This is a genomic window from Caulobacter sp. GW821-FHT09H08, assembly GCF_059415885.1.
The window spans coordinates 53,261-109,569 of record NZ_JBWKOC010000002.1; the positions used below are offsets into that span (position 1 = coordinate 53,261).

Here is a 56,309-nt window from a genome sequence, read left to right on the forward strand (position 1 = left end):
GCGTACATGTCCCGGAACTTCCAGGTCGTGTCGACGTGCAGCAGCGGGAAGGGCGGCTTGCTGGGATAGAACGCCTTGGCGGCCAGGTGCAGCATCACCGCGCTGTCCTTGCCGATCGAATACAGCATGACCGGCCGTTCGCACTCGGCCGCCACCTCGCGCAGGATGTGGATGCTCTCGGCCTCCAGGCGCTGGAGGTGCGTCAGGCGCGCCGGCGATATTTCGGTCATCAGCGAGTCCGGCGGGTACGCGGCGGGTGCGAATTGGGTAAGGGCCAAGGCGAGGGTCCGCAAAGGAAAAATGTCCGGGCCCGTCCCGTCGAAACAGGCCGCGCCGGTGCAGGCTGGGACCTAGGCCCGGCCGTCTTCCGGGACAACCGCCGGAATTCTGGGGGCGCTGTCAGTTGACGTGGCGCCACGGTCCGCAAGCTTTGGCGTTCATGACCAAAAGTTCACTCGCCCGTCGCGCGTGAGTCTCGCATAACGGCGCTATCGGTTTCGAAGGTGGGCCATGGGCGTCCTGACCGAAATGCTGGCTGTGGCGGTCCTCTGGCTGTCCTCGTTCGCGCTGTGTCAATTCGGCGTGACGGTGGATCACCACGTCTGCCCGCACGCCAAGTCCCAGGCCCCGGCCAAGATCGTCGCTCGCTCGCCGCGCGCCGCCAAGGCGATGCCCGTCGCCGTCATCGCGCCCGCCAAGTCCGCCAAGGCGACCCCGCGCGAGGCCTAGGCCTGCGTCTTCCAGCCGCGCTTTGACGCCGCAACCCCTGTCGGCGCAACCAAAGTCCCTTTGCGCCAAGGCTTTTCGCCGTTAGGTTCATGTGACACGCGAAGGAGGGGTCCGGCGCGCGAAGGTTGTCTCTGCGCCCCCTCTCCGACGCCCTGGGACCTTGGCTGTGTATGAAGCCTAAGAAGCGACAACCGCTCGATTTTTCCGCGACGCCGACGGACACCCCTCCCGAGGAAGCCAAGACCACGCCCGAGCTCACGCCAGAGTTGCCGGAGGCGACGTCGTTCGTCGAGCCGGAAGCCGAGATTCCCACCGCCGAGCCGCTGACGCTGGACGAGCTGGCCAATGAGGTGTCGAGCGAGGACCTTTCCCTGCCGCCCCCCATGACGGTGCGCTCGCGCCGTCGCCGTGGGGGCGAGCCTGAACCGGCGATCAGTTTCGCCGAACCGGACCTGAAGCCGGCGACCTCGCTGGCCATGGGCGTTCAGTCGTCCGCGCCGGTCGTCGAGTCCGAGCGCGCCGCGCCGGCCAAGACCGAGGCGCGTGAAGCCCCCTTGAACCTGCGCGGTCCCGTGTCGGACGCGCCGGTTTCGCTGAAGACCGAGGACGCGCCTCGCCGTATGTCGGGCGTGCTGTTCTGGACCCTGGCCGTCGCCATAGCCGCGCTCTGGGCCCTGGCGCCGCTCGCCTTCGCGCTGGGCTATGCGCGCGGCGTGCCGGCTTTCAAGGTCGAGGGCTTTGCGCTGATGGTGTTCGCGGGCCTGGCCATCGGGCCGGCGCTGATGACCCTGCTGGGCGCCTATCTGCTGCGCCAGGCGACGGCCGTCGCCGACGAGCTGCGCCGCAACCGCACCATGACCGACCGCCTGGTCACACCCGCCGCCCTGGCCGCCGCCGGCGCGTCGAGCGCGGTCGACGCCATGCGCGAAGGCGTGGAGGGCGCCGCCGCCGCTGCCGAGCGGGCCCGCGAGCATATCATCTCGCTGCGCCAGGCCCTGGCCGACGAGACCGCGCGCCTGGCCGAGGCCGCCGCCGAATCTGCGAGGATGGCCAATCAGCTGGCTCAAGGCCTGGGCCACGAGCGCACGGCGATGGAGACTCTGTCGCAGTCGCTGGACGCCCGCTCGACCGCGGTGGTCGACGCCATCGGCAGTCAGGCCCGCATGGTGGCCGAGGCCTCCGACCTGGCCGAGACCCAGCTCCGCGAAGCCGAAGCGGCTCTCGCGGCCCGCGCCGCCGACCTGGCCGCCGCCGCCGCCGAGGCCTCGGACGCCGCTCGCGTCGGGGCAGAGGACCTGTCGCGCCAGATTGCCCGCCTGGAAACCGCCGGCGTCGGGGTCGGCGACCAGGTCGCTTCCGTCGAGAAGACCCTGGCCGCCCAGCGCGCCGCCCTGGTCGAGATCAGCCAGGCCCTGCGGTCCGAGCAGGAGGACTTCGCCTCCGAGGCCGAGACCCGCACCGCTCAGCTCACCGAGTTCGTGGCCTATACCCGCGTCGGCGCCACCGAGCTGTCGGACACCGCCTCCATGGGGGCGGAGATCCTGCGCGGCCTGATCAGCGCCGCCGCCGACCAGTTCCGCGAGATGGGCGACAACGCCACGGTCCAGCGCGAGGCGTTCGCCGACAACGCCAAGAAGACGCTGGAGACCATCGGCGACGCCGCCGAGCAGCAACGCACGCTGCTGGAGGAAGAACTGAAGGCCGCCATGGAAGCCATGGCCGAGGCGGCGCTGAAGGCCGCCGAGAGCGTCGAGGCCCGCGTCGAGGCCGCCCGCAGCCGCGTGGACCAGCTGAACGAGATCGCCTTCGCCGCCGGCCAGAAGGCCGATGCGGTCTTCGAATCCCGCATGGAAGAGGCGCGCGACATCATCGAGCACTCGGCCCAGATGGTTGAACAGGCCGGCGCCCGCACCACCCAGAAGCTGTCGGACTCGCTGCAGGCCGCGCGCGGCACGCTGGACGAGATGGAGACCATGCTGGCCGAGATCAGCCGGCGCACCGCCGACCTGCCGGCCGAAGCGCTGCAGAAGGCCGGCGAGGTCCGCATCTCGATCGAGCAGGGCGTCGAGCACCTGATGAACGCCGTCCGTCGCACCGCCGAGGAGACGGCCGCGATCGACCAGGCCTTCCAGGAGCGCGTCCGTCGCAACTACGAGATGCTCAGCGAGGCGGCCGGCGCCGTCACCGCCTCGAGCGCTTCGACCGTGGCCGCCCGCGCGGCCAGCCCGGTCGCGCCCCCTGTGGTCCGCAACCGCTCGTCTGCTCCGCCGCCTCCGCCGGTGGCCCCGCCGCCGCAGGCCCTGCCGATGGCGGAGTTCGACGACGAGGACGAACCGCCGACCGATCGCCGCCGTCTACGCCTGACGCCCACGGCCACGGACGAGGAGTTCCGCTCGGTGTTCGAGCAGGCCTCGTCGCGCAAGCAGCAACCGCAGGCTCCCGCGTCCGAGTCGGACGGCGACGGCGGCTGGAGCTGGCGCAACCTTCTGGCCGGCATCGAGAACAGCTCGCCTGGCGACACCGCGCTCGGCGAGAAGCTGGCGTCCGAGATCGTGGCCATGGGCATCGATCCTCACGCCCTGCTGCCGCGCGGCCGCATCGACGAGATCGCCGCCGCCTTGCAGACGGGTGACGACGTCGGCGCGCGCGAAGTGGTCAAGCGCCTGGCGCCCGCCGCCATCCGCCGCCTGGTCCGCCGCCTGTTCTCCGACGCCACGTTGAAGGGTAACACCGAGCGCTTCCTGAAGCGCTACGCTGGCATGATCGATGAAGCTGCCGGCCAGGACCGCGAGGGCTTCCTGCTGGCGGCGCTGCTGTCGTCGGACGCGGGGCGGGCCTATCTGCTGCTCGACGCGGCCAGCGGCGACCTGCGCTGAGCGCCTAGGTGAAGCGGGCTTTCGACTTCCTGGCGGCCGCGGCCGGCCTCTTCGTGCTGGCCGTTCCGCTGGGCGTGCTGTGGCTGCTGGTGCGCCTGACCTCGCCGGGGCCGGGCCTCTACTGGTCGCAGCGGGTGGGCAAGGGCTCGGCGCTGTTTCCGATGCCCAAGTTCCGCACCATGCGGATCGACACGCCCGAGGTCGCCACGCATCTGCTGGAAGACCCGGATCAGTGGCTGACGCCCGCCGGACCCTTGATGCGCAAGCTCAGCCTCGACGAACTGCCACAGCTGTGGAGCGTGCTGGTCGGCCATATGAGCCTGGTCGGTCCGCGTCCGGCGCTGTTCAATCAGGACGACCTGATCGCCGCGCGCCGGGAAGCCGGCGTCGATGCGCTGCGCCCCGGCCTGACCGGCTGGGCGCAGATCAACGGCCGCGACGAGCTGGCCGTCGCGGACAAGGTGGCGCTGGACGCGGAATATCTGCGCCGACGCTCGTTCCTGTTCGACCTGGGGATCATGGTCAGCACCGTGCCTCGGGTGCTGACGGCGCGTGGAGTCACGCGGTAGGCGCCGTGGGCTCATCCTCGCCCTTCGACAGGCTGAGGGTGAGGACTATTTTCGACGCCCTATCAGTAGAAACCTCACCCTGCGCTTGTCGAAGGGCGAGGTTTCGGTTCGCTAGCCGAGTTCGACGTAGGCCTTCTCGATCGCTTCCACGAAGGTCGCGTTGCCGGTCAGAGTCGCCGGGAACACGCTGTCCAGCGCCAGGAAGGCCGCGACGTCGGTCTTGGCGTCGCCCGTGACGCCCACGCCGATCTCGGTCAGCTTGTCGTGCAGCGGATCGGTGATGGCCTCGCCGGTCTTGGCGCGCAGGGCGATGAAGCGCATCCAGGCCGCCAGCGGGATCGCCAAGCGCTCGATCGAACGACCGGCTGCCAGCGTTTCGGTGAGCGTGCTCAGCACCCGGAAGGGCAGTTTCTGCGAACCGTCCCAGGCGATCTGCGCCAGGAAGTGACGGATTTCCGGGTTGCGGAAGCGGGCCAGGATCGCTTCGGCGTACTCAGCCAGGTCCAGGCCGCGCGGCGCGGTGAGGGTCGGGATGATGTCCTTGGCCATCAGGTCGCGGGCCAGGGCTTCCAGCACCGGATCGCTGACCGCCTCGAACACCGTCTCATGGCCGCGCAGGATGCCGGCATAGGCCAGGGTGGAGTGCACCCCGTTCAGCAGGCGCAGCTTGGCGCGCTCGAAGCCGCGTACGTCGTCGGTCAGGATGACGCCGACGCTGGCCAGGTCCGGGGCATCGGCGGGCAGCACGTCCTCGACCACCCACTGGGTGAAGGCCTCGCGCTGGATCGGCCAGGCGTCCTCCAGGCCGGTGGCGGTCTGGACACGGGCGCGCAGGGCGTCGTCGGTGGCCGGCGTGATGCTGTCGACCATGGTGCGCGGGAAGCTGCCGTTGGCCTCGATCCACGCGGCGAGCTCGGCGTCGACCTTGCTGGCGAAGGCGACGACCGCCGCCTTCAGGCGCCAGCCGTTGTCGGCGAGGTTGTCGCAAGCCACGACGGCATAGGGCGCGTGGCCGGCCATGAAGCGGCGGCGCAGGCCCTCGACGATGTAGCCGACGGCGCTCTTGGGCTCGCGCGGGTTGGCCAGGTCGTGGACGATGTCGGGGTGGCTCTCGTCCAGGCCGCCCTCGGCTGACAGGGTGTAGCCCTTCTCGGTGACGGTCAGGGTGACGATGCGGGTGGTCGGGGCGGCGAGGCGGGCGAAGACCGACGGCGGGTCCTCGGGCGCGACCAGGACTTCCTGGATCGAACCGACGACGCGGAAGGTGGTTTCGGCGTCCAGCTGGGCCAGGGTGTAGAGGCCGTCCTGCGGCTCCAGGGCGTCGCGGACGCCCGGGCTCTTCAGGGAGACGGCGCAGATGCCCCAGCGGGGGTCATTGGCCAGCAACTGGTCGAAATAGAAGGCTTGGTGGGCGCGGTGGAAGGCGCCGGGGCCGAAGTGAACGACGCCGACCTGGACCTTGTCGCGGTCATAGGTCGGCAGGGCGGTGCCGGGCACGGCCCCCGGAAAGCTGGTCGCGCTCAGACGCAGGGCGGGGGAGGTCGCGGAGGAAGCCGTCAAGGGAGCACGCCTGGTTTCGTTCGGATCCAAGCGGGGAAACTCCACCGGAGATTCCCCGCGCGGAACCCTACATGACCTGCGCGGACACCGGTGGCAACTGGATTGGCCTGACCTCTTCGTTTCGTCCCCAGACGCCCGTCGCGACGGTGCGGGCGACATAGGCTTCGAAGCTTCCCGGCGCGCGGCCGAGGGCTCGCTCCACCCCATGCGCGACGGGCGTGTTGCGGCCATCCAGCACGGTGGTGAAGAGGTAGACGATCAACTGCACCAGATCGGGCGGCAGCACTTCCAGCAGGCCTTGGCGGTAGGCCTCAAGCGGCACGGTGATCAGGGTGATCTCGCGGCCGGTGACGCTGCCGATCACGTCGACAGCGTCGCCGAAGGTGAGGGCGCGCGGGCCGGTGACTTCGTAGAGCTTGCGGCTGTGGCGCGGATCGACCAGGGCCTGGGCCGCGATGTCGGCGATGTCCTCGACATCGACGAAGGGCTCGGGCGCGAGACCTTCGGGCAGGACCAGCGTGCCGTTCAGGACGGCGTCGAGGAAAAAGCTTTCGCTGAAGTTTTGGTGGAACCAGCTGGCGCGGACGATGGTCCAGTCCAGGCGGGTGGCTTGCAAAGCCTCTTCGGCCTCGATGGCCTCGGGCTCGCCGCGACCTGACAACAGCACGACCTTTCGCACGCCGTGATTGGCGGCCTCGGCGAAGAAGCGCTTCACGACGGGCAGGGCGCCGGGCGCGGCGAGGTCGGGCTGGTAGGTCACGTAAACCGCCTCCACGCCCGTCAGGACGGCCGGCCAGCCGGCGGGGTCTTCCCAGTCGAAAGCAGGGCTGGCCTGCCGCGAACCGGCGCGGACGGTGTGACCCATGTCCCAAAGGCGTTGGCTGACGCGCGCGCCGGTCTTGCCGGTGGCGCCGAGGACGAGGATTGGAGCGGTGGTTGCCATGGTCGTCTTTCCCAATTAATGTGAGGAAGTCTCGTATTTATGAAAGTGATAAATGCTCACATTTGTGCCGTCAACCCTCTTGGGAATGCGATGACCGACGCCGATCCCACCGCCGCGCGCCGTACGCCCAGCCAGGCGCGCAGCCGCGAACGGCTGGAGCGCATCCAGACGGTCGCCTGCGAGCTGATCGCGAAGACGGGCAGTGATCAGGTGAAGATGAGCGAGGTCGCGGCCCTGGCCAGCATCTCGATCGGGTCGCTGTACCAGTACTTCCCGGACAAGAGCGCGTTGGTTCGTAGCCTGTTCGAGCGCTATGCAACTCAGTGCCGGGGCTACATCGCCGAGACCCTGGCCGGGGTGACGGACCTACCGAGCCTGCTGGCGGCGTTCGACGGACTGGTCGACGTCTATCTGGAGGTCGTGATGGCCGAGCCGGTGATGCGCGACATCTGGTCGGGCACCCAGGCCGACAAGCAGCTGGCGGCGCTGCAGCTGGTCGAGAGCCGGGTGCAGGGCGCCTTGCTGGCCGACGCCATGCGCAAGGTCCACGCCGGCGTTGCGCCCGAGATCATCGAGCGCCGCGCCTTCCTCGTCTGGGAGCTGGGCGAGGCGGCCGTGCGCCTGGCCATCGCCGTCGGCCCCGAGGAGGGCAAGGCTCTGGTCGATATCTACAAGCGCATGAGCCTGCGGGAGATCGCCGAGCCGAAGTGACCTAGAGCGTCACCGCCCGACTTCCAGCGCAAGTGACGCCCTAGAGCGTCACGCCCGACTTCCAGATCGCGATCTCGCGCTCGCCGTTCAGCTCGGACTTGGTGGCCTTGCCCGAGGCGGTGTCGACGACGAGGTCCATCAGGCGGTCGGCGGCGTCGTCCATCGAGACGCCCTCCAGCACCTGGCCGGCGTCGAAGTCGATCCAGCCCGGCTTGCGCTGGGCCAGGCCCGAGTTGGAGGCGATCTTCAGGGTCGGGGCGGGGAAGCCCAGCGGCGTGCCACGGCCGGTGGTGAACAGGATCACCGTGGCGCCAGCGGCAGTCAGGGCCGTGGACGACACCGCGTCATTGCCCGGCGCTTCCAGGAAGGTCAGGCCGTGCGGGCCGACCCGCTGGCCGTAGCGCAGCACCTCGACCAACTGGGCCCGGCCGCCCTTCTGCACCGCGCCCAGGGATTTCTCCTCCAGGGTCGTGATGCCGCCGGCGATGTTGCCGGGCGAGGGGTTCTCGTAGATCGGCTGGTTGTTGTCGATGAAGTAGCGCTTGAAGTCGTCGATCACCGCGACGGCCTGGTCGAAGATCTCGCGGTTGGCGGCCCGTTGCAGCAGCACGTTCTCGGCGCCGAAGACCTCCGGGATCTCGGTCAGGACGGGCGTGCCGCCGGCGTCGGCGACCTTGTCGGCGATGCGGCCGACCAGCGGGTTGGCCGTGACGCCCGAGAAGCCGTCCGAACCGCCGCACTTGAGGCCCACGACCAGTTCCGAGACTGGGATCGGCTCGCGCTTGTCCTGCTCGGCGATGGCGACCAGGGTTTCGACGGCGGCCAGACCGTCTTCCAGTTCGTCCTCGACCATCTGGGTGGTGAAGCTGCGCAGGCGCTCGCCGTCGATGTCGGGCGCGCTCTCCAGCAGGGCCTTCAGCTGGTTGTTCTCACAGCCCAGGCCCAGGATCAGGACGCCGCCGGCGTTGGGGTGGGCGGCCAGGCCGGCGATCAGGCTGCGGGTGTGGACGAGGTCGTCGCCCAGCTGCGAGCAGCCGAACGGGTGGGGGAAGGCGTAGATGCCGTCGACGCGGCCGGCGAAGCGGGCATTGGCCTTCTCGGCGATGCGGCGGGCGGTGTTGGCCACGCAGCCGACGGTGCACAGCACCCAGATCTCGTTGCGCGTGCCGGCCCGGCCATTCTTGCGGCGATAGCCGTCGAAGGTGCGCGCCGCTGGTTCGACATGGGGTTCCGGCGCGGTCGGGGCGAAGCTGTAGCCCTCGACGCCTTCCAGGCGGGTCTCGACATTGTGGACGTGGACGTGGTCACCGACGGCGATGTCGGCCGTGGCCCGCCCAATCGGCCAGCCGTACTTCAGCACGTCCTCGCCGGCTTTGGCCGCCTGGATCGCGATTTTGTGGCCCTTGGGGACGTCGGCGCGAGCCGTGATCGCCTGGCCGTGCAGGTCCAGGACCTCGCCGGCGACGAGGTCGCGAAGGGCCGTCGCGACGTGGTCGCGAGGGTCGACGGGGTGGATCGATTCGCGGGGGGCTTGGGTCGTTTCAGTCATGGAGTATGGTCGCCGCCGCGTTTCGTGTCGCCAATCTGGGTGCTCGATGGCATGGTAACCGGTGTCAGCGTCCTCGCAAGCGGACGTTTCGTCCTAGGTTGGCGACGCTGACGCGGCTAGAGTATGACAAAAGAAAACGCCTAAAGCTGCTGGAAACGCCGTGAACTCTTCAAAGCCGCCTTCCTCGACCCCGGAAGCCTCGAGTCAGGAAGAGGGGGAGGCCGGCATCGAGGGCGGCCGCCGCAGGGCCACCATCAACGACATCGCCCGTCTGGCCGGCGTCTCGAAGAAGACGGTGTCCCGCGTCATCAACCAGTCGCCGTTCGTGCGCGACGAGACCCGCGAGCGGATCGAGGCGGTGATCGCCGAGTGGGGCTATGCCCCCGACCCGCAGGCCCGGGGCCTGGCGTTCCGCCGCTCGTTCCTGATCGGCATGATCTACGACAACCCGAACCCGCAGTATGTCGTGAACATGCAACTGGGCCTGCTGGACGGTATGCGCGGCTCGGGCTTCGAGCTGGTCGTCCACCCCTGTAACCGCGCCAGCCCAACCTTCCTGGCCGACGTCCGCTCGTTCGTGGAGCGCCAGAAGCTGTATGGCGTGGTCCTGCCGCCTTCGGTCTCTGAGGACGAGCGGGTCGCCAAGCTGCTGAACGAGATCGGCTGCTCGTACATTCGCATCGCCTCGGTCGAGCTGGATAAGCCCGAGCACATGATCGTCGGCCACGACCGCATGGGCGGCTCGCAGGCCGCGCGCCACATTATCGAGCTGGGCCACAAGAACATCGCCTTCATCTCGGGCCCCGACACCTTCCGCTCGTCGCACGAGCGGCGAGGGGGCTTCGAGGATGGCTTGGCCGAGGCCGGCTTGAAGCTGGCTCCGGGCGACATCGTCCAGGGCGCCTATACTTTCGAATCCGGCGTGGCTTGCGGCGACGCCCTGCTGGCGCGCACGCCGCGCCCGACCGCGATCTTCTGCGGCAACGACGAAATGGCCGCCGGCGTTCTGCAGTCGGCGCGCAAGGCTGGCCTGTCGGTGCCGAAAGACCTGAGCGTCGTCGGCTTCGACGACTTCCAGATCGCCCAGGCCGTCTGGCCGCCGCTGACCACCATCCACACGCCGACCCGCGAGATCGGCAAGATGGCGGCCGAAAAGCTGATCGGCGTCGAACGGCGCGAACCGCGCGACGCGACCAAGACCGAACCGAACCTGGTGGTGCGAGAGTCCTCGGGTCCGGTCCCCGCCTGACAACTTGCGGCCGCCTTCGGCTTGCATCGTATCATGACACCGGTTACCAAGCGGGCCGCAACGGCTGCCCGCGAAGCCGCCGGCCAAGACTAAGGGAGCAGACGCACCGCCATGGCTAGGCCTCTGAATTTCCACGACGATCGCCTGTTCCCGGCGGATGCGACGACGCGGTCCTATGCGCGCGGCCTGTACGCGCTGGTCAAGGACCTGCCGATCATCAGCCCGCATGGGCACACCGATCCCAGCTGGTTCGCGACCAACGAGCCGTTCCAGGACGCCACGGACCTGCTGCTGGCGCCGGACCACTATCTGTACCGGATGCTCTACAGCCAGGGCATCAGCCTGGACGCCCTGAAGGTGCGTTCGAAGGCCGGCGTCCCGGCGACCGACCCACGCGCGGCCTGGAAGCTGTTCGCGTCGAACTTCCATCTCTTCCGCGGCACGCCGTCGTGGATCTGGCTGAACCACGTGTTCTCCAAGGTGTTCGGTTTTACCGAGTTCCTCGAGACCTCGAACGCCGACGACTATTTCGACCGGATCAACGAGGCGCTGGCGACCGACGCCTTCCGCCCGCGTGCGCTGTTCGATCGCTTCAACATCGAGACCTTGGCCACCACCGAAGGGCCGCACGAGACGCTGAAGCACCACCACGCCATCCGCGAGAGCGGGTGGGGCGGTCATGTCATCACCGCCTATCGTCCCGACGCCGTCATCGACTTCGAGGACGAGCGCAGCCCACGCGCCTTCGAACGCTTCGCCGACGTGTCGGGCCAGGACGTTTACAGCTGGCAGGGCTATCTCGAAGCCCACCGTCAGCGCCGCGCGGCCTTCATCGACGCCGGCGCGACCTCGTCCGACCACGGCCACCCGACGGCGGCCACCGCCGACCTCTCGGACGTCGAGGCCGAGGCGCTGTTCGACAGCCTGGTGAAGGGCGACGTCACGCCCGAAAAGGCCGAGCTGTTCCGCGCTCAGATGCTGACCGAGATGGCCAAGATGAGCCTGGACGATGGGCTGGTCATGCAGATCCACCCGGGCTCGCACCGTAACCACAATGCCGGCCTGCTGGCCTCGCACGGTCGCGACAAGGGCGCCGACATCCCGATGCGCACCGAGTACGTCTCGGCGCTGAAGCCGCTGCTGGGCAAGCTGGGTAACGACCCGCGCCTGTCGGTGATCCTGTTCACCCTGGACGAGACCGTCTACAGCCGCGAACTGGCCCCGCTGGCCGGCCACTATCCGGTGCTGAAGCTGGGTCCGTCCTGGTGGTTCCACGACAGCCCGGAAGGCATGATGCGCTTCCGCGAGCAGGTCACGGAAACCGCCGGCTTCTACAACACCGTCGGCTTCAACGACGACACCCGCGCCTTCCTGTCGATCCCGGCCCGTCACGACGTGGCGCGCCGCGTCGACTCCTCGTTCCTGGCCCGCATGGTCGCCGAGCACCGGATGGACCTGGTCGAGGCCGAGGAACTGATCGTCGATCTGACGTACAACCTGCCTAAGAAGGCCTACAAGTTGGACCAGCGTCCGGACTGGGCTCGCCCCACGACGCTGCGCGCCGCCGCCGAATAAGAACACCCTTCCGGAGACTTCCCGATGTTCGCCAAGACCTACCACGCCACCCATCCGGACATGATGTTCGCGGCCGGCAACGACGACCTGCGTGATCGTTACCTGATGCAGGGCCTGTTCCAGGACGGCCAGATCGTCCTGACCTACAACCACGCCGAACGCTTCGTCGTCGGCGGCGTCGTCGCCACCTCGGCCGTGAAGCTGCCCGACCAGACCGAGCCCGCCTCGGCCGCCGGCCACCCGTTCCTGGAGCGCCGCGAGCTGGGCGTGATCAATGTCGGCGACACCACCGGCAAGATCACCGTCGACGGCGTCGTCTACGAGATCGTTCCGCGTGACGGCCTGTACGTCACCATGGGCGCCAAGGACGTGACCTTCGAAGGCGCCGACGGCCAAGCCGCCCGCTTCTACCTGGTCAGCCTGCCGGCTCACGCCGCGTTCGAGACCAAGAAGCTGGCCTTCGCCGACGCCGTCGCCCTGGAGCGCGGCGCGCTGGAGACCAGCAACGAGCGCACGATCTACCAGTACATCGTCCCGACGACCTGCAAGTCGGCCCAGCTGCTGCTGGGCATGACCGTCCTGAAGACGGGCAGCGTCTGGAACACCATGCCGCCCCACCTGCACGACCGTCGTTCGGAAGCCTATTTCTACTTCGGCCTGGGCGAGAACGACCGCGTCTTCCACTACATGGGCGAGCCGGACGAGATGCGTCACATCGTGATCGCCAACGAGGAAGCCGTGATGAGCCCGCCGTGGTCGATCCACATGGGTTCGGGCACCGCCAACTACACGTTCATCTGGGCGATGGGCGGCGAGAACCTCGACTACACCGACATGAACGTGCTGGACATCTGCCAGCTGAAGTAGGGGCGAAAGCCCACGCGCTCCCGTGTCATCCCGGCCGGAGCCGCAGCGTAGAGCCGGGACCGTCGCAAGCGAATGTGGCGGTCCCGGATCGACCTTTCAGGTCGTCCGGGATGACAGCAATTCTAGACAGGAACTCGTCATGGCCAATCCGTTCAGCCTCGAAGGCAAGGTCGCGCTCGTCACCGGCGCCAACACCGGGATCGGGCAGGGGATCGCGATCGCCCTGGCCGCCGCCGGCGCGGACATCGCCGCCGCGGGCCGCAGCGAGCCGACCGAAACCCAAGCCGCCGTCGAGGCGCTGGGCCGCAAGTTCCTGTCGATCAAGGCCGACTTCGGCTCGACCGAACCCGTCCAGCGCGTGGTCGACGAGACCGTCGCCGCCTTCGGTCGGGCCGACATCCTGGTCAACAACGCCGGCATCATCCGTCGCGCCGACTCCATCGAGTTCTCGGAAGCCGACTGGGACGCGGTGATGGACACCAACCTGAAGGTCGTCTTCTTCCTGACCCAGGCTTTCGCCAAGCAGGCCATCAAGCAGGGCGGCGGCAAGGTGATCAACATCGCCAGCCTGCTGTCGTTCCAGGGCGGCATCCGCGTGCCGTCGTACACGGCCGCCAAGTCGGGCCTGGCCGGTCTGACCAAGATCCTGGCCAACGAGTGGGCGACCAAGGGCATCAACGTCAACGCCATCGCCCCCGGCTATTTCGACACCAACAATACCGAGGCCCTGCGCGCCGACGCCGACCGCAACGCTTCGATCCTGGCCCGCATTCCGGCCGGTCGCTGGGGCCGTCCTGAGGACATCGGCGGCGCCGCCGTGTTCCTGGCGTCTTCGGCCGCTGACTACGTTCAGGGCATTACTCTGCCCGTGGATGGCGGCTGGCTGGCCCGCTAGCGAAAAGAAAACGCGCAAAAATACGATGGTAGCGCAACCATCGTGCCGGGCGGCTTTCCCCGCCCGGTGAAGCGCGCTAGAGGGCGCCGCAGCGTTAGAGCCCTGGAAGGATACTGGGGCGGCGACGCTTTCTCGTGATCCATTCCAGTACGAGGTGACAGGTTTTGTCGCCTCGGGAGCTCGCGCATGCGCAATCCGGCCCTGTCGATCGATGTCGACCGTCCGACCAGCCGCCACGTCCGCCAGAACGCCAACCTGCTGAGCGACCTGCTGGCCGAGGCCATCGCCTATCTGGAGGGCGACGAGGCCGCCGCCCTGGTGGCCAAGGCGCGCAAGGCTGCTTCCCGCGAGGACGAGGCGACGGGCGAGGCGCCTGTTCTCGACTACTTGTTCGCCGACCTGTCGACCGACCAGGCCGTGTTCCTGGCCCGCGCCTTCGCCAGCCATTCGCTGCTGGCCAATATCGGCGAGGACGTCGCCGGTCGCCGTCGCCACGCCGAGGCCGACGCCCAGCCGGGCGACGAGCGTCCCCGCACCCTGATCGACGCCGTCGAGATCCTGAAGGCTCGCGGCAAGACCGAGGCCGAGCTGGCCAAGGTCTTCGCGGCCATGAACGTCGTGCCGGTGCTGACGGCTCACCCGACCGAAGTCCGTCGTCGGAGCATGGTCGATCGCGAGACCGAGATCTCGCGCCTGATGGCCTTGCGCCGTCACCATCTGCCGCCGGACCTGGACGCCGAGATCCGCGAGGGCCTGTTCCGCGAGATCGCCCTGATGTGGCGGACGCGCCTCTACCGTCCCGAGCGGATCACGGTGAAGGACGAGATACGCAACGCCCTGTCGATCGTCCGCACCTCGATCCTGCCGGCGATTATCGACCTCTATGGCGACTGGACCGGCAAGATCGGGCAGCACGGACACCTGGCGCCGTTGCTGAAGATGGGTTCTTGGCTGGGCGGCGACCGCGACGGTCACCCCGGCGTCAACGGCCAGACCCTGAAGCTGGCCCTGTCCTCGCAGTCCCGCGTCATCCTCGACTGGTACGCCGGCGAGGTCCGCAAGCTGTGGTCCAACCTGGCCGTCTCGACGGCCTATACGCCGGTTTCGCAAGAGCTTCTGGCCCTGGCCGCGCAGACCAATGACCCGTCGGTCCACCGCCTGGACGAGCCCTATCGCCTGGCGCTGGAGCTGATCTTCGACCGCCTGACCGCCGTCTCGCAGAAGCTGACCGGCCAGCCCGTCGCCTATGCCAACGGCGCGACCGACGTCGAGCCCTATGGCCATCCGGACGCCTTCGTCGCCGACCTGTCGGTGATTATCGACAGCCTGGAGCGCAACGGCGGCGAGCGCCTGGTCGGTTCGGCCCTGCGCACCCTGGTCGAGGTGGCCAAGGCCTGCGGCTTCCACCTGATGAGCCTGGACCTGCGCCAGAACGCCGACGTCCACGAGCGCACCGTCGACGAGCTGTTCCAGCGCGCCGGCTCCGGCGTCCAGTACCTGAAGCTGGACGAGGACGCCCGCTGCAAGGTCCTGATCGAGGAGCTGTCGCACCAGCGTCCCCTGGTCTCGCCGTTCACCGCCTATGGCGAGGAGACGACGAAGGAGCTGGCCACGATGGAGGCCGCCGCCCAGGCGGTTCGCGACTACGGCCACGGCTGCATCGGCGCCTACATCATTTCGAAGTCGGCGACCCTGTCCGACATCCTGGAGCCGCTCGTCTTGCTCAAGCAGGTCGGCATGGTCTGGGGCGGGGCCGCGCCGCGCGCCTCGGTCAAGGTCGCGCCGCTGTTCGAGACCATCGGCGACCTGGAGAACGGCCCCGCCGTCCTGCGCCAGTGGCTGGAGCTGCCGCTGGCCCGCACCATCCTGGGCGACCGGCCGGTGCAGGAAATCATGCTCGGCTATTCCGACTCCAATAAGGACGGCGGCTATGTCGCGTCCCGTCGCGGGGTGGCGAAGGGGGCTTCGGCCCTGGCCTACGAGGCCGACCGGATGGGCGTGGGCCTGCAGCTGTTCCACGGCCGGGGCGGCAGCGTCGGCCGGGGCGGTGGTCCCGCCGCCGAGGCCGTGCTGGCCCAGCCCGCCGGCACCGTCCAGGGCCGCATCCGCATGACCGAGCAGGGCGAGATGATCGCCCGCCGCTTCGGCGACCAGCCCACCGCTCGCCGCAACCTGGATGGCCTGGCCGCCGCCGTGCTGATGTCCAGCGAACGTCCGCTGCACCAGCCCGATCCGAAGGTCGAGGCGGCGATGACCGCCCTGGCCGAGGCGTCGTTCCACGGCTTCCGGGCGCTCGTCTATGACGACCCGGCGTTCGAGGACTTCTTCTGGTCGGTGACCCCGATCAGCGAGATCGTCGGCCTGAACATCGGCAGCCGCCCCGCCAGCCGGACCGCCAGCCGCAAGATCGAGGACCTGCGGGCCATCCCGTGGGTGTTCAGCTGGTCGCAGAGCCGCTTCATGCTGCCGGGCTGGTACGGTTTCGCCTCGGGCGTCGAGCGGGCCGGCCTGTCGGTCGAGCAGCTGCGCGACCTCGCCGGAAACTTCGATTTCTTCGCGTCCCTGCTGTCGAACATGGAGCTGGCCCTGGCCCAGAGCCACATGGGCATCGCGGCCCGCTACATGGCCCTGTCGCCGGACAAGGCCAATGCCGAGCGGATCTTCGCGACGATCCAGCGCGAGCATGAGGCGGCCACGAACCTAGCCCTGGCGATCCGAGGCGGCTCGGCCCTGCTGGACAACCAGCAGGATCTGGCCGAGTCCGTGACCCTGGCCAGTCGCTCGGTGGATCCGTTGAACCACCTGCAGCTGGAATTGCTCTCGCGCCGCCGAGCAGGGGACGCCGACGAGGAGCTGCGGCTGGCCATCCAGTTGACCGTGGCGGGCATCGCGGCGGGCCTGCGGAATACGGGGTGATCCTCATTTCCTAGTCCGATCTCCCCGGCGAATGCCGGGGCCCAGATCGAATCCACCCGACGTGGAGGGGAGGGCGCTGCCGCTTGGCGCGTCATCCCAAACCGCTCCGGATGAATCTGGGCCCCGGCATTCGCCGGGGAAATCGGTTGTGGGGAGGGCGTGGCGAAACGCCGGATTCCCAAGCCTGCAAAGGCTTTCCTTTTCAACGCCTTGCCCACTTTGAAATCCGAACTCGACGCCGCTTGCGCGAACCTTCGGTTTCTGATTATCTGCGCATGACACCGGTGGCGAAGTGGCCTGGCCACTTTGAGGTAACCGGTGTCACAACGTTTCGGTTCGGCGTCGTGGTCGGTCCGTCTCGTTTGCGGCTCTTTGAGCTCGCTCCTGCGCAAACTTTTGGGGCGTCGGGTCATACCGGCGCCCTCACTTTTGCGCTCCGGGAGCGGGGCAGGGCGCTGAAGGAAAAGGTTCGGGGAAGGAAACGAGACCAGAGATTCGAGGCCGCGAACGCGCCGGAATTCGGCCGCGAAACGCGCTTCCAAAGCCCTTAGTTTGACGTGGCGGCAAGCCCGGTATGGCGCCGGCGCGCAACGCGGTCTAAGGGAACCCCCTGAGCCAATTCCGGCGAAATATTGCACGCGCGGCGGCCCAAACGGCCATTCGCGCAAGATCGATCCTTCGGGAAGGAGTCTACGATGGTAAAAGACCGTATGGCGGTTCTGACCGCCCTGATGAACCAGGGTGTCATCCCGGTTTTCTATCACCCGGACGTCGAGGTCTGTAAGAAGGTGATCCAGGCCTGCGCCGACGGTGGCGCGCCCTGCATCGAGTTCACCAACCGCGGCGACTTCGCCAGCCACGTCTTCTACGAAGTGACCCGTCACTTCGCCTCGGCCGATCCGAGCGTGATCATGGGCGTGGGCTCGATCGTCGACGCCCCCACCGCCGGCATCTACATCGCCAACGGCGCCAAGTTCGTGGTCGGTCCGATCCTGAACGCCGACGTCGCCAAGGTCTGCAACCGTCGCAAGATCCCGTACTCGCCGGGCTGCGGTTCGGCCTCGGAAATCTCGTATGCCGAAGAGCTGGGCTGCGAGATCGTCAAGGTGTTCCCGGGTTCGTCGGTCGGCGGCCCCGACTTCATCAAGGCGGTGCTGGGCCCGATGCCCTGGACCCGCATCATGCCGACCGGCGGCGTCGATCCCGACGAAGCCTCGGTCACCAAGTGGTTCGGCGCGGGCATCGTCGCCGCCGGCATGGGCTCCAAGCTCATCACGCAAGAGCTGCTGGATGCGGGCGACTACGCCGGCATCACCAAGAAGGTCCGCGAGACGGTGGACCTGATCAAGAAGGTTCGTGGGAAGGCCTAAGACCAAATGACCGACAACATCCTCAACATCCGCCCGGCTTCGGAAACGAAGTGGGACTGCGCGTCCTTCGGTGAAGTGATGCTGCGCTTCGACCCGGGCTTCGGCCGGGTCCGCAACGCTCGCCAGTTCAACGTCTGGGAAGGCGGCGGCGAATACAACGTCGCCCGCGCCTTCAAGAAGTGCTGGGGCAAGCGCTCGACGGCCGTGACGGCTCTGCCGGTCAACGACCTGGGCTGGCTGGTCGAGGACCTGATGATGCAGGGTGGCGTCGACACCTCGCACATCATCTGGCGCGACTTCGACGGCCTGGGCCGCAACACCCGCGTCGGCCTGAACTTCACGGAAAAGGGCTTCGGCGTGCGCCCCGCTTTGGGCTGTAGTGACCGTGGTCACTCGGCCGCCTCGCAGATCCGTCCCGGTGAAGTGAACTGGGAAAAGCTGTTCGGCGAAGAAGGCGTGCGCTGGTTCCACACCGGCGGCATCTTCGCGGCACTGGCCTCGAACACGGCCGAAGCCGTGATCGAAGCCGTCGAAGTGGCCCGTAAGTACGGCACCGTGATCTCCTACGACCTGAACTACCGCGCCTCGCTGTGGAAGTCGCAGGGCGGCAAGGAAGGCGCGCAAAAGGTCAACCGTCACATCGCCCAGTACGTCGACGTGATGATCGGCAACGAAGAAGACTTCACCGCCTGCCTGGGCTTTGAAGTCGAAGGCCTGGACGAGCACATCAGCGCGATCGATCCGGCCAACTTCAAGAAGATGATCGAGACTGCCGTGAAGCAGTTCCCGAACTTCAAGGTCGCCGCGACCACGCTGCGCAACGCCAAGACCGCCTCGGTCAACGACTGGTCGGCGATCCTGTACGCCGGCGGCGAGTTCTACTCGTCGATGATGCGCGAGAACCTCGAGATCTATGACCGCGTCGGCGGCGGCGACGGCTTCGCCTCGGGCCTGGCCTTCGGCTTCATGGAAGGCAAGGGTCCGCAAGCCGCCGTCGAGTACGGCGCGGCTCACGGCGCCCTGGCCATGACCACCCCGGGCGACACCTCGATGGTGCGCCAGGCGGAAGTCGAGGCCGTGATGAAGGGCAAAGGCGCGCGGGTCATCCGCTAAGCGTTCTGGTCTTCGGACGATGATGAGCCCCCGGCCGCGAGGCCGGGGGCTTTTTCTTTGGCCTCCTTGGCCAGCATCCGGGCGTACTCCGCCGAATTGCGGAACTTCCGCACCTTCTTCCAGACCCTACGCCGCAGGTGGGCCTTGCGGGCCGGCGGCCAGGCGGGATCGGGCGGAAGTGGGCAGTGTTGGCGGGGCATGGATGGCTCCTTCCGAACAGGTAAAGGCGCTCCGACGCGGCGCGTCGGAGGGGCGGGGAGGGAGCGGGGCGCCGGGACTTCGCCCGGACTATTGAAAGAATTACCGTTTCGACGAAGCAGAGCGCCCCGCGCGATCGTTATCCGGAAGCGTGGCGCTCCGACGCTGTTCGCGCCTGACCGCCCTTGAAGCCTCCGACGGGCGGGCCGGGCCGCGAAGCCTAGTCCCGAGCGCGGACCTTTCGATCCGCTCGTCGCGCTGCCGACCCACATCCCACGTCGTTTCTGTGTTCCAGGGCCGACCGCCGCCAGAGGGATGCAGTTGCGAAGTCGCCTTCGCGCCGACGAGCGCGCCCGCTCGACCGCACCCCGAAGCCGCGAAGGTCGCTGGCCGCGCGCCCTCCCCAGTGCTTCGAGGTGGGTAGAGGATACGACGGGTTTTGGGGTGGGGGATGGGAGGTGGTGAATGCTCGACGCCTACATCACTCTCTCCCTTGGGAGAGGGCGGGGCCCATGCGCAGCATGGGAGGGTGAGGGGATAAATCGCTTTCCGACAAAATCATGAAAAGTCAAAGGTTTGCGCGGACTCAGGGTCGGCTTCGCCTGATCCCTCACCCTCCCATCGCCTGCGGCGACGGGCCCCGCCCTCTCCCGGTGGGAGAGGGTTTTCACTCGTGCTTCGATGGGTGTTTTCAAGTCATTCAACAAATCGGTTGAATATTTTTCGCGACCCTCTACATTCAACCACATGGTTGAACTTCACGCCGCCCAGCTCGACACCATCTTCCACGCCCTCGGCGACGCCACCCGTCGCCGGATGCTGCGCGAGCTGGCCGAGGGCGAGCGGACGGTGAGCCAGCTGGCCCAGCCGTTCGCGATCTCGCTGGCGGCTGCTTCCAAGCACATCAAGGCGCTGGAGACCGCCGGGCTGATCCGCCGCGAAGTGAAGGGGAGGACCCACATGTGCCGCCTCGATCCCGGCCCCCTGGCTAGCGCCCAGGAATGGCTGAGCTTCTACGAGCGCTTCTGGACCAGCCGCCTCGACGTGCTCGAGGGCCTGCTCCGGGCCGACGACGCCAGAAAAGCAAACACCTCAGAAGGAGATGACCGATGACCGACGCCCAAGTCCTGGAAAGCGGGACGAGCGACGCCTATGCGACCCTGGTCGAGCCCACCACCTTGAAGATCCTGCGCCGGCTGCCCGGTCCGATCGACCGCGTCTGGTCCTATCTGGCGCAGAGCGAGCTGCGGAAGCAGTGGCTGGCGGCGGGCGCGATGGAGATGAAGCAGGACTCGACCTTCACCTTCACCTGGCGCAACGACGAGCTGACCGATCCGCCGGGTAAGAAGCCGGACGGCTTCGGCGCCGAACACAGCATGGAAAGCCGCATCGTCGAGCTGGATCCGCCGCGCAAGCTGGTCGTCACCTGGCAGAACACCGGCGACGTCTCGTTCGAGCTGGAGACGATCGGCGACGAGGTGCTGCTGACCGTGATCCACCGCCGGTTCGCCAACCGCGACCAGCTGCTCAAGCACGCCGCCGGCTGGCACATGCACCTGGACGTCCTGGTCGCCCGCGCGTCGGGCAAGACGCCGGCGACGCCGTTCTGGGACGGTTGGACGCGGCTGCTGGGGGAGTATGAGGGGCGGCTGGCCTAGTGGCGTCGTCCTCGCCCTTCGACAAGCTCCGGGTGAGGACGATTGCAGCGGCGGAACTCTGAAAACCTCACCCTGAGCCTGTCGAAGGGTGAGGTTTTCATCCGCTATCGTTGCCCGCGCAGCCTGGCGTTCAGGGCGACGCTCTCATCCATCTTGGCCAGCTGCTCGGCCGACGCCGGCTGCTGGTGCCTGGCTTTCCACTCGGACTGGGGCATGCCGTAGATCGCCTCGCGGGCCTGGTCCTTGGTGAGGGCGCCTTCAGAGGCTTCCTCGACCCAGTCGGCCAGGCAGTTGCGGCAGAAGCCGGCCAAGCCCATCAGGTCGACGTTCTGGGCGTCGGTGCGCATCCGCAGGTGCTCGACCAGGCGGCGGAAGGCGGCGGCGGCGTGGCGGTCTTCGATCTCGAGGGTCATGATGCTTGGCCTGGGCGTCCGCTCGGAATGGGGGCGTATTTCCTCTAGAGGCTAAGGCCGGACGGCGCGAGAGTGCGCGGCCTCACCTCGACAGGATTCGACCATGGATTTCTCGCGGCTCCGGAAAACCAGCAAGGTCACGGACGAGTGGACCTATCCGCAGGGCGCGCCGCTGCGCACCGGTTGGCTGCGGGTGGATACGGCGCCGGATCACGAGCTCTACTGGGAGGAATATGGCCGCGCCGACGGCGAGCCGGTGATGTTCCTGCACGGTGGTCCGGGCGGGGCTTGCGCGCCGGTGATGTCGCGGTTCTTCGATCCCGACCGCTATCGCGTCATCCTGTTCGACCAGCGCGGCTGCGGCCAGAGCCGGCCCACCGTGGCGGCTGACGGCCCGGAGAAGGCCCTGGCGAACAACACCACCGACCACCTGGTCGCCGACATCAACGCCCTGCGGGACGCGCTGGGGATCAGCGGCAGGATGCACGTCTTCGGCGGCAGCTGGGGCAGCACCCTGGCGCTGGTCTATGCGATCCGCAATCCGGACAAGGTGGCCTCGATGATCCTGCGGGGCATCTTCCTGGGGCGGACCGAGGACCTGCTCTACATGTACCAGGGCAATGCCGCGACCTTCGCCGAGCAGCCCTACGCCCTGACCGAGCCGGGGGCCTACATCGCCTATCCGGACGAGTGGCGGGCCTTCGTCGAGGTGATTGCGCCGGAGCGGCGGGGCGACATGATGGGCGCCTACAAGGCCATCTTCGACATGGTCCCCGCGACCGACGCCGAGCGCGAGCTGCAGCTGAAGGCGGCCCTGGCCTGGTCGGTGTGGGAGGGGACGATCTCGAACATGATCCCGGCCGACGAGGACGCGGGCAAGTTCGGCGAGGCCGAGTTCGCGCTGTGCTTCGCCCAGATCGAGGCCCACTTCTTCGCCAACGACCTGTTCCTGAAGCGGGACGAGATCACGGACGGCGTCGCGGCGCTGAAAGGCGTGCCGGTGCACATCGTCCATGGCCGCTTCGACCAGGTCTGTCCGCTGACCCAGGGTTCGCGGCTGGTCGAGGCGCTGGAGGCGGCGGGCCTGCCGCCGGCGACCTATGTCCGCACCGACGCGGGGCACAGCGCCATGGAGGGCCAGACGGTGCTGGCGCTGACGGCGATCATGGACGGGCTGCCCCGGATCTAGGGGCTCATCACGATCGCGCGCCCTGGCGGAACGGCCGGGGCTGTCCCGGGTTGAACTGGCGTGGATCAATCACGCGAGTTCAGGACCATGGTATCGCCAGCTGACAAGACCCCCCACGGCGCGGCGCGCCGGTGCGTGGCGGCCGTGCTGGCGCTCAGCCTCGGGTTGGGGGCGGCCGATGCGGCGCTGGCGGGTAAGCAGGACAAGAGCTCCCAGAAGCCTCCGCAGACCTCCGGGGAAGCCAACACCCAGAACCTCGGCTCGGCCATGGCCGCGCCGCTGCGCGACATCAATGTGGTGCGCTCGGAGATCCCGGACCTGCTGACCAAGGCGGTGGCCGATCCCTATGCTCCGCCCGCGACGGGCTGCGAGCCGCTGAAGGCCGAGATCGACAGCCTGGATGCGGTGCTGGGCGACGACTACGACGACCCCAAGGACGACAAGAAGGGCAATGTGAACGTCTCCAAGCCGGTGCTGGGCGCGATGGCCAGCGCGGTGACAGACGTCATCCCGATGCGTGGCTGGGTCCGCCGGCTGACCGGGGCCGAGCGCCACGACCAGGCCGTCCGCGACGCCATCAAGGCCGGCTTCGTGCGGCGCGGCTATCTGAAGGGCCTCTACAACGCCGGCACCTGCAAGAGTAACCGCATCGTGTTCGTGGCCGCCAAGGCCGCGCCCAAGCCGGTGTTCGTGGCCGCCGAGCCGGCCGCGCCGCCGGCGCCGATCCAGGTCGCGGCCGAACCCCAGCCGATCCCCGTGAAGGCCCCGCTGGCGCCGTTCACCACCACGATCAAAGTCGCCACGGCCTCGGACGTCTCGGGCATCCAGTAGGGGCGTTGTGTCGCTCGACAACCCGTGATGGAGTCGCCGCCTGAGGTCTGTCGGGCGGCGTCATGAAACTTCTCGTTCTCGTCATGCTGTTGCTTGTCGGCGCACCGGCGGCCCATGCGGCCGAGGTGGTCAGCGTGACCGCAGCCGACGGCTGGTCGGTCTATGGCGGCAAGATCCGCTTCGGTCGCGACGCCGGCGCGCCGGGCGGGGCGGCGGCGATCGTCGAGGCGACGGAGACGACCGATCCCTGGAGCGGCGGCGCGGTGGCGACCATTGGGGCCCCGATCAAGGCGGGCGAGACCTATACGGCGGTGTTCTGGCTGCGGGCGCCGGCAGACGCCAAGCTGGCCGCCCTGCTGCTGACCAACAACCCGCCTTATCCGACCTTCGCCCATGTCGAGATCGCTGGGACGGGCGCGTGGAAGCGCCTGACGGTGACGGGCGTGGCCAAGGCCGACGCCGAACCAATCCGGGACGCCCTGGCCCTGCACCTGGGGCGCGCCGGAGGGCCGGTCAGCCTGGGCCCGGCGGTCGTTCTGCGTGGCACGCCCAGCGACGCGGAACTGGACGTCGTCGCCAAGGCCTACAAGCCTGACCGCATCGCCGAGGATGTGACAGTCACCGCCTCGGACGGCCTGAAGCTGGCCGCCACCTTGCGGATCCCGGCGGGGAAGGGGCCGTTCCCGGCTGTCGTGATGGTCGGCGGATCGGGGCCGCAGGTGCGCGGCGCGTTCAGGGTGTTGCATGATCGGCTGCTGCCGGACGGCGTCGCGACGCTGGAGTACGACAAGCGCGGCTCCGGCAAGTCCGGCGGGCCGGCCAACGAGCGCGTGCCGGTGCTGGCCGACGACGTCCGCGCCGTGGTGCGGTTCCTGCGGAGTCGACCCGAGATCGACCCCGCGCGCATCGTCGTCGTCGGCCACAGCCAGGGCGGCATGGTCGTGGCCCAGGTCGCGGGCGGACCCGAGCCGCCACGGGGCGTGGTCCTGTTGCTGTCGCCCGCCATGCCCGGCGCCGAGCTCATCGGCGACCAGGTCGCCCGCCAGCTCGTGAAGGGTTGGCCGCAAGGCGGGTCCTATGAGGTCCAGAGACGGTTCGTGGATGCGCTGATCGCCGCGCGGGCCGGCGATCCGGCGGGGTTGCAGGCGCGGGTCGAGGCGGTGGTGATGAGCGGCGTCAAGGAAGGCCGGATCCCGCCGGAAGCAATCCTGCAGATGACGATCGCCTTCAGTGACACCACGCAGATGAGCTCGGTGCTGGAGCAGCGGCCGGCCGACGATCTGCGGCGCATCCGAGGTCCGGTGCTGGCGGTCTATGGCGGCAAGGACATCGCCGTCCCGGCCGACGTCAACGCGCCCGCCGCCCGCGCGGCCCTGGCGCGTGATCCGCGCGCCGAGGTCGTCGTGCTGCCGATGCTGAACCACGCCTTGCAGGTTCCCTGGACCGACGATCCCGAGGAATGGCGCACGCGCCCGGCCATGGACGGGGCCGAGGTGCGGGAGCTGGTCGCCGCCTGGGTCGAGAAGGCCCTGGACGTGCGGCCGCGCTAGCCCCGCACGAAGATGTTGCGCAGCCACTGGCTGCTGGTCTTGGCGACCTGGCCCCAATCTTCCTCGTCGTCCAGGGCTTCGGGCTTGTAGCCCCAGGGATTGAACAGCTTCAGGCGCGGGACCTTGGCGAAGGCGGCCGGATCGCGCGTGGTCAGGGTCAGGCCGTGCTCCAGCGCCGTGGCGGCCAGCAGGGCGTCGCGCGAGTCGGCCAGCGGCACGTGCGAGCGGCGGCGGACCACGGCGGCGTCGACGGGCAGGATGCGGCCCTCGAAGGCCGGGGCGACCCGGTTGTCCAGCCAGTCGCGGAGCAGGGCGCCTTCCTTTCCGCCTTTGAGCGCCTTGTCCTTGCGCTCGGCGCGGGTGGTGGCGGTCTCCAGCTCCAGCAGGGTCAGGGCCGAGATGAACAGGCTGGAGCGCGACGCGGCGGCGGCCCAGGCGGCCAGGCCAGGATCGGTGGCGCCGGTCTTGGCGTTGCGCAGCTCGAAGACGATGTCGGTGTCGAGCAGATGCATCAGGATTTGCCCCACTTATCCCAGGTTTCGGTCGAGCGCGGGAGGTCCGCGACGGGTAGCGCGGGCATGGCCAGGAGGTCGACGATGGTCTCGGTCTGGCCCGTCAGGCGGCGATAGGTCTCGACGCTCATCAGCACGTGGGTAGGGCGGCCGCGATCGGTGACGAAGACCGGCTCGATTCTGGCCGCGCGCTTGGCCTGGCTGACATCCTGGTTGAACTCTCGGCTGGTTACGACCTTCATGACGTGCCTAGCTGCCTACAATGACAAGGTTGTCTTGTAGGCACGTTACTACAATGTGTCGTTACGGCAACAGAAATTCGCCAGCAAAAACAATCTCCTGACAAGGTTGTCAAAAATCGCTGCTGCCCGTTGCGCATTGGTCAGATCTCTGCGCGGCATGAGGCCAAGGCGCAAAGCCAAGACGATCCATTTCGGGGGCAAACTCAGTGTCAGACATCATCGCGCAGACGATCGCGACAGCCGTGGACGTGTTCAACGCGCACGGACCGGTCACGAAGGCCGGAACCAAGGGCTTCTCGCCCACGGACTTCAGCGTCCATTTCTTTCTTCAACTGGCCGTCATCGTGCTGGCCTGCCGCGTGGTCGGCTGGTTGGGCAAGAAGCTGCTGGCCCAGCCGCAGGTGGTCGGCGAGATGATCGCCGGCGTGATCCTAGGCCCGTCGCTGCTGGGCCTGCTGTTCCCTGACTTCCAGCTGACGCTGTTCCCCAAGGAAACCAAGAACGTCCTCTATGTCGGCGCCCAGCTGGGCGTGGGCCTCTACATGTTCATGGTCGGCACGAGCTTCGAGGCCGGGCACTTCAAGGCCAAGGCCAGGAGCGCGATGAGCGTCTCGTTCGCCGGCATCGCCGCGCCGTTCCTGCTGGCGGCGCTCATCACGCCCTTCCTTCTGAAGGTGCCTGGCCTGTTCGCGCCGAACATCACGCAAGGCAACGCCACGCTGTTCATGGGCGCCTGCATCGCCCTGACCGCCTTCCCGATGCTGGCCCGGATTATCAACGAGCGCGGCCTGGCCAAGACCTCGCTGGGCACGCTGTCCCTAACCGCCGGCGCCTTCGACGACGCGGTGTCGTGGTGCGTGCTGGCCGTGGTGCTGGCGACATTCGGCGGCGGCGTTGGCGTGGCCACGCTGGCGATCGGCGGCGGCCTGGCCTGGGTGGCCTTCGTCACGATCCTGGGTCCGAAGATCCTGGCGCCGCTGGGCCGCATGGTCGAGCGGGAGGGTCAGATGAGCACCCATGTCCTGGCGCTGGTCATCCTGGCGTTCTGTATCTCGGCCTTCCTGATGGACGCCGTGGGCATCCACGCCATCTTCGGCGGCTTCATCCTGGGCGTGGTCATGCCGCGCGGCCTGCTGGTCGAGGAGCTGAAGAAGAAGGTCGAGCCGATCGCCGTCGTGCTGCTGCTGCCGATGTTCTTCACCTATTCGGGCCTCAACACGCGGATGGACATGGTCAACTCGCCGAGCCTGCTGCTGGTCGCGCTAGGGATCCTGGCCGCCTCGATCGTGGCCAAGTGGGGCGCCTGCTACGTCGCCGCCCGCCTGACCGGCGAGGACCATGCGACCTCGATGGGCATCGGCGCGCTGATGAACTCGCGCGGCCTGATGGAACTGATCATCATCAATATCGGCCTGCAGAAGGGCATCATCGGCCCAACCCTGTTCTCGATGCTGGTGCTGATGGCGATCATCACGACCGTGATGGCCAGCCCGCTGTTCGAGGTGGTCTACGGCAAGAAGGCCCGCGAAAGCGGCGAGCTGGGCGCCGTGCCCGACGCCGCCAAGGCCTAGGTTCTTTCAAAAGTCGCTTTCTTGAACCCCCGCTCCCACCGAGCGGGGGTTTTCTTTGCGCCGAAGCCCCAGCGCGCGGCCTCTTGACAAGGTCGGTGTGATCTAATCACTTTCCTATATGGTGAACTATCAGCAACGAAGCCTGGATCGCGTCTTCGCCGCCCTGGTCGACCCCACCCGGCGGGCGATCCTGGCGCGGCTGGAGGAGGCGGAAGCGCTGTCGGTCACGACCTTGGCCGAGCCGTTCCCGATCAAGCTGCCGGCGGTGATGAAGCACCTGGACATGCTGTCGGACGCGGGCCTGATCTCGCGCACCAAGCAAGGCCGCACCGTCACCGTCCGCCTCGTGCCCGACCCCCTCCGCGAGGCGCGCGACTGGCTGAGCCGGTACGAGCGGTTCTGGTCGCCGGCCCTGGACCGCCTGGCGGCCTATGCCGAGGCCCAGGAGATCGCGACCAAGGGGCAGGAGCCGTGACCACCACCAGCCTGACCCTGATCCGGCGTATCCGCGCCCGGCCCGCCATCGTCTTCGACGCCCTGACCACGGCCCAGGGCATCCGCGCCTGGTGGGGTCCCGACGACCTGCCCGTGCTGCTGGCCGAGATCGACGCACGCCTGGGCGGCTCGTACCGCGTCCGCTTTCAGACGCTGGACGGGCAGGAGCACGAGGTCGCCGGAGACTATGTCGAGTTCGATCCGCCCAGGCGGGTCGCCATGACCTGGCGCTATGTGTTCGGCGGCGAACCCGAGGAACTGGGCCGTGTCTCGCGGATCGAGTGCGACCTGACGCCCATCGCCGAGGGCACCGAACTGACCTTCACCCACGGCGAGCTCAAGAACGAGATCGCGCTGGCCAGCCACGAACGGGGTTGGACCGGCTCCATGATCAAGCTGGTCGACTGGCTTGGCGCCGTCGACGGCTAACCCCTTCAATCCTCAGAAAACTCAGGAAAGCTTGCAGGTCATGCAGAAAGCAGATTTTCAACGCGCCAAGGTCGCCGGCGCCCTCGTGGCGCTGGCCGGCATGGCCTTTGCCGGCGGCTTCGCCCAAGCCCAGCCGAAGCCGGCGCCGTCGCTGGACGCCTATCGCATGGCGGATCGCGCCGAGGAGATCGCCCTGGCGCGGACCGCCGCGCCGGCCTCGGTCTCGGACAAGGCCGAGGTCCTGGTGATGGGGGACAAGGGCTACGAGCGTGCCGTCGCGGGCTCGAACGGCTTCACCTGCATTGTTTCGCGTTCGTGGGGCAACGAGTTCGATGACGCCGAGTTCTGGAACCCGCGCATTCGGGCGCCGATCTGCTTCAACGCCGCGTCCGTGCGCACGGTGCTGCCCACCTATCTGGAGCGCACCAAGTGGGTGCTGGCCGGGACCAGTGTTCCGGAGATGCAGTCGCGGACCAAGGCGGCGCTGGCCGCCGGCGTCATCCGGCCGCCCGAGACGGGGGCCATGTGCTACATGATGTCGAAGAAGGGCTACGCCAGCGACAAGGCGGCCGGCCCCTGGCGCTCGCACCTGATGTTCTTCGTCCCCCTGGTCCAGCCCGAGGCCTGGGGCGCCAACCTGCCCGGCGTTCCGGTGCTGGGCGGGGCCGGCAAGGTCGAGCCGCTGACGGTGTTCTTCATCCCCGTGGCGCAGTGGTCGGACGGCTCGCCGGACCAAGGCGCGCACGAGGGGCATGGGTGAGGGGGCGGTTGCGTCTCTGACCGATCCATTCCCGTGTCATCCCAGACAACGCCTACGGCGTTTCCGGGATGACACGGTTTGAGGATATTGAATTGGCAGAGAGTCCCAGAGCAGAGCCTGCTCAGGCGTGTTCTAGCGTCTTGTCGAAGCCGAACCGGTTGATCTGGGCGATCAGGTCGCGGTGGCTCGGCAGGTCTAGCGTCGCGCGGTCGGCGAAGCCGCGGATCTTGGCGAAGAGCTTCGCCGCGCCCGCCACGTCGGCATACTCGCCCGCGCCGTCCGTCAGGTCGGTCTGAAAGCCCATGCCGTACAGAATGTACTGGTAGTTGAAGAAGGCGAAGGTCTCGAGGTCGAGGATGAAGTCGAACCGCGCCGGCGGGCGATAGCGCCACTGCTCCAGCAGCTCGGCCAGCCGTTCCGGGATCGAGGCCGGGTCGGCGTTGTCGCGCCAGAACTTCTCCGGCCGCTGGCTGAGGCAGTAGTGCAGCTTCAGGAAGACGATGATGTTGTCGTAGCGCGCCGCCATCAGCTCGTTGAACCGCCGCGCGGGCGCGCTGACCGGGCCGGAGTGCGGGAAGAGCTCGGCGATCATGGCCACGGCGGCCTCGATCAGCACCACGCCGGTCGACTCCAGCGGCTCCAGGAAGCCGGCCGAGAGGCCGACCGAGACGCAGTTCTTGATCCACTGCTTCTCGCGATAGCCGGCGTCGAAGCTGATCCTGCGGGTCTGGACGTCTGCTCCGCCCAGATAGTCGCGCAGCACCGCCTCGGCGCGGTCGTCGTCCATGTGGTCGCTGGAATAGACGCAGCCGACGCCGCGCGCGCCAGAGAGGCCGATGTCCCAGATCCAACCGGCCTCGTGGGCGGTGGCGATGGTGTAGCTCTGGATCGGCGCGTCGGGCCGGTCGTAGGGCGTGTGGCAGGCGACGGCGCGGTCGGCGAACAGCACGTCGCGCACCGACTTGAACGGCGACTTCAGCGCCTTGCCGATCATCTCGGCGCGGAAGCCGGTGCAGTCGATATAGAGGTCGGCGGTCAGGTCGCCGTGCTCGGGGCTGACGATCTTGGCGATGGCGCCGGTCTCGTCCAGCACCGTCTCGACGAGGTTGCCCTGCAGGTGTCGCACGCCCAACTCGACGGCGCGCTCGGCCAGCACCTGGGCCAGCTTGGCGGCGTCGAAGTGGTAGGCGTAGTTCAGCGGCCCCGAGAAGTCGCTCTCGTGCGGGCGCTTGGGCGCGCGCTGGGCGTCGGCGACACGGGCCTGGATGGTCACGGCCTCGGCGAAGGGCGCGCGGGTGGTCTCGCTCTGCAGCAGCCAGTAGGGCGCCAGGCTGGTGCCATCGGTCGAGAACGGCGCCTCGAACGGGTGGAAATAGCTGTGGCGCCTGCCGTCTTGAGGCGCGCGGGCCCAGTCGACGAAGCGGATGCCTTGCTTGAAGGTCGCCGAGGTCTCGCGGATGAACCGCGCCTCGTCGATGCCTAGGAACCGCAAGGTGTTGCGGATGGTCGGGAAGGTGGCCTCGCCGACGCCGACGATGCCGATGTCGGGCGACTCCAGGACGGTGATGTCCAGGTGCGCCTGGTCGGTGACACGCAACGCCTTGGCCAGATAGGCGGCCGTCAGCCACCCGGCCGTCCCGCCGCCCACGATGAGGATGCTTCGCCTGCGTTGCATGGGGAGATTGATAGCAGAGTTCGGGGAGGGGGAGCGACTTTCGAGGGAGGCTTGAAATGGATCAGGGGGTGCAGAACGCCGCCATGGTCGAGCAGGCCATGGCGGCGCCCCGTTCCTGAAGTCAGGGACCCTGGAGCCGGGCAGTCTGGTCGGTCGCTTCAGGACCGGCCGGAGCGGCGGCGTCTAGCGGTCGGCGTTGAATCGGGCGATCATCACCTTGCCGACCTCGTCCATGGCGGCCGAGACGTCCTTGGCCCAGGCCACGGGATCGACCGACACTTGGTAGGTGCGGGTCTTCTGGCCGCCGAAGCCGCCCAGGACGCCGATGGCGCTGGCCACGCCGTCGCCGAGCTTGCTGGCGCCCGTCGTGGTGTCGGCGGCCGAGACGATGGAGTCCGGCATGACGATCGGACTGGTCAGGGCGTAACGCTGGCGGTGGCCCAGGTCCGAGTAGGTCGACTTGGCCTGTGGCGTGATCACCCACAGCTGCGTGTCAACCGGCAGCAGGGCCACATTGGCCTTGCTCTTCACGCGGGCGGTGGGCGGACGCATGCCCAGCACGCCGCGACCGCGGGCTTCGATCTCGGCGAAGTCGACGACCATGCGAACGCCCAGAACGCCGGCGTCCAGTTCCTTCATGGCCATCTCCTCGGGCACCTGCGAGCCCGTGGTGGTCATGGTGTCGGCAAGGCCCTTGGCCCGGCCGTCCAGCGGGAAGAAGTAGAACTTGTAGCCGGGCGGCGAATAGAAGCCGCTGCGGTTGGCTCCGCCCCGGATATAGGGCGCGGGCTTGGCCATGTTCATCAACCGCACCATGCCGGGGCTGCGGGCAATGGCGTCCTGCAGCGGAATGATGGTCACGCCGGTGGCGGCCAGTTCCTGGACGAACTTGGCGTAGTAGGCGTTGGTGATCGCCTGCATGTCCTGTTCGCTGGGGCCGGCCAGGGTGTAGCTGACCTTGGACTGCTGCAGGCTGGAGCCGGTAGAGGCCGCCGAGGAGTTCATCACGAACTCGACCTGGAACGAGGCGATGACCACCTGTTTCAGGCCTTTGACGCCGTTCTTCTCGTTCTGCCAGATCAGGTCGGGACCGGCCTTGGACAGATCATCGCCGGCCGCGAACTCTATCGGGTCGGCCGCCTTGGCCGTCTTGGGGCCGAGATTGATCAGCGGCTTGCCGGCCTGGGCGGCCGGCGCGGCGGCCAAGCCCAGCACGCCGATCACGGCTCCGATCAGCAGGGAATGGGTGAGCTTGCCGGCGTTCGACGACGTCATGATGGTCTGATCCCTCTCCAGCGCGACAGGCGCGGTTCGGGCGGGATATCGGCGGCCTTCGAGTCCCCATTGGAAAAATCGGACATCGCGTCGCGGCGCGAACCCTTATCGGAGTTTGGCGTGCAAACCCTGGTAGGCCGCGCCCAGCGCCGCCAGTCTTTCGCGCGCCGCCGGACCCAGCATGGCGTGGGGCAGGGCGAAGTAGCGCGACGGCGACATGCCCATGAACAGCTTGAAGTCGCGGACGAAATGCGACTGGTCGAAATAGCCCTCGTCGATCAGTTCACCGACCGGAGTGTCCGGTCGCTCGCGCAGCGTCTGCAGCGTGCGCAGGAACCGTTGGCGGCGGATCAGCAGCTTGGGCGTGAAGCCGAACATCCGCTGGGACAGGCGCGTCAGGTGCCGCGTCGAGATCTCGAGGGCGCTGGCCATGCCCTCGACCGTGTCCAGCGTCAGAAGCCGCTCATGCGCTTTCAGCAGCAGCGGCTCCAGCGCGGGGCCGCTGTCGTCCAGGCTGGTGAACAGGGCGTCCAGCACATCGGCCTGAACGCGGTCGTCGCTTGCAAGGCGCAGGGCGTCCAGGGTCACGCTGGCGCGCGCGCCGAGCACGGTGTCCAGCGGCGCGACCTTGTCGGCGAGGTCGCTGGCGTCCACGCCCACGAAGCGCGCCCAGCCCAGCGGCAACAGGCCTACGCCCAGCACCGTCCCGGCCTGGCCGCGTACGATCCCGGCCTTGCTGGTCGGGCCAAAGAGGGCGGCGGCGGGGGCGGGGTCGTACTCGACGCCGCCGATGCGCGTCGACCAGCGCCCCGCCAGGGTGAAGCGGATATTGGCCCATTCCGGATGCAGCAGGTCCTCGACCGGTCCGCAGGCCTCGGGGATGTCGACCCAGTAGTAGGCGGTGATGAACCGACGAAGGGGCGTCGCGGGCAGCAGGAAGCGAACTGAGGGAAGCTGCATGTCGAGGTACGCCGGGGGACTGGCTACAAACGCGGAGGAGAAGGTGCGTTCGGACCCTATCCCTTCGGCGTGATCTTGATCAGCTTGCCGTCGTCCTCGTCGGTCAGGACGTAGAGGGCGCCGTCCGGGCCGACCGTGACGTCGCGCACGCGGCCGCCGATGTCGGTGAACAGGCGCTCTTCGCCCGCGACCTTGCCGTCCTTCAGGACCAGGCGGTCGACGTGCTGTTCCTTCATCGAGCCGATCAGCAGGCTGCCCTTCAAGGCCGGAAAGAGATCGGCCTCGTAGAAGGTCATGCCCGAGGGGGCGATGACGGGATCCCAGTAGTAGACCGGCTGCTCCAGCCCGTCCTTCTGGGTGATGCCTTCGCCGATCGGTTTGCCGGAATATTCCTCGCCATAGGTGATGGTCGCCCAGCCGTAGTTCTTGCCGGCTTCCGGGTGGTTCAGCTCGTCGCCGCCCTTGGCGCCGTGCTCGACGGTCCACAGCTTGCCGCTGGGATCGAGGGTGGCGGCCTGGATGTTGCGGTGGCCCAGTGACCAGATCTCGGGCTTGGCGCCCTCGGTCTTCACGAACGGATTGTCGGTCGGGATCGAGCCGTCGGCGTTGATGCGGATCACCTTGCCCTGGGTGGCGTCCAGCTTCTGGGCCAGGGCGCGGCCTTCCAGGATCGAGCGCTCGCCGGTGGTGATGAAGAGCTTGCCGTCCTTGGCGAAGACCAGGCGGCCGCCGAAGTGCAGGGCGCTGGCCATCTTGGGGGCCTGGCGCCAGATGACCTGGACGTTCTCCAGCTTGGGCGCGGCGCCGAGCACGAGCTTGCCGCGCGCGACCGACGTGCCGTTCACGCCGCCATCGGCCTCGGCGTAGGACCAGTAGACCAGGCCGTTCTTGGCGTAGTCGGGGTCGAGGGTGACGTCGAGCAGGCCGCCTTGACCCTCGGCATAGACGGCGGGCAGGTCGGTGACGGCGGGTGAGAGCTTGCCGTCCTTGCCGTAGACGCGCAGGCGGCCGGCGCGCTCGGTCAGCAGGATCTCGCCCGTCGGCAGGAAGGTCATGCCCCACGGGTGGTCCAGGCCGCTGGCCAGGGTCGTGTACTGGCCGACGGTGTTGGAGCTCAGGCCCGGCGCGCGGGTCTGGTTGGCGAAGGCGGGCTTCTGCTCGGGCGCGTTGGCGACGCGGCTCTCGACGGGGGCTCCGGCGGTCTGGGCAGGAGCGGGACCACAGGCGGCCAGGGCGGCGGCGAGGGCGGCGGAGGCGGAGAGCAGGGCGGTGCGCATGGGCGCGACCTTAGGATGATTTCCGGCGCGCGGGCTACCGGGATTTAGGGCGCTAAATCGCTAGGATTCAGGACCTCATTTCCCCGCCTTCCTAGGCCTTGTGCCTAGGACCCATCGCGTGGCTGGGTTCCGAGCGACCGGCGCTCTCCGCCAGCGTGGTCGCCCCAACGATCCAGGCCGGGAAAGCGGAACAATGGGTCCTAGGCACAAGGCCTAGGAAGGCGAGGTTTGTGGGTTTAGCGCGGGGGTAATTCCCGCCGCTCGTCGCTCGCCCTCTGCGCCAGCTCCAGCAGCTCCATCACCCGCAGCGCCTGCTCGACCGGCACGGGGGAGGGCGCGCCGTGCAGGATGGCTTCGCGGACGCCGGCGTAGAACTGGCGATAGCCGGTGACCTCGCGGCGGACGTCGGCGTGGACCTGGACGTCGTCCTCGACCGTGGTCAGCACGCCGTGGCGGCTGTCGCGGCCCCAGCCGGAGGCGCCGGGCGTCATGCCGGCCTTCAACTGGGCCTCCTGCGGATCGAGGCCGTGCTTGACGAAGCTGGCCTTGGTCCCGTGCACGGCCATCCGCAGGTCCGAGGCGGCGGACAGCAGGCTGCCGTGCAGGATCACCCGCAGGACAGGGTAGCGCAGGACGACATGGAAGTAGTCGTCGCTGTCGGCTCCGGACCGCTGGACTCCGATGTCGGCCGAGACGGCCAGAGGCTCGCCGAAGAGGACGAGGGCCTGGTCCAACAGGTGGGGGCCGAGGTCCATCCAGGCGCCGGCGCCCGGTCCGGCCCGTTCGCGCCAGCGGTCGCGGACCTGCGGGCGGAAGCGGTCGAAATGGCTCTCGTACTGAACGACTTCGCCCAGGACCCCCTCGGCGATCAGGCGCTGGAGCGTCTGAAAGTCGCTGTCCCAGCGGCGGTTGTGGAATACAGCCAGCAGCTTGCCGGCGGCTTTCGCTGCATCGGCCATCTCGTGCGCCAGCGCGGCGCTGACGGCGAAAGGCTTGTCGACGACGACGTGCTTGCCGGCTTCGAGCGCGGCGATGGCCTGGGGCGCATGCAGGGCGTTGGGCGTGGCGACGACGACGAGGTCGATGGCGGGATCGGCCAGAGCTTCGCTCAGGTCGGCGACGACGCGGACCTGTGGGTGATCAGCCGCGACCCTGGCCGGATCGCTGGACACCACCGTGTGCAGCGTGAACCCCGGCGTCGCGACGACCAGCGGAGCGTGAAAGGTCTTGCCGACATAGCCATAGCCGACGAGAGCGACGTTCAGATCTTGGGCGTTGGTCATGGTCGCGTTCTAACGAAAAGGGCCGGGGATTGCTCCCCGGCCCTGATCGCGTTCGCGTGAAGCGGGACCTTAGATGGCCACCGGCTCCATCTTGGGCGTCAGCAGGTGGATCACCAGCAGAGCGACCAGGTAGGCCGAACCGGCGACGATGAAGATCGGGGTGTAGGTGCCGATCTGCTCCAGCACGTTGCCGATGTACTTCGAGAACGCCATGCCCCCGAAGGCGCCCAGCATGCCGCCGATGCCGACGACCGAACCGACCGCGCCGCGCGGGAAGACGTCCGACGGCAGGGTGTAGAGGTTGGCCGAGAAGCCTTGGTGAGCCGCGGTGGCGACGCCGATGATCAGCACGGCCAGCCAGACGCTGTCGGCCTTGGCGGCGAACATCACCGGCACGGCCAGCAGGGCGCAGACCAGCATGGTCAACTTGCGGGCCTTGTTGATGGTCGCGCCGTTCTTCATCAGGGTCGACGACATCCAGCCGCCGGCGACGGAACCAACGTCCGACAGCAGGTAGATGGCGATCAGCGGCGGGCCGAAGGTCTTCAGGTCAAGGCCGTAGCGCTTGCCCAGGAAGTCCGGCAGCCAGAACAGGAACATCCACCAGATCGGGTCGATCAGGAACTTGCCCAGGGCGAAGGCCCAGGTCTCGCGCTTGGTCAGCAGCTTGGCCCAGCCGATCTTCTCGACGGGGTCGGCGGGATCCTGCTCGATATAGGCCAGTTCGGTGGCCGACAGGTTCTTCTGCTCGCGCGGACGACGGTAGACCAGCAGCCAGATCGGCAGCCAGACCAGGCCGGCGACGCCGGTGACGATGAAGGCCATCTGCCAGCCGAAGGCCAGCACGATGCCCGGAACGACCAGCGGGGTGACGATGGCGCCGATGTTGGTGCCGGCGTTGAACAAGCCCGTGGCGAAGGCGCGTTCCTTCTTGGGGAACCACTCGGCCACGGCCTTGATGCCGCCCGGGAAGCCGCCGGCTTCACCGATGCCCAGACCCATGCGGGCCGCCACGAAGCCGCCGAAGCCGGCTGCTGCGGCGTGGGCGATGTGGGCGATCTGCCAGATGGCGAAGGCGATGCCGAAGCCCCAGCGGGCGCCGATCTTGTCCATGATCTTGCCCCAGGCCAGGTAGGCCACGGCGTAGGCAAGTTGGAAGTAGAACACGAGGTCAGCGTAGTGCTTCTCGTTCCAGCCGAACTGTAGCGACAGATCGTGCTTCAGCAGACCGATCGTCTGCCGGTCGACGTAGTTGATCACCATCGCAAAGAACAGCAGCGAGACGATCACCCACCGATACCGTCCGATCTTCTCGGACGGGGCGGGCGCTTTGGAAAAGTCCATGGACACGCCTTCCTTCCCCGAAGAGCCGTCGCGTTCTCCGGATTTGCTATCCAGATGAGGCCGCGAGGCTCCAACCACCAATGTTTAGAACACGGCGTTCCGCGAAATCGACATGCGATTTCCGGCGCCGCGCTCGCGCTTTGTTATTTCGCCGCCACGGCGACGCAGTCCACCGTTCCGTAAGGGCCGAAATCGATGTGAGCGACATCGCCGGCGACCACGTCGTGAATGCCCGTGGTGGCGCCGGTGGTGACGATCTGACCCTTCTTCAGCGGCTTGCCGCGCGCGGCGACGGTTCCGAGCAGGAAGGCCAGGGCGGCCAGCGGAGAGCCCGGGATCGTCGCGGCGGTCGCCTTACCGACCGACTTGCCGTTGATGAAGGTCTCGACCGGCATATCCTCCCAGGCGACGTCGCGCCAGTTGGAAATGGCCTGACCAATGATCTGACCATCGTTGTTGCCGAAGTCAGAGCACACCACGGTGGGGCCCAGGGCGTTGATGGTGGCCAGCGGGCTGCCGGCGATCTCGACGCCGACCAGCAGTTCGCCGACATATTCGGCGGCTTCCTCGGCGGTCCATTCAGTCTTGTCGGCCGGAGCGTCCTTGCCCAGGCGGATGATGAACTCGGCCTCGACGGCGCAGAAGCCGCCCGAGATGGCGCGATATTGGTTAGGTTCGCCGTTGGTCGAGGCGTCCTGGACCTTGGACTTGAAGATGCAGCCGGCCAGGCGCTCGGCGCCCAGGCGTTCGCGATGCTGCGGGGGCACCAGGCCGACCTTCCAGCCGACCAGTTCGTCGGGCCACAGATCGATGGCGATGTCCTGGACGGAGTAGCCTTCAGCCATGCTCGAGGGAATCACGCCGCCCGGATAGCCGGGGACTGAAACGCCCTCTTGGCGAGCCTTGACGAATTGGGGGGCGATGGCCGCGGGGGTGAAAACCTCGCTCTCGGCCTCAGAAACGGTCACGCCGCGGATCCTCCCTCGAATTTCGGCACCATTCCCCACTTGGGGGTCCCGCTTGGCGGGTGTTGCCACGTCTCTAGTGGAAACCGGTGTCATTGACAATGAGGCCTTGGCCCTCCGGAGGACAGTGCTGTCATGGCCAAGGTTCCCGTCAGGGTCGTGCCGGGCCGCGTATTTCAATTGCGAGGCGCAAGACCTTCCTTGAAACCATGGTAAACGTAACAGTAGAACAGCGTTCTTAGCAGACTACTTCGCCGTAAGTCGTGTTCCGCAGGGTGCAACCGTTGGTGTATCGTAAAGATCGACTTCTAGATTACCTGGAGCGGCGGAACCGCCACCTGCTTGAAATCTGCCGTGCGCAATCGAGGCTGGTGGCGGCGGATTTCGACCTCGACGAATTCATGCAGATGTCGGTCGATCTGCTGCGCTCGATTTTCGGCGCGGGCGGGGTGGTCGTGGAATTGGTCGATGGCGAAGAGATGGTCTACGTCGCCATCAACGCCGACCACGCCCAATACCTGGGCCTGCGGCTGTCCAAGCACACCTCGCTGTCGGGCATGGCGGCGCGCGAGGGACAGCTGCTGCATTGCGCCGACGCGCACGACGACCCGCGTGTCGACAAGGAGAAGTGCGCGGCGGTCGGCATTCGCTCGATGGTCTGCGCGCCGCTGTTCCAGGACGGCGTGGCCGTCGGCGTGCTGAAGGCCTTCGACGCCGCGCCCAACGCCTTCGACCGCGACGACATCGAGACCGTGACCCTGGTCGCCGAGACCTTGGGCGCTGCCCTGGCCAAGCAGCTGGAATACCGCGAGCGCGAGGGGCTGCTGCTCGAACTGGCCATGGCCCGCGACGAAGCCGAGGCCGAGACCCGGCGCGCGCGGATGGCTGAATCCATGGGCGGGCTGGGTCACTGGCGCTACGACTACGCCACCGCCCAGGTCGACTGGTCGGACGAGATGTACGACCTGCACGACCTGCCGCGCGGGGCGGCGCTGGATGCAGATTCGGTGCTGGGCCTTGTCCACCCGGACGACCGTCCGCGCGTGGAGGAGCTGCTCCGCGACGCGCGCCCGTTCGAGGAGGGGCGGCCGTTCACGAACTTCCGTCTTCGCCACGCCAACGGTGTCGAGCGGCGTCTGGAGGCCCTGACGGCGGTCGAGCTGGACGAGCGCGGCGAGCGGGTCGCGATCATGGGCGTCGTGCGCGACGTCACCGAGCGCCACGAGCGCGAGCAGGAACTGGCCGAGGCCCGCCGGGTGGCCGAGGCCGCCGCGCGCACCAAGTCGGCCTTCCTGGCCAACATGACCCACGAGCTGCGGACCCCGCTGACGGCGGTGCTGGGGTTCTCGCGCCTGATGGACCGGCGCGGCGACCTGCCCGAGGACAGCCGGGCCATGGTCCGCCGGATCATGAACGCCGGTGAGGCGCTGCTGCACACGATCAACGACCTCTTGGACTTCTCCAAGCTGGAGGACGGCCATGTCGAGATCCGGCCGCGCCCGATCTCGATCGGGGCCTGCGTCCGCGAGGCCGTGGCGCTGCTCGAACCCCAGGCCGACGCCAAGCGGCTGGAACTGGAGCTGGATGTCGATCCCGCGACGCCGGCGTGGGTGCTGGCCGATCCCGAGCGGGTGCGGCAGCTGGTTTTGAACCTGACTGGCAACGCGGTGAAGTTCACGCGGTCTGGCGCGGTCCGGGTCAGCCTGGGGCCTTCGGACGACGGTCAGTCGATGATCTGCGTGGTCACCGATAGCGGGCCGGGCATCACGGCCGAGGGCGTCGAGCGGTTGTTCGTGCGGTTCTCGCAGGTCAAGGGCGGCGGCCTGGACGGCAGTGGCGGCACGGGGCTGGGCCTGGCCATCTGCAGGGGCCTGATCGACGCCATGGGCGGCAAGATCGGCGTAGAGAGCACGCCGGGCGAGGGCTCGCGCTTCTGGTTCTCGATCCCGTTGCGCATGGTCGAGATCGAGGGAACGGCCGAGGCCGACGAGCAGGCCGCGGGCGTCAGCGGCCGCAGCGTGCTGGTCGCTGACGACAATCCGGCCAACCGCCTCCTGCTGCGCACCATCCTGCAGGCCTTCGGGGCCGAGGTGGCGGAGGCATGCGACGGCGGCGAGGCGGTCGACATGGCCAGTCGCCAAGTCTTCGACCTGATCCTGATGGACCTGCGAATGCCCGGCTTGGACGGGATCAGCGCCGCGCGCCGGATCCGCGATGCGGCAGGCGCGCGGGCCGTGCCGATCCTGGCCTTCTCTGCGGATCGCGAGCCGGAGGTGGACGAAGCGCTGTTCTGCGGCGCGGTGCCCAAGCCGGTGGAGCCGGGGACGTTGCTGGCGGCGATGGTCCGGGCGATCGCGCGGGGCGGGCTGGCGCCGGCCAGGACCTAGGGCGAGACCCTAGGCCGCTACGTCGTCCGGCCGCCAGCCGTTCTCCAGCAGGTCCAGCGCCAGCAGGTGCGCGACCTCCAGGGTCAGCTCCTCCAGGGCGTCCACCAGTTCCAGCCGCCGATCCTGCGCCGGGGTGTGGGCGTAGAGCGCGCAGATGGCGTGCAGCCGCCCCCGGATGTTGGGCGCCTCGAAGCTCGAGCCCAGCAGGCTGAACTCCGAAGGCGGCGCGCCGTGGAGGGGGCGCAGGTGGTGGCGGGAGAGGGGCATCGCGGGGGCTTCCTTTCTGGAAACGAGGTCGTTCTGGGAGAAGAGAAGTCAGGCGACGAGGGCGGCGTCGCGGCAGCGCAGGCCGTTCATCCGGACATCCGCCTGGCCCAGGCGCACGCCGACGAGGTCGGTCAGGCTGTTCAGCACGTCGTCCAGCGGCGAGGCGAGGGGCGTGAGGATGGCGGCGACGGCGCTCGTCAGGGCGGATTCGCCGAGACCCAGCCCGAGGCCCAGGATGTTGGCCTTCAGGGTCAGGCCGCTCAGGAGGCTGGACACCGTCGCCTGGGCTAGGTCGCGGGTGGAGACGGTCTTGACCGCGCCGCTGCGCACCTCGCTCTGGCTGAACTTCACCGCCTGCCAGGCCTGGCCGCCCAGCGATACCGACGACTTGCCGGTCACGCTGAACAGCGGAGCCTTGGCCAGGGTGGCGGTGCTGGGCGTGAGGGCCGTTCCGAAGTCGTTCAGCGACCCGGTGTCGATCTCGCCGATCGCCAGCTTGCCGAGGCCCGGGCGGACATCGAGGGTGGCCTCGCCGGTGGCGCAGGTCATGTCCTTGAGCTTGGCCTCGCCGGAGGCGGCCTCGACCAGCACCGGCAGCTTCACCTGGGCGGCCGACAGCAGGCCCGAGCCGCCGACCTTGGCCTCCAGGTAGAGACGGGTCTGGGCGGTGCGGACGATGACCTCGCGGCTGTCGGTGATGGTCATCCAGGGCGAGTGGTTCGGCGGCTCGCCGATCGCCAGCCAGGCGGTCAGGCTGGAGACGCCGGGCACGGTCGCGCCGAGGTCCAGCTGCACCTGCCGGGCGCCGTTGGAGAGTTCCAGGACGGCCTTGGAGAGGTTCATGGCGTCCAGCTGCACCTTGGCCCCGCTGCCGCCGACGACGCGGCTCTGCTGGCTGTAGGGGCCGACGTCGAACAGTTTGCTCAGCTTGGTCGGCGTGCGATCGGCGGCGGCCAGGGCCAGGCTGTTGGCGGCGCTGGCCGCGCGGGTCTGGCCCTTGCTCGACAGGACGCGGGAGAGGCCCTTCAGCGCCTTGCCCGTGGTGATGTCGGTGTTGAGGACATCGTCGTACGAGGCGGCGGTCAGGTGGGCCTCGGTCTTCACCGCGTCGAGGTAGCTGAAGAGCTCGACGTCGGCGTCGGCCAGGGCCTGGTAGTCCATCACCGACAGGTTGACGTTCGAGCCGGTCAGGGCGGCCAGCAGGGCGTTGGCGACGCCGCCGTCCAGGGCGGCCAGGCGCGTGCCGATCGAGAAGCTGGCGAGGTCGGCGCGGGCGGCCGTGGCCTGGCGGTTGATCTTCAGGCCGGTCTTGCCGGTCAGGACCTGGCCGAAATAGAGCGGGGCCTCGCTGGACAGTCGCACGCGCACGGCGTTGGAATCGGTCGCGCCCGGCGTGAAGCGCGCGGCGGCGGCGACGGCCGAGTCGCCGGCGTAGGCGCCTTTCTCAACGGTGACAGTCAGTGGGCCGGTCCAGCCGTTGGCCAGGGCGGTGGCCCGCGCGGCGGCCTCGGCGTGGTCCAGGTCGCGGGCGGCGGCCATGGCGGCCAGGTCGGTCGCGCCCTGCAGGCGGCGGGTCTGGACGAACACCGAGCCGAGGTCGACGGCCAGGGCGGAGAAGGCGATCAGGACGAACATCCCGACCGCGCCCATCACCGCCACGCCGCCGTCCCGGTTGCGGGCGAAATCGCGGGTGAGGCGAGGGGCCATGTCAATAGCCCCCCAGGCGCACCGTGGCTTGGCGCTTGACCATCGTGGGGGGCGCGGGGATCAGGTCCGAGAACATCCGGAAGCTGGCGCCCGAGGTGTCGTAGCTGACCGAGACGGTGAGGCGGTCGGTGCGGTCGTCGACCGAGACCGTGGCCGCAGCGGGCCGGAGGTTGGCGTAGTCGGTCACTTCGTTGGCCAGGGTCGTGCGGGCCAGGGCTTCCCGCTCGGCGACGTCCAGGCCGGCCAGGGCGGCTCTGGCCGAGTCGTTGGCCAGCTGCTGCACGGCGTGGGCGGTCCAAAGGTATTGTCCCCAGACCATCGTCCCGATCATCAGGATCAGGAAGACCGGGCCCAGGATCGCGAATTCCACCGCCACCGCGCCGCTCTCGGCTCCGCGGGCCGGGTTGCGCTTTTTGCGTTCCGACATGCGACTGCTCCTCTTTGGGAAGAGAAGTGTGCGCCTGCACGACTTTGGATTGGTAACAGCCCCATTCTCAGGATTTCACGGGATTCATGCGACATCCTGCCACACTGGTTGCGCGCGCTACGGGTGTTGTGGCAACCTAGATACAACGATAGCGTTATTAACCTAAGATCGAGGGAGGACAGAGTTTCGGTCGGTTAGTCGGCCCTTTTACGCGTTTTACGGACAGCGAGGAGGTCGTCTTGAAATCACATGCACCGGAGCCTCTGTCGGTCACGGCCGGCGAGATCAGCCGCAATTTCGGACATTGGCAGGATCGGGCGCTGGAGGCGCCGGTCATCGTCACCCACCACGGCAGGCCGCGCGTGGCGGTGGTGTCGGCCGCCCACTTCTTCAGTACATCGGGTGAAGCGGCGGGGCGCGAGACAGGTCCGCGCTCGGAAACGGCGCTCTCGGCCCTGCTCGGGGCCATGACCGAGGCGTTCGTGGCCTTCGACGAGAACCTGAAGGTCGTGCAGGTCAACCATCCGTTCGAGGCCCTGGCCGGGCTAAGCGGCGGGCAACTGGATGGTCTCGGCTGGGCCGAACTGTTTCCCGCGCCCGGGCAGGCCCTGGTCGGCGAGCACCTGCTGCGGTCGCTGAAGGCCGGGGAGATCACCGAATTCGAGGCCGGCGCCTCGCCCAGCGGCGACCGTCGCTGCAGCATGAGGACCTTCCCCTATCCGGGCGGCGTCGCGCTGCTGCTGCTGAATCGCAGCGAGGAGCGCGACCTGCGGCGGCGCTACCAGACGGCGGACGCCTTCCGGACGGCGACCTCGAACCTGCACGACGTGGGGGCGGCGCGACTCAACATCCGGGGCGTGTTCGCCGAACTGGACGAGCGTTTCGCGGCCATGACCGGCTTCAAGGTCGAGGAGTTGATCGACTATCGCCTGACCGACGTGATCCGGCCGGCCGAGCGCCACGCCCTGGCCGCGCGGATCGAGAGCGTGCTGCGGACCAACGAGCCCGCGGTGACCGCCGCGACCCTGCTGGTCAAGAACGGCGGCGAGCGCGAGATCGAACTCAGCCTGGCTCCGGTGCTGGAGGATTGTTCGCCGATGGGCCTGATCGTGGCGGCGCGGGCGGCGTAGAGCGCGACGGTCGAAAGTGTGATCGCCTTCCGCTTGACACACGTAATAGCGGGTATAGCGTCCCCCGTTGAATTACGGATGTAAGCGTCATGCACATCACAGCCGCCGAAGCCCACGTCATGGAAGCGCTCTGGCGCCGCCACCCGCTGTCGGCCGACGATCTGGTCGCCGAGGTTGGCGCGTCGCAGCAATGGGGCGAGGCCACCGTCAAGACGCTGATCAATCGCCTGCTGAAGAAGAAGGCGATCAAGTCCGAGCGCGCCGAGGGCAAGCACGGTTATCGCCCGCTGATCGACCGCAGCGCCTATGTGCACTCCGAGAGCCAGGGCCTGCTGGATCGCCTGTTCGAGGGCCAGCTGGCCCCGCTGATCAGCCACTTCGCCCAGCACCGGCCGCTGAAGGCCGACGAGGTCGAGAAGCTGAAGAGGCTGATCGACGAGATGGGCGAGCGCTGAAGGCGCGCTTCTCCTTCTCCCCTTGCGGGAGAGGGTGGCCCACGAAGTGGGTCGGGTGAGGGGTCTCGCTCCGCTATCCGGTGAGGTCTTTCAACCCCTCATCCGTCAGCTTCGCTGACACCTTCTCCCGCAAGGGGAGAAGGAAGGGGACTAAGCCCGCATCGCCTTGGCCTCAGGACCCGCGCGCAGCGCCTTGGCCGCCACGTCCAGGCTCCGCACCGGCGCCGGTTTCTTCGCCTCGCCGTCCCGACCGCCCACCGGCCGCGTCCGCAGCGCCGCCACGAAGTCGTCGCGCCAGGCGGTGACGTCCTCGCGGGTGACGTTGTCGAACAGGGCTTCCCAGCGGCGCTTGCGCTCGGAGAGGTCCATCGACAGGGCGCGTTCCAGGGCGTCGGAGATTTCCTCCGGGCTGTTGGGATTGATGATCAGGGCGTCCTTCATCTGCCGCGCCGCGCCGGCGAAACGGGAAAGGATCAGCACGCCGGGATCGTCGGGGTCCTGGGCGGCGACATATTCCTTGGCCACCAGGTTCATGCCGTCGCGCAGCGGCGTCACCAGCGCCGCCTTGGACGCGCGGTACACCCCGGCCAGTTCGTCGCGGCGGTACGAGCGGTTCACATAGCGGATGGGCGTGAAGTCCATCTCGGCATAGGCGCCGTTGATCCGGCCGATCAGGCCATCCAGCCGCCCGCGCAGGTCCTGATAGGCCTCGACCTCGTCGCGCGACAGCGGCGCGATCTGCAGCAGCATGGTCTCGCGCACCTGGTCGGGGTGGTCGTGCAGGAACCGCTCGAAGCCGATCAGCCGCTCTTCCAGGCCCTTGGAGTAGTCGAGGCGGTCCACGCCCACGATCATCTTGCGGAAGACGCTGTGGGCCATCATCCGGTCATAGACCTTCTGGGCGGTCTCGCCCTTCAGGATCTCGGCGAAGTCCTTGGCGTCGACGCCGATCGGGAAGGCCGAGGCGTGCAGTGTCTGGCCGAACGCCTGCAGCTCGCCCAGCCGGTTCTTGGAGCCGTGCACCTCGGAGAAGACGTAGCCCTCGAAGGCGTGCAGCGACTCCTCGGTCTGGAAGCCCAGCAGGTCGTAGTGGAACAGCGCCTCTACCAGCTCGCGGTGGCGGGGCAGGGTGGTGACCAGCTGGTGGGCCGGCCAGGGGATGTGCAGGAAGAAGCCGATCCGGTTGGTCACGCCCATCCGCCGCAGCTCCCGGGCCATCGGGATCAGGTGGTAGTCGTGCACCCAGATGATGTCGTCCGGCTCGATCAGCGGCAGCAGGGTGTCGGCGAAGCGCTTGTTGACCCGGTCGTAGCCCTCGCCGAACGAGCGGTCATAGGCGGTCAGGTCGACGCGATAGTGGAACAGCGGCCACAGCGTCTTGTTGGCGTAGCCGTTGTAATACTCCTGGTAGTCGGTCTCATCGAGATCGACCGTGGCGACCGTCACGCCCTCGATCCGCTGCATGTTCAGCTGGCCGGTGAACTCCGGGATGGTCTTGCCGCTCCAGCCGAACCAGATGCCGGAATATTCGCGTAGGGCCGCGGCCAGGGCCATGGCCAGGCCGCCGACCGAGCCTTCGCCGCCCTCCGCCGGGTTCGGCGGATTGACGCGGTTGGAGACGATGATCAGCCGGCTCATGCGTGAGCCCTCTGGGGCGCGCTCAGCCCTTCCAGCCAGCGATAGACGGCGTTGGTGTCGGCGAGGTGATAGCGCGCCTCGGTCGGGCGCGGCTCGCCGACCAGGACGCCGAAACCGCCCAGGCGGCGGGCGGCCTTGAAGCCGTCCTCGTCCGTGAGGTCGTCGCCGATGAAGATCGGCGTGGCGCCGACGAACGGGGCCTCGCGGATGAAGGCGCCGACGGCCGAGCCCTTGTCGGCGCCGGGCGTGCGCAGCTCGGCCACCTTGTCGCCGAGCTGCAGGACCAAGCCCGTGGCTTGCGACAGGCGCTCGGCCGCTTCGATCACGGCCTCGCCGCAGGCTGGGGCGGCGCGGTAGTGCAGGGCGACGCTCAGGCCCTTGTCCTCGAACAGCAGGCCGCGCTCGCAGTGGGCCAGCTCGCCCAGGATGCGACGGGCGTCGTCCAGGCCGTGGTGCGGCTCGCGCGTGGCCACGGTTCCGTCGGCGCTGCGGCGCACCAGGCCGTGGACGGCGGCGATGGCCATGACGCCGCCGCTCAGGATGTGATCCAGGTCGGGCAGGGATCTGCCGCTGACCACGGCGACGCGATCCTCGAACGCCGAGCGCAGACGCGCCACCAGGCGCGCGCGGTACGGGTCGGGGCCCACGTCGTCAGGCCTGGGCATGATCGGCGCCAGGGTGCCGTCGAGGTCCAGGAACAGCGCCGAGCGGCGCGGAAGGTCGAAAGGCGGAGGCGGGAGATCGACAGACTCCGCCCGCGAGACCGGCTGAGCCGCGGTCATGGCGAGAACCCCCTCATTGGTAAGCAACATGCGCCAAGAACGCCGTACGGCGGCGTTCGATCCCGTCATGTGCTCAAGCTGACGCGATCGTGTGCGGCTGCTTACCGAGTGGGCGCCGCTAGAACAGCAGCTTGCGGATGTTGAACTGGATCACCCGGCCGCGCGGGTCCAGGTAGTCCGGCTGGTAGGTCACCGGCGTCACGCCGTTGGCGTCGCGCACCGTCTGCTGCTGGTCGAACAGGTTGTTGACCGACAGGGTCAGGCGTGTGCCGCGCAGGATCGGGTGCTTCTGGACCAGTTCGCGCCGAACCCCGAGGTCGGCGAAGAGGCGCAGGTTCAGCGTCGCCAGGCTGGAGAAGTCCAGATCGGTGGATGCGCCGCCGACGCCGGCGTTGACGTGGGTGCCGCTCTTCCAGTTGGCCGACAGGCGCGCGCCCAGGCCGTAGTGGGTGAGGCCCGCCTGGGCCTCAACCTCGTGCCGGGCCTGGCCGCCGCCCGAGCCCAGGACGTCGCCGTCCAGCAGGTCGAGGGTCGGGATGTTGCCGGCGATCGTCACCTGCTCGCGCAGATGGATGGTGTGGAAGACGGCCAGTTGCAGACGCGTGGCGCGCGGATTGCCGCCACCGCCGCCGCCCCGACCGCCGAAGCCACCACCACCGCCGCCACCGAAGCCGCGATTGCCGCCGCCCTGGCCGCCGCCGCCTTGCGCGCGCTGGCCGCCGGTGTCGGCGCCGGTCGCGGTGCGCGGATCCTCGCCGGTCGATTGGGGCTGGGCTTGAGGCGTGGCCGTATCGCCGTCGCTGCGGGGCGTCGGACGCTCGGTTTCGCCCTCGCCGGGCGCGCGGCGCAGGAGGTCCATGCCGGGCGGCTGGGCGCTCTGGCCGGCCGCGTTCGCCTGGGTGTTGGCCTGAGCGCCAGTTTGGCCGGCGCCCTGACGGCCACCTTGTCCTTGTCCACCTTGGCCCTGCCCGCCTTGGCCGTCCGGACCGCGGCGCTGGAAGCTGCCGGGCGGCGGCGGGGGCGGCGTGCCGATCTGGCGGGAGAAGTTCAGGCCCCAGCGGACCTGCTCGCTCTCGCGCTTGGCGAAGTTGACCGGGCGGCTGTCGATACGGGTCAGGTTGCCGCCCGCGTCGCGCGTGAAGCGGTCGGGGAACGCGGTCTCGACCGCCGCCGTGACGGCCGGGAAGCCGGCGACCGGATTGTCGGTGCGAATGCGGCTGTAGTTGGCGGTCAGCGACAGGCCCTGGATCTTCTCGGGCTTGTAGGTGGCGCCCAGGCGCAGGACGTTGCGCTCCTCGGCCTTCAGGTTCGGATTGCCGCCGCTGATGCGGGTGACGTCGACGCTGACGCCGCGCACATAGTCGAAGACCTGGGCGTTGGGCGTGGTGACCAGCGGATTGCCCAGCTGCTGGATGCTGGGGGCGTTCTCCTGGCGGGTGACCGAGAGCTGGAAGCTCAGCGGCTTGACCGGCGACCAGTTCATGCCGGTTCCGATGGTGGTCAGGGTCCCGAAGTCCGACACCTGGCGAGCGGCCAGGTTCAGGTTGACCGACAGGTCGCCGACCTCGGCGCGCACGCCTTTGCGGCGGCTGGCCAGGGGCAGGTCGAAACTGACCTGGGCGCTGGCGTCGCTGCGGGAGAGGTCGCTGTCGCTCTGGACGCCGGACCGCAGCGAGGTGGCGCTGAGCTTGGTTCCGCTGGCGCCCAGTTTCAGGGTCGAGGAGAGGTCGCCGGCCTTGAACTTGAGCAGGGCCTTGTTGGCCACGAACTGCAGGTCGGCGGTGTCGGTGGTCGACTTGGCGCGGTCGGTGTTGAGGGGCAGCGTTCCGGTGAGCGGTGCGAACGGGTTGAGCGTTGGATCGCGGGCGGTCAGGCGGGCCTGGATGCTGGTGATGTCGACGCCGCGATCGGTCTCGGTCTTGGTGACCGCGTGATCGTAGTTGCCGGTCAGCGACAGGCGCAGGTCTTCCGTGTCGCGGTTCAAGGTGAAGCCGGCATGGCCCGACAGGTTGCGCGAAGTCTGGCCCAGCGGGTCCAGCTCGCCGAGATAGCGGTAGAGGGCGACATCGCGGCCGAACGGCGAGAAGGCGTCGCCCGTCGGGATGATGAAGCGCGCGCGGGCGGGCCCCTGCAGGGAGTCGCTCTGCGACGCCTTGGCCGTTAGGTTCAGCGTCGCCGATACGTTGTCCCAGATGTACCGGTTGGTGACGCTGTTGATCTCGATCTGGCGGTTCTTGGGCTGCAGCGTCCGGGTGTCGCCGATGTCGCTGAGATTGGCCTTGCCCGCCGTCGGCAGGAAGGCCGCGAGGCTGGGCGCGGCGGTCGCCGCCGAGCCGGGGACGCCGGCCACGGTGATCGGGGAGCCGGCGAGGGCGCTGAAGGCGGGGTCGATCTCGCCAGATCCGACGGCCGTGACATTGCCGGTGAAGTCGTAGAAGCCGCTGTTGGCCCGGCTGACCAGGTCGCGGTCGCTTTCGAGCAGGGCGTCGGTGTTCTGCACGCGCACGCCGAGGTTGGTGCGGCCCCGGCGGTTCAGGCGCAGCTGGCTGTAGTTGACCTGCTCGCTCATCTGGCCGCCGGCCACGGAGCCGCCGACCGTGCCGTCGAAGGTGTGGGCCCGGAAGCGCTGGCGCAGGACGATGTTCACGACCTTCTGGTCGGCCGAGTAGCCGTATTTCAACGCCACTTCCTCGGGGAGGACCTCGACGCGTTGGATGGCTTCGGTCGGGATGTCGCGGATTTCGCCCTGGTTCGAGATGCGGCGGCCGTTCAGCAGGGTGACCGGATCGCCGCCCGAGGCGCTGGTGGTCTGGGGCGCGAGCTCGGTCAGCAGGTCGGTGATCGAGCTGACGCCGAACGAGCGGACGTCGGCGGCGCTGAGGGTCGTCTCCGGCGGGATGTCGCCCAGCACCGCGCCGAACGGCTTGCCGCTGGCGGTGATGGTGACGGCCTCGACCTCGGTGTCCAGATCCTCGGGCGTGACGGCTTTCTTCGCGGGCGTCGCGGCGGGTGCGGCGGCGCGCTGGGCCGGACGCACGGCGGGCGTGGGGGTCTGGGCGGGAGCCTGAGCGACGAGAGCGGAAGAGGGAGCGGCGGCGTCCTGCGCATGCGCCGCGCCGGACGCGACACATCCCAAGACACCTACCAGGACCAGTTTACGGCTCACCGTCGCGTTCCTCCGCCTGACGATTCCAAATGTCGGAGTTTTGCACGTGCCAGCCGCGTGTGACGTCCAGATTTCAAAGTTTTCCGAGATCGCAACATCGACATATGCCGCCGCCCCGGCGCGAACGGTCCGCGCCGGGCAACGATTGGCCGAGCCATTGGTTCCAGCGCGCCCTGTCAGGCGCCGCTGTAGATATACTCCGGGCGCCAGTAGTCGTAGGCCACCGCCAGCACATTGATGCCGAAGAAGTAGGTGTCGTCGTCGTCCGCCCTGTCGGCGAGCCAGCTGTTGATCGACCGCGCCATGACGCCCAGGTCGGCCTTCTGCGCCTCGGCCAGAAGCCAGCCCACCATGGCCGCCTTGGTCCCGATACCGGCCGGACCATCGCCGCCGTAGCCGGCGAAATAGTCGACGCGGGAATCGATCAGGGCATGGACCTTCTCGTCGGTCGGCGTCCCTCCGAAGATGGCCTTGTAAGCGACCTTGGTCGCCTCGAAGAGCGAGTAGGCGCCGTACTTGGCCAGGAAGGAAGCCTTGCCTTCCCCGAGCTTGCCGAGGTTGACGGCGAAGTTGATGTAGCGGTTCTCCAGATTGAAGCTCTGGTAGTAGGCGCTGTTGAGGTTGTTGGTGTTGGGTCCTTCCGGCGAGACCAGATAGTCCATGCCGGCCTGGCTCGGGACCTTGCTGGTGAAGAACTGGTAGGCCATGGCCGCCACCGAGGTCGTGGCGTCGGCCGCGCCGACCAATGCCGAGACCGCCTGGGCTCGGGACACCGTTCCGGCGGCGAACTTGGACCAGAGGTCGGTGACCAGGGCGCCGGTCGCCCCCTGCAGGGGATCGCTCCGCAGGATCGTGGCCGCGGCGAAGGTGATCGCCTGATCACCCAGGGTCACCGTGCGGTCGGTGAAGACCAGCTTCTCGACGTTGATCAGCAGATCCTGGGAGTCGCGAACCGCACGCTTGTCAGAAATGTAGAGACCGCGAAGGCCGGTGGAGAAGGTGTAGTCCGCGAACGCGCCGCTGTAGTGCGCGGTGTCGACGCCATCGCCGCCGTCGATCGTATCGTCGCCCAGGCCGCCGGTGATGGTGTCGTCGCCGGCGCCGCCCGAGATCTGGTTCGACGTCGAGCTGCCGATGAACGTATCGCCGTACTGCGAGCCGGAGATGTGGCGTAGGAAGCCCGTGACCGTCACTGCGGCGTCGGCCGGGAGGGCCTGGCGTCCGGCCTTGGACAGGTCGTAGGTCACCGCCCCGGTCTGGTCGGCGAAGCTCAGCGTGTCGTCGAAGTCCGCGAACACCAGGTTCTCGCCCGAGCCAACCAGGAACGTATCCGGGCCAAGCTCGCCGTAGAGCGTGTCATTGCCCGCGCCGCCTTCCAGGGTGTCGGCGCCCTGGCCGCCCAAGACGTAGTCGTCACCGGCGCCGCCGATGAAACGATCGGAGTCGAACGACAACTGGAAGCGCTCGATGGAGTCGTAGACGTCGTTGGCCGTGGAAGCGGAGCCGCGACCGCTGCCCGAAAGATCGATGACCACCCTGTCCATAAAAGCGGCCGTATCGACGCCTGCGCCGCCTCGGAGGATGTCGGCGCCGTCCGGCGGGCCCTCGAGGCCGATGTCGTTGCCGCCGTACAGCGTGTCGTCGCCCGCGCCGCCCTCGAGCGTGTCGTCGCCGAGACCGCCGAACAGCATATCGCCGCCGTCACCGCCCAACAGCGTGTCAGCGCCCGCAAAGCCGTTGAGGCGGTCATTGCCGGTTCCGCCTTCGAGCAGGTCGTTGACGGGCGAACCGGCGAGGTAGTCGTCGACCTCGCTGCCGAACGTGTGCATGCCCTCGCGAGGGCCGCCCGTGGGCGACCAGCCCATGAAGTTGACGGCCTGGATGCTCGCGGCGTTGACCGACTGGAAGATGACCAGATCGCGAAAGCCGCCGCTCGCCTTGTATTGCAAGACGGCGTCGGCTCCGTTCTGCGTGAGGCGAAGGATGCCATCGGCGAACGGGTTGGTCTCATAGGCCCACTCGATGCCCAAGCGGGTGTTGCCCGCGATGGCCCCGATATCGAAGCGATCGCCGCCGTCGCCGACAGCGAAGTCCTTGATCGTCGCGACGCCCTGGCCAGCGCTCGGCGGCGCCTGGAAATACAGGATGATCGTGTCGGAGCCTGCGCCGCCGGTGACAGTGGCCTCGGCGAGGATGTTGACCTGGATCCTGTCGTTGCCGGCGCCGCCATCGATGACGGTTTCCTTGGCGTTCGAGATGTCGATCCAGTCGTCGCCGTCGCCGCCCAGGACGGTCACCTTCTCGTTGCGAGGCGAGAAGCCTGTGAAGCTTATCCGATCGGCGCCCGCGCCGCCGTCCATTAGGATGGAATCCACTACCGAGGTCGCATTTTCGCGGACCACGTAGAGTTGGTCGGCGCCGGCCCCGCCATAGAGCCGATCGCCGCCGCCCACCGTGTCTACAAGGCTGTCGTCGCCATCGCCGCCGTCCAGGATATCCGAGCCCTGGTCGCCGTAGATCACATCGGCGCCGCCGAGGCCGAGGAGGGTGTCGCCGCCGCCGCCGCCGCGGATTTCATCTCCCTCGGGCGTCCCACTCAGGGTTTCGCTTGCGGCCGTACCTGTGATGATCGTCATGCCCACCCCTATTCCACCGATTGTTTAGTCGGCGTCGGGCGACAATTTCAAGATGAATGGTCAAGCTTATCGGACGGACGTCCAGGGGCGGCTCAGCAGGACCGCGCAATTGATGAGGCCGACCAGGGAATAGGTCTGTGGATAGTTGCCCCACAGCTCACCGTCCGCGAAGCCGATGTCCTCCGACAACAGTCCCGCGCCGGTGCGGCGTGACAGCATGTCCTCGAAGAGCTCGCGGGCCTCCTCGGTGCGACCCGACAGGTGCAGGGCCTCGATCAGCCAGAAGGTGCAGATGTTGAACGCCGTCTGTGGCGAGCCGAAGTCGTCGGGGATGGCGTAGCGCAGCAGGTAGGCCCCGCGACGCAGGCCGTCCTCGATCGCCTTCAGGGTGGCGACGTTGCGCGGGTCGTCGGGCCTGTGGAAGCGCAGGTCGACCAGCTGCAGCAGCGAGGCGTCCAGGACGTCGCCCTCGAATGTGGACGAGAAGCGGCCCAGTTCCTCGTTCCAGGCGCGATCCTCAATGGTCTTGCGCATCCGTGCGGCGCGGTCGTTCCAGAAGGCGGCCTTCTCCTTCAGGCCCAGCTTCTCGGCGGCGTTGCCCAGGCGGTCGCAGGCGGCCCAGCACATGGCCGAGGAATAGGTGTGGACATTGGCCCGGCCCCGGAACTCCCAGAGGCTGGCGTCGGGGTGGTCGTGCATCTGGTAGGCGCGCTCGCCGACGGGCTCCAGGGCCTCGAAGTCTTCGACCGTGGCCGGTCGCAGCAGGCGCTCGTCGAAGAAGGCCTGGACCGTGGAGAGGATGATCTGGCCGTAGACGTCGTTCTGGATGTGCTCGAAGGCCTGGTTGCCGACCCGCACCGGTCCCATGCCGCGATAGCCGGGCAGGTCGGGGGCGAAGCGTTCGGTCAGCTGCTCCTCGAACCCGACGCCGAACAGGGGCTGGATGTGGCCACCGGCGGCCCGGTCGACGATGTTGCGCAGATAGCCGAGATAGTTCTCCAGGATATCGACCGCGCCCAGCCGGTTCAGGGCCTGGACCACGTAGTAGGCGTCGCGCAGCCAGCAGTAGCGGTAGTCCCAGTTGCGGCCGCTGTCGGCGTGTTCGGGGATCGAGGTGGTCAGGGCCGCGACGATGGCGCCGGTTTCCTCGTGCATGCAGAGCTTCAGGGTGATGGCGGCGCGGATGACGGCGGTCTGCCATTCCAGCGGCACGGCCAGGCCCCGGACCCAGTCCTTCCAGTAGCTCTCGGTTTCGCGCAGCATCCGCTCGCAGGTCGGGCCGACGGGCGCGTCGAAGCCCTCGTCGGGACCCAGGAACATGGCGATCGGCTGCTCCAGCCGGAACGTGCGCTCCTCCAGGATGTGCGAGACCGGCGCATCGGTGGTCAGGCGCAGGGTCATGTCCGAGCACAGGTAGCGGATGTGGTGCGAGCCCCGGGTGTGCTCGGCGACCTTCGCGCCCCAGCCGGCCGTGGGCCGCAGGCGCAGGGTGACGCGCGCCACTCCGACGATCGGCCGGATCAGGCGGATGAAGGCGGTCGGGCGGAAGGTGCGGCCGTGCTGGATGTAGCGCGGCGCAAAGTCGAGGATCTCGATCCGAGCGCCGTCCTCGTCGGCGATCTCGGTGCGCAGGATCGGCGTGTTGCGCAGATAGCCTTGGCGGACCTCCGCGCGGCGATCGACCTGGATGTCCCACAGGCCCTTGGCCTCGCCGCCGTCGGGGTCGGCGTTGTCCAGCAGGGCGCTGAACACCGGATCGGAGTCCACGCGCGGCGCGCAGCCCCAGACGAAGCGGCCGGCGTTGTCGATCAGCGCGCTGACCGCGCAATTGCCGATCGGATAGAGGTCGAGCGTCTTGTTCAAGTGCTTGTCCATCGCGTTCGCCCCGCAAATTCGCCCCGATCCCCAATCCGGGTGAAACCAACGGTGTGGCTTGCGGGTTCCTGTGTTTGGAAAAGGAACGCCGGGCGGGGCGGGCGGTTCGTCTTTCGCGATGACTCGCGTTGACGGCGAGCGGCTCCGTCGGCATCTGGAAACCTTAACGCGGCATGGCCGCGAGCGTTCGGTGGGCTGTTCGAAGGTGATGCGAGTTCAAAGATCCTGCGTCGTCCTGGCGACGGCGTTGAGCGTTCTGTCCCTCGCGTCGGCCGACGCCCAGTCGCAGCGTCCGCCCCTGGCCGGCGGGCGTCCGGTGCAGATGGCGCCGCAAGCCGTGCCGACCGTTCCGGCCAGACCGGCGCCGCCGCAAGTCGACCTTTCCGCTGTCCAGTTGCGCGCCGATCAGGTCGAGGTGCTGCGCCGCGTGCTCGGCGACGCCTATACCCATGGCTTCGAGCTCTCGGCCTTCGCGCCGGAGCAAGCGTTCGACCTCTATCAATCGCGCGATCCGGCCGCCCGGGCCGCCGGCCAGTCGCAACTGGTCGCCCAGACCCTGGCCTATGCTCGCGCCGTGCGCACCGGTCGCTTGCCGACCAGCGGCTTCATGGAAGCGTGGGGCCTGCGTCCCGCGCCCTACGAGCCCGCCGCCGATTTCGTCGCCGCCCTGGAGCAGGACCGCCTGGCCGAGTGGATGGACGGCCTGCCGCCGCCCTATACCGGCTACCAGACCTTGCGCGTGGGCCTGGCGACCTATCGTGACATCGCGGCCAAGGGCGGCTGGCAGCCGCTGGCCGCCGGTCCGGACATGAAGCAGGGCGCGACCGGCCCCCGCGTCGTGGCGCTGGAAGCGCGCCTGGCCGCCGAGGATCCGACCATCGCCGTCGACGCCGCGCCGATCTTCGACGCCGCCCTGACCCTGGCGGTGCAGCGAGCCCAGAAGCGCTTCGGCCTCAATCCGACCGGCGTCGTCGGCAAGTCGACGCTGGACGCCCTGAACATCCCCGTCGAGCAGCGCATCGACCAGATCACGGCCAATATGGAGCGCTGGCGCTGGCTGCCCCAGACCCTGCCGGCCGAGCGGATCCAGGTGAACGTGGCCGCCGCCATCCTGTCGGTGTTCAGCCGCGACGTCCCGACCCTTACCATGCGCGCGGTCACTGGCCGTCCGGGCGACGAGACGCCGATGCTGTCGTCGAACATCCACAGCATCGTCCTGAACCCGCCGTGGAACGTGCCGTCCTCGATCGCGAGCAAAGAGCTGTGGCCTAAGGAACGGGCTAGCCCTGGCTATCTGCGCCGCAACGACTTCATCGTCATCCCGACCGGCGACGGCGGCTCGCGCCTGCAGCAGAGGGCCGGGCCGAAAGCGGCGCTGGGCCAGGTGAAGTTCGACTTCGCCAATCCCTACGGCGTCTATCTGCACGATACGCCCAGCCGCTCGAAGTTCGACAGCTTCAGCCGCCTGGCCAGCCACGGCTGCGTGCGCCTGCAGAAACCGATCGAACTGGCCAAGGCGCTGATGGGCGATGACGCCACCTGGACGCCCGAGAAGATCGACACGACCCTGGCCTCGGGCGACACCGTGCGGGCCAAGCTGCCGCAACAGATCGCGGTCTTCCTGCTGTACTGGACGGCCTATGTGACGCCAGACGGACAGGTCAATTTCCGCAACGATCCGTATGGCTGGGATCGCGAACTCGTGCAGCGGATTGCCGCACTCCGCCCCGGCTCAGCTTGATTTCTTAACGTCGATGGGTTGTCCTTCGCGCCTTCGAGTGGGGCGTATAAGGCGTACACATGCATCGACGTAAGCTGCTCCAGTGGGGGCTGGGCGCTTTTGCGACTGGACTTCTGCCGCTCGCGGCGAGGGCCGACGACGACATCATCGGCATGATCCTGGAAGGCAAACCCGTTCCGCAGGTTCCGGTTCCCGCGCCCGCGCAGCCCATCGCGCCGGCCGTAACCGCGCTTGTCGGCAAGGCCGTCGAGCCGCGCTGGGTGAAGCTGCGCAACATCCACACCGACGAGAAGCTGGAAGCCGTCTATTGGGAAAAGGGCGAGTACGTGCCCGACGCCGTGGTGGCCCTGAACAAGGTGCTGCGCGACTATCGCAACGACGAAGTCCACCCGATGGACACCAAGCTTTACGACATCCTCGACCAGATCCAGACCCGCACGGGCAGCAAGAGCCACTTCCAGGTGATCTCCGGCTACCGCTCGGCGGCGACCAACAGGATGCTGGCCGAGCGCAGCGGCGAAGTGGCCAAGCGCAGCTTGCACATGGACG

General features: G+C 68.2%; 48 protein-coding genes (2 of these 48 running past the window's edge). 25 read left to right on the top strand and 23 right to left on the bottom strand.

Annotated features, from left to right (window positions below; all coding sequences use genetic code 11):
- On the bottom strand, positions 1-278 hold the beginning of the coding sequence (gene cysD, locus AC07NN_RS05595) for a sulfate adenylyltransferase subunit CysD (RefSeq protein WP_494638313.1). It extends 688 nt beyond the left edge of the window; only the first 278 of its 966 coding nucleotides appear in the window; the start codon lies at positions 276-278; the stop codon falls past the left edge of the window.
- A 232-nt stretch (positions 279-510) separates the two neighbouring features.
- Between cysD and AC07NN_RS05600 the strand changes: the two genes are divergently transcribed.
- From AC07NN_RS05600 to AC07NN_RS05610, 3 genes are all read left to right on the top strand, one after another.
- Positions 511-729, top strand: a complete 219-nt coding sequence (locus tag AC07NN_RS05600) for a hypothetical protein (protein WP_494638315.1) — start codon at positions 511-513, stop codon at positions 727-729.
- A gap of 170 nt (positions 730-899) precedes the next feature.
- Complete coding sequence (locus AC07NN_RS05605) at positions 900-3,605, top strand: polar localization protein TipN (RefSeq protein WP_494638317.1); 2,706 nt, start codon at positions 900-902, stop codon at positions 3,603-3,605.
- An 8-nt stretch (positions 3,606-3,613) separates the two neighbouring features.
- A complete protein-coding gene (locus tag AC07NN_RS05610) occupies positions 3,614-4,174 on the top strand; it encodes a sugar transferase (RefSeq protein ID WP_494638319.1) in 561 nt (186 codons plus the stop codon).
- A 111-nt stretch (positions 4,175-4,285) separates the two neighbouring features.
- Here AC07NN_RS05610 and AC07NN_RS05615 read toward each other — a convergent pair whose 3' ends face one another.
- Positions 4,286-5,734: a mannitol dehydrogenase family protein gene (locus AC07NN_RS05615; RefSeq protein WP_494638321.1), complete on the bottom strand. Its 1,449-nt coding sequence runs from the start codon at positions 5,732-5,734 to the stop codon at positions 4,286-4,288.
- Positions 5,735-5,801: 67 nt separating this feature from the next.
- Positions 5,802-6,677 (bottom strand): NmrA family NAD(P)-binding protein, encoded by an 876-nt coding sequence (locus AC07NN_RS05620; protein ID WP_494638323.1) that lies wholly within the window; start codon positions 6,675-6,677, stop codon positions 5,802-5,804.
- 90 nt (positions 6,678-6,767) lie between these two features.
- On the opposite strand from AC07NN_RS05620, the gene AC07NN_RS05625 reads away from it, so the two are divergent.
- Complete coding sequence (locus AC07NN_RS05625) at positions 6,768-7,388, top strand: TetR family transcriptional regulator (RefSeq protein WP_494638325.1); 621 nt, start codon at positions 6,768-6,770, stop codon at positions 7,386-7,388.
- A 40-nt stretch (positions 7,389-7,428) separates the two neighbouring features.
- Here AC07NN_RS05625 and AC07NN_RS05630 read toward each other — a convergent pair whose 3' ends face one another.
- Positions 7,429-8,937 carry a UxaA family hydrolase gene (locus tag AC07NN_RS05630; protein ID WP_494638327.1) on the bottom strand — a complete coding sequence of 503 codons (1,509 nt, stop codon included), beginning with the start codon at positions 8,935-8,937 and terminating at the stop codon, positions 7,429-7,431.
- A gap of 160 nt (positions 8,938-9,097) precedes the next feature.
- Between AC07NN_RS05630 and AC07NN_RS05635 the strand changes: the two genes are divergently transcribed.
- The 7 genes from AC07NN_RS05635 (at position 9,098) to AC07NN_RS05665 (ending at position 18,922) form a co-directional block, all read left to right on the top strand.
- Positions 9,098-10,186: a LacI family DNA-binding transcriptional regulator gene (locus AC07NN_RS05635; protein WP_494638329.1), complete on the top strand. Its 1,089-nt coding sequence runs from the start codon at positions 9,098-9,100 to the stop codon at positions 10,184-10,186.
- 111 nt (positions 10,187-10,297) lie between these two features.
- The gene (gene uxaC, locus AC07NN_RS05640) at positions 10,298-11,761 is read left to right on the top strand and encodes a glucuronate isomerase (RefSeq protein WP_494638331.1); all 1,464 of its coding nucleotides are present in this window, start codon (positions 10,298-10,300) and stop codon (positions 11,759-11,761) included.
- Positions 11,762-11,785: 24 nt separating this feature from the next.
- The gene (gene kduI / locus AC07NN_RS05645) at positions 11,786-12,628 is read left to right on the top strand and encodes a 5-dehydro-4-deoxy-D-glucuronate isomerase (protein WP_494638333.1); all 843 of its coding nucleotides are present in this window, start codon (positions 11,786-11,788) and stop codon (positions 12,626-12,628) included.
- A 139-nt stretch (positions 12,629-12,767) separates the two neighbouring features.
- A complete protein-coding gene (gene kduD / locus AC07NN_RS05650; protein WP_494638335.1) occupies positions 12,768-13,523 on the top strand; it encodes a 2-dehydro-3-deoxy-D-gluconate 5-dehydrogenase KduD in 756 nt (251 codons plus the stop codon).
- Positions 13,524-13,709: 186 nt separating this feature from the next.
- On the top strand, positions 13,710-16,439 hold the full coding sequence (gene ppc, locus AC07NN_RS05655) for a phosphoenolpyruvate carboxylase (protein WP_494638337.1): 2,730 nt from the start codon (positions 13,710-13,712) through the stop codon (positions 16,437-16,439).
- Between the two features lie 695 nt (positions 16,440-17,134).
- Positions 17,135-17,809: a bifunctional 4-hydroxy-2-oxoglutarate aldolase/2-dehydro-3-deoxy-phosphogluconate aldolase gene (locus AC07NN_RS05660; RefSeq protein ID WP_494638339.1), complete on the top strand. Its 675-nt coding sequence runs from the start codon at positions 17,135-17,137 to the stop codon at positions 17,807-17,809.
- Positions 17,810-17,815: 6 nt separating this feature from the next.
- Positions 17,816-18,922, top strand: a complete 1,107-nt coding sequence (locus AC07NN_RS05665; RefSeq protein ID WP_419321212.1) for a PfkB family carbohydrate kinase — start codon at positions 17,816-17,818, stop codon at positions 18,920-18,922.
- On the opposite strand, the gene AC07NN_RS05670 is transcribed toward AC07NN_RS05665, so the two are convergent.
- Positions 18,919-19,122: a hypothetical protein gene (locus AC07NN_RS05670; protein WP_494638342.1), complete on the bottom strand. Its 204-nt coding sequence runs from the start codon at positions 19,120-19,122 to the stop codon at positions 18,919-18,921. The two genes, AC07NN_RS05665 and AC07NN_RS05670, sit on opposite strands and share 4 nt — an antisense overlap.
- A 745-nt stretch (positions 19,123-19,867) precedes the next feature.
- On the opposite strand from AC07NN_RS05670, the gene AC07NN_RS05675 reads away from it, so the two are divergent.
- Both AC07NN_RS05675 and AC07NN_RS05680 read left to right on the top strand, forming a co-directional pair.
- The gene (locus AC07NN_RS05675; RefSeq protein WP_494638344.1) at positions 19,868-20,233 is read left to right on the top strand and encodes an ArsR/SmtB family transcription factor; all 366 of its coding nucleotides are present in this window, start codon (positions 19,868-19,870) and stop codon (positions 20,231-20,233) included.
- Positions 20,230-20,778, top strand: coding sequence for an SRPBCC family protein (locus AC07NN_RS05680; protein WP_494638347.1), 549 nt, complete (start codon positions 20,230-20,232; stop codon positions 20,776-20,778). The genes AC07NN_RS05675 and AC07NN_RS05680 overlap by 4 nt, the downstream gene beginning before the upstream one ends.
- 104 nt (positions 20,779-20,882) lie before the next feature.
- Here the strand turns inward: AC07NN_RS05680 and AC07NN_RS05685 are convergent, their stop codons facing one another.
- Positions 20,883-21,191: a DUF1244 domain-containing protein gene (locus tag AC07NN_RS05685; RefSeq protein ID WP_494638350.1), complete on the bottom strand. Its 309-nt coding sequence runs from the start codon at positions 21,189-21,191 to the stop codon at positions 20,883-20,885.
- Between the two features lie 103 nt (positions 21,192-21,294).
- Between AC07NN_RS05685 and pip the strand changes: the two genes are divergently transcribed.
- The 3 genes from pip (at position 21,295) to AC07NN_RS05700 (ending at position 24,761) form a co-directional block, all read left to right on the top strand.
- Positions 21,295-22,380: a prolyl aminopeptidase gene (gene pip / locus AC07NN_RS05690; RefSeq protein ID WP_494638352.1), complete on the top strand. Its 1,086-nt coding sequence runs from the start codon at positions 21,295-21,297 to the stop codon at positions 22,378-22,380.
- 87 nt (positions 22,381-22,467) lie between these two features.
- Positions 22,468-23,211 (top strand): hypothetical protein, encoded by a 744-nt coding sequence (locus AC07NN_RS05695; protein WP_494638354.1) that lies wholly within the window; start codon positions 22,468-22,470, stop codon positions 23,209-23,211.
- A gap of 62 nt (positions 23,212-23,273) precedes the next feature.
- A complete protein-coding gene (locus AC07NN_RS05700; protein ID WP_494638358.1) occupies positions 23,274-24,761 on the top strand; it encodes an alpha/beta hydrolase family protein in 1,488 nt (495 codons plus the stop codon).
- On the opposite strand, the gene AC07NN_RS05705 is transcribed toward AC07NN_RS05700, so the two are convergent.
- Both AC07NN_RS05705 and AC07NN_RS05710 read right to left on the bottom strand, forming a co-directional pair.
- Entirely contained in the window at positions 24,758-25,273 is a 516-nt protein-coding gene (locus tag AC07NN_RS05705) for a PIN domain-containing protein (protein WP_494638362.1), read from the bottom strand. The two genes, AC07NN_RS05700 and AC07NN_RS05705, sit on opposite strands and share 4 nt — an antisense overlap.
- Positions 25,273-25,515, bottom strand: coding sequence for a type II toxin-antitoxin system Phd/YefM family antitoxin (locus AC07NN_RS05710; protein WP_494638364.1), 243 nt, complete (start codon positions 25,513-25,515; stop codon positions 25,273-25,275). Before AC07NN_RS05710 ends, AC07NN_RS05705 begins: the two co-directional genes overlap by 1 nt.
- 206 nt (positions 25,516-25,721) lie before the next feature.
- On the opposite strand from AC07NN_RS05710, the gene AC07NN_RS05715 reads away from it, so the two are divergent.
- The 4 genes from AC07NN_RS05715 (at position 25,722) to AC07NN_RS05730 (ending at position 28,770) form a co-directional block, all read left to right on the top strand.
- Complete coding sequence (locus AC07NN_RS05715) at positions 25,722-27,086, top strand: cation:proton antiporter (RefSeq protein ID WP_494638368.1); 1,365 nt, start codon at positions 25,722-25,724, stop codon at positions 27,084-27,086.
- Positions 27,087-27,204: 118 nt separating this feature from the next.
- The gene (locus tag AC07NN_RS05720; RefSeq protein WP_494638373.1) at positions 27,205-27,561 is read left to right on the top strand and encodes an ArsR/SmtB family transcription factor; all 357 of its coding nucleotides are present in this window, start codon (positions 27,205-27,207) and stop codon (positions 27,559-27,561) included.
- Positions 27,558-28,010, top strand: coding sequence for an SRPBCC family protein (locus AC07NN_RS05725; RefSeq protein ID WP_494638377.1), 453 nt, complete (start codon positions 27,558-27,560; stop codon positions 28,008-28,010). Before AC07NN_RS05720 ends, AC07NN_RS05725 begins: the two co-directional genes overlap by 4 nt.
- Before the next feature lie 40 nt (positions 28,011-28,050).
- Positions 28,051-28,770, top strand: a complete 720-nt coding sequence (locus AC07NN_RS05730) for a hypothetical protein (protein ID WP_494638383.1) — start codon at positions 28,051-28,053, stop codon at positions 28,768-28,770.
- A gap of 121 nt (positions 28,771-28,891) precedes the next feature.
- Here the strand turns inward: AC07NN_RS05730 and AC07NN_RS05735 are convergent, their stop codons facing one another.
- From AC07NN_RS05735 to AC07NN_RS05765, 7 genes are all read right to left on the bottom strand, one after another.
- Positions 28,892-30,445, bottom strand: a complete 1,554-nt coding sequence (locus AC07NN_RS05735; protein ID WP_494638386.1) for a tryptophan halogenase family protein — start codon at positions 30,443-30,445, stop codon at positions 28,892-28,894.
- Positions 30,446-30,628: 183 nt separating this feature from the next.
- Positions 30,629-31,720, bottom strand: a complete 1,092-nt coding sequence (locus AC07NN_RS05740; RefSeq protein ID WP_494638388.1) for a hypothetical protein — start codon at positions 31,718-31,720, stop codon at positions 30,629-30,631.
- Between the two features lie 105 nt (positions 31,721-31,825).
- Entirely contained in the window at positions 31,826-32,680 is an 855-nt protein-coding gene (locus tag AC07NN_RS05745) for a helix-turn-helix domain-containing protein (protein ID WP_494638390.1), read from the bottom strand.
- 56 nt (positions 32,681-32,736) lie between these two features.
- Complete coding sequence (locus AC07NN_RS05750) at positions 32,737-33,957, bottom strand: PQQ-dependent sugar dehydrogenase (RefSeq protein ID WP_494638392.1); 1,221 nt, start codon at positions 33,955-33,957, stop codon at positions 32,737-32,739.
- Between the two features lie 236 nt (positions 33,958-34,193).
- Positions 34,194-35,240, bottom strand: coding sequence for an oxidoreductase (locus tag AC07NN_RS05755; RefSeq protein ID WP_494638394.1), 1,047 nt, complete (start codon positions 35,238-35,240; stop codon positions 34,194-34,196).
- A 69-nt stretch (positions 35,241-35,309) separates the two neighbouring features.
- Positions 35,310-36,584, bottom strand: coding sequence for an MFS transporter (locus AC07NN_RS05760; RefSeq protein ID WP_494638396.1), 1,275 nt, complete (start codon positions 36,582-36,584; stop codon positions 35,310-35,312).
- 143 nt (positions 36,585-36,727) lie between these two features.
- Positions 36,728-37,552 carry a 2-keto-4-pentenoate hydratase gene (locus AC07NN_RS05765; RefSeq protein ID WP_494638398.1) on the bottom strand — a complete coding sequence of 275 codons (825 nt, stop codon included), beginning with the start codon at positions 37,550-37,552 and terminating at the stop codon, positions 36,728-36,730.
- A gap of 368 nt (positions 37,553-37,920) precedes the next feature.
- Between AC07NN_RS05765 and AC07NN_RS05770 the strand changes: the two genes are divergently transcribed.
- The gene (locus AC07NN_RS05770; RefSeq protein ID WP_494638401.1) at positions 37,921-39,936 is read left to right on the top strand and encodes a hybrid sensor histidine kinase/response regulator; all 2,016 of its coding nucleotides are present in this window, start codon (positions 37,921-37,923) and stop codon (positions 39,934-39,936) included.
- A gap of 9 nt (positions 39,937-39,945) precedes the next feature.
- Here AC07NN_RS05770 and AC07NN_RS05775 read toward each other — a convergent pair whose 3' ends face one another.
- From AC07NN_RS05775 to AC07NN_RS05785, 3 genes are read right to left on the bottom strand one after another with little or no spacing between them, the layout of a single operon-like run.
- The gene (locus AC07NN_RS05775) at positions 39,946-40,203 is read right to left on the bottom strand and encodes a hypothetical protein (protein WP_494638403.1); all 258 of its coding nucleotides are present in this window, start codon (positions 40,201-40,203) and stop codon (positions 39,946-39,948) included.
- 48 nt (positions 40,204-40,251) lie between these two features.
- Positions 40,252-41,910 (bottom strand): TadG family pilus assembly protein, encoded by a 1,659-nt coding sequence (locus AC07NN_RS05780; RefSeq protein ID WP_494638406.1) that lies wholly within the window; start codon positions 41,908-41,910, stop codon positions 40,252-40,254.
- 1 nt (position 41,911) lies between these two features.
- Positions 41,912-42,337 carry a TadE/TadG family type IV pilus assembly protein gene (locus AC07NN_RS05785; protein ID WP_494638408.1) on the bottom strand — a complete coding sequence of 142 codons (426 nt, stop codon included), beginning with the start codon at positions 42,335-42,337 and terminating at the stop codon, positions 41,912-41,914.
- 239 nt (positions 42,338-42,576) lie between these two features.
- Here AC07NN_RS05785 and AC07NN_RS05790 point away from each other — a divergent pair, with 239 nt between their 5' ends.
- Positions 42,577-43,467 carry a PAS domain S-box protein gene (locus AC07NN_RS05790; protein WP_494638410.1) on the top strand — a complete coding sequence of 297 codons (891 nt, stop codon included), beginning with the start codon at positions 42,577-42,579 and terminating at the stop codon, positions 43,465-43,467.
- Positions 43,468-43,556: 89 nt separating this feature from the next.
- Positions 43,557-43,922, top strand: coding sequence for a BlaI/MecI/CopY family transcriptional regulator (locus tag AC07NN_RS05795; protein WP_494638411.1), 366 nt, complete (start codon positions 43,557-43,559; stop codon positions 43,920-43,922).
- Positions 43,923-44,072: 150 nt separating this feature from the next.
- Here the strand turns inward: AC07NN_RS05795 and AC07NN_RS05800 are convergent, their stop codons facing one another.
- The 5 genes from AC07NN_RS05800 to AC07NN_RS05820 form a co-directional block, all read right to left on the bottom strand.
- Positions 44,073-45,560 carry an alpha,alpha-trehalose-phosphate synthase (UDP-forming) gene (locus tag AC07NN_RS05800; protein ID WP_494638413.1) on the bottom strand — a complete coding sequence of 496 codons (1,488 nt, stop codon included), beginning with the start codon at positions 45,558-45,560 and terminating at the stop codon, positions 44,073-44,075.
- Positions 45,557-46,342, bottom strand: coding sequence for a trehalose-phosphatase (gene otsB, locus AC07NN_RS05805; protein WP_494638415.1), 786 nt, complete (start codon positions 46,340-46,342; stop codon positions 45,557-45,559). The genes AC07NN_RS05800 and otsB overlap by 4 nt, the downstream gene beginning before the upstream one ends.
- 118 nt (positions 46,343-46,460) lie before the next feature.
- Positions 46,461-49,508 (bottom strand): TonB-dependent receptor, encoded by a 3,048-nt coding sequence (locus AC07NN_RS05810; protein WP_494638417.1) that lies wholly within the window; start codon positions 49,506-49,508, stop codon positions 46,461-46,463.
- Positions 49,509-49,684: 176 nt separating this feature from the next.
- Entirely contained in the window at positions 49,685-52,144 is a 2,460-nt protein-coding gene (locus AC07NN_RS05815) for a hypothetical protein (RefSeq protein WP_494638419.1), read from the bottom strand.
- Between the two features lie 66 nt (positions 52,145-52,210).
- Entirely contained in the window at positions 52,211-54,019 is a 1,809-nt protein-coding gene (locus AC07NN_RS05820; protein WP_494638422.1) for a glycoside hydrolase family 15 protein, read from the bottom strand.
- 205 nt (positions 54,020-54,224) lie between these two features.
- On the opposite strand from AC07NN_RS05820, the gene AC07NN_RS05825 reads away from it, so the two are divergent.
- Together AC07NN_RS05825 and mepK are read left to right on the top strand one after the other, a co-directional pair.
- Entirely contained in the window at positions 54,225-55,760 is a 1,536-nt protein-coding gene (locus AC07NN_RS05825) for a L,D-transpeptidase family protein (RefSeq protein WP_494638424.1), read from the top strand.
- Between the two features lie 59 nt (positions 55,761-55,819).
- On the top strand, positions 55,820-56,309 hold the 5' portion of the coding sequence (gene mepK / locus AC07NN_RS05830) for a peptidoglycan L,D-endopeptidase MepK (protein WP_494638426.1). 152 nt of this gene lie beyond the right edge of the window; only the first 490 of its 642 coding nucleotides appear in the window; its start codon is at positions 55,820-55,822; its stop codon lies beyond the right edge, outside the window.

Bases quoted from the DNA above. Each gene is read 5' to 3' on its own strand.
- AC07NN_RS05600 (WP_494638315.1), top strand. From the start codon at position 511: ATGGGCGTCCTGACCGAAATGCTGGCTGTGGCGGTCCTCTGGCTGTCC.
- AC07NN_RS05605 (WP_494638317.1), top strand. From the start codon at position 900: ATGAAGCCTAAGAAGCGACAACCGCTCGATTTTTCCGCGACGCCGACG.
- AC07NN_RS05620 (WP_494638323.1), bottom strand. From the start codon at position 6,677: ATGGCAACCACCGCTCCAATCCTCGTCCTCGGCGCCACCGGCAAGACC.
- AC07NN_RS05625 (WP_494638325.1), top strand. From the start codon at position 6,768: ATGACCGACGCCGATCCCACCGCCGCGCGCCGTACGCCCAGCCAGGCG.
- AC07NN_RS05630 (WP_494638327.1), bottom strand. From the start codon at position 8,937: ATGACTGAAACGACCCAAGCCCCCCGCGAATCGATCCACCCCGTCGAC.
- uxaC (WP_494638331.1), top strand. From the start codon at position 10,298: ATGGCTAGGCCTCTGAATTTCCACGACGATCGCCTGTTCCCGGCGGAT.
- kduI (WP_494638333.1), top strand. From the start codon at position 11,786: ATGTTCGCCAAGACCTACCACGCCACCCATCCGGACATGATGTTCGCG.
- kduD (WP_494638335.1), top strand. From the start codon at position 12,768: ATGGCCAATCCGTTCAGCCTCGAAGGCAAGGTCGCGCTCGTCACCGGC.
- ppc (WP_494638337.1), top strand. From the start codon at position 13,710: ATGCGCAATCCGGCCCTGTCGATCGATGTCGACCGTCCGACCAGCCGC.
- AC07NN_RS05660 (WP_494638339.1), top strand. From the start codon at position 17,135: ATGGTAAAAGACCGTATGGCGGTTCTGACCGCCCTGATGAACCAGGGT.
- AC07NN_RS05665 (WP_419321212.1), top strand. From the start codon at position 17,816: ATGACCGACAACATCCTCAACATCCGCCCGGCTTCGGAAACGAAGTGG.
- AC07NN_RS05670 (WP_494638342.1), bottom strand. From the start codon at position 19,122: ATGCCCCGCCAACACTGCCCACTTCCGCCCGATCCCGCCTGGCCGCCG.
- AC07NN_RS05675 (WP_494638344.1), top strand. From the start codon at position 19,868: ATGGTTGAACTTCACGCCGCCCAGCTCGACACCATCTTCCACGCCCTC.
- AC07NN_RS05680 (WP_494638347.1), top strand. From the start codon at position 20,230: ATGACCGACGCCCAAGTCCTGGAAAGCGGGACGAGCGACGCCTATGCG.
- AC07NN_RS05685 (WP_494638350.1), bottom strand. From the start codon at position 21,191: ATGACCCTCGAGATCGAAGACCGCCACGCCGCCGCCGCCTTCCGCCGC.
- pip (WP_494638352.1), top strand. From the start codon at position 21,295: ATGGATTTCTCGCGGCTCCGGAAAACCAGCAAGGTCACGGACGAGTGG.
- AC07NN_RS05695 (WP_494638354.1), top strand. From the start codon at position 22,468: ATGGTATCGCCAGCTGACAAGACCCCCCACGGCGCGGCGCGCCGGTGC.
- AC07NN_RS05700 (WP_494638358.1), top strand. From the start codon at position 23,274: ATGAAACTTCTCGTTCTCGTCATGCTGTTGCTTGTCGGCGCACCGGCG.
- AC07NN_RS05705 (WP_494638362.1), bottom strand. From the start codon at position 25,273: ATGCATCTGCTCGACACCGACATCGTCTTCGAGCTGCGCAACGCCAAG.
- AC07NN_RS05710 (WP_494638364.1), bottom strand. From the start codon at position 25,515: ATGAAGGTCGTAACCAGCCGAGAGTTCAACCAGGATGTCAGCCAGGCC.
- AC07NN_RS05720 (WP_494638373.1), top strand. From the start codon at position 27,205: ATGGTGAACTATCAGCAACGAAGCCTGGATCGCGTCTTCGCCGCCCTG.
- AC07NN_RS05730 (WP_494638383.1), top strand. From the start codon at position 28,051: ATGCAGAAAGCAGATTTTCAACGCGCCAAGGTCGCCGGCGCCCTCGTG.
- AC07NN_RS05735 (WP_494638386.1), bottom strand. From the start codon at position 30,445: ATGCAACGCAGGCGAAGCATCCTCATCGTGGGCGGCGGGACGGCCGGG.
- AC07NN_RS05740 (WP_494638388.1), bottom strand. From the start codon at position 31,720: ATGACGTCGTCGAACGCCGGCAAGCTCACCCATTCCCTGCTGATCGGA.
- AC07NN_RS05745 (WP_494638390.1), bottom strand. From the start codon at position 32,680: ATGCAGCTTCCCTCAGTTCGCTTCCTGCTGCCCGCGACGCCCCTTCGT.
- AC07NN_RS05750 (WP_494638392.1), bottom strand. From the start codon at position 33,957: ATGCGCACCGCCCTGCTCTCCGCCTCCGCCGCCCTCGCCGCCGCCCTG.
- AC07NN_RS05755 (WP_494638394.1), bottom strand. From the start codon at position 35,240: ATGACCAACGCCCAAGATCTGAACGTCGCTCTCGTCGGCTATGGCTAT.
- AC07NN_RS05760 (WP_494638396.1), bottom strand. From the start codon at position 36,584: ATGGACTTTTCCAAAGCGCCCGCCCCGTCCGAGAAGATCGGACGGTAT.
- AC07NN_RS05775 (WP_494638403.1), bottom strand. From the start codon at position 40,203: ATGCCCCTCTCCCGCCACCACCTGCGCCCCCTCCACGGCGCGCCGCCT.
- AC07NN_RS05780 (WP_494638406.1), bottom strand. From the start codon at position 41,910: ATGGCCCCTCGCCTCACCCGCGATTTCGCCCGCAACCGGGACGGCGGC.
- AC07NN_RS05785 (WP_494638408.1), bottom strand. From the start codon at position 42,337: ATGTCGGAACGCAAAAAGCGCAACCCGGCCCGCGGAGCCGAGAGCGGC.
- AC07NN_RS05795 (WP_494638411.1), top strand. From the start codon at position 43,557: ATGCACATCACAGCCGCCGAAGCCCACGTCATGGAAGCGCTCTGGCGC.
- AC07NN_RS05800 (WP_494638413.1), bottom strand. From the start codon at position 45,560: ATGAGCCGGCTGATCATCGTCTCCAACCGCGTCAATCCGCCGAACCCG.
- otsB (WP_494638415.1), bottom strand. From the start codon at position 46,342: ATGACCGCGGCTCAGCCGGTCTCGCGGGCGGAGTCTGTCGATCTCCCG.
- AC07NN_RS05815 (WP_494638419.1), bottom strand. From the start codon at position 52,144: ATGACGATCATCACAGGTACGGCCGCAAGCGAAACCCTGAGTGGGACG.
- AC07NN_RS05820 (WP_494638422.1), bottom strand. From the start codon at position 54,019: ATGGACAAGCACTTGAACAAGACGCTCGACCTCTATCCGATCGGCAAT.